We start from the raw sequence: 57,671 nt of genomic DNA, 5'->3' as shown, positions 1-57,671 counted from the left end.
GCGGGCACCGGCCGGGGCGGCCACGGTGGCGCGGGCATGACCGGGCTGACGTCGCCGACCACCGGCCACCCGTCGACCCAGGTGACCGGCGCGAGGTACGTCTCCCGGCCCAGGACGTGCCAGCCCGGGGTGCCACCGCCCGGCCGTACGCCCAGCAGCACCATCCACCAGGAGCCGTCGGGCGCCTGGACGAGGTCGGCGTGGCCGGTGTTCTGGATCGGCCGGTGCGTGCCGCGGTGGGTGAGGATCGGGTTGGCCGGGCAGGGCTCGAACGGCCCGTCGGGCGCGGGACCACGGGCGATGGACACGGCGTGCCCCCGCTCGGTGCCGCCCTCGGCGATCAGCAGGTACCAGAGGTCGCCGATCCGGTACAGGTGCGGGGCCTCCGGGGCCTGCGCGCCGGGTGCGCCGGACCACGTCCGGCGCGGCGGGCCGAGCGTCCTGCCGGTGTGCGGGTCGACGCGCACCTGGTGGATGCCGGCCGTCGTGCACCAGCAGTCGCCGTTCTCGTCCCAGGCCAGGTCCGGGTCGATGCCGGCGACGTCGGGCAGCCGCAGCGGCTCCGACCACGGCCCGGCGGCGTCCGTGGCGGTGAAGACCATGGTGCCGGCCTCGGGCGCGACGTTGGTGACGATGAGCCAGAACCGGCCGTCGTGGTGGCGCAGCGTGGGCGCGTAGACGCCGCCGGACGAGGGCATCTGCGGTGGCAGGGAGAGCTGGCTCGGCCGGTCCAGCGCGTTGCCGATCTGCTCCCAGTGCACGAGGTCGCGGCTGCGGAAGATCGGCACGCCCGGGAAGTACTCGAAGCTGGAGCAGGCGAGGAAGTACTCCTCGCCGACGCGGCAGATGCTCGGGTCCGGGTGCATGCCGGGGATCACCGGGTTGCGGAACGTACCGTCGGCCCAGCGCGGCGGACCGGCCGCACGCTCGCGGGTGGCCGTCTCCTGCTGCCCGATGCTCATGCGGCTCCCCACGGGTGAGAGAAATTTTCTCTATCGACAGCGATAGTTGTCCGAAAAGGCTAGGAAAGCGGGCCGGTGAAGTCAACGTCGCGGGCGACCGCGTGGATGGCATTGACGTGCGTCAAGGAAAAAGCGTACCGTCCAGCACGAAACTTTCGCTGCCTCGGGCGGCGGAAGGCGGGAGCAGCGCAGCGCGCGGAGGAAGGGCACCTCCGCGCCAGATCCGTCCTGTGTGCGACCGGTGCGGCCGGCCGGCGCGCAGACCATTCCTCCTTCCAGCGCTGGAGAACCCATGCCCTCAACCGCGTGCTGGTCGCCACGGCGACCGGCGGCCGTCCCCACCACCACGACCTCACCGACCGGCTCATGAGACTGCGAAGAACACGCCTGCGCGCCGGGGTCGTCGCCCTGGGCGTCGCCGCGCTGCTGACCACCGGCATGGTCGTGGCCGCCACCGCCCAGGCCGCGGCCGGCTGCACGGTCGCCTACGCGACCACGGCGCAGTGGCCCGGCGGCTTCACCGCCGACGCCCGGGTGACCAACCTCGGTGACCCGGTCAACGGTTGGCGCCTGGCCTGGGCGTTCCCGTCCGGGCAGCGGGTGACCCAGGCCTGGAACGCGACCGTGACCGCCTCCGGCAGCCAGGTCACCGCGACCAACGCGAGCCACAATGCGGCGATCGGCACGAACGCCACGGTGTCCTTCGGCTTCAACGGCTCCTGGTCCGGCAGCAACACGGCGCCGTCCGCGTTCACGCTCAACGGGGTCGCCTGCACCGGCACGACGGGCCCGTCGACGAGCCCGACCGTCTCACCGTCCACCTCGCCCCGGCCGGCCGACCCGATGGCCACGGTGGCCGCGATGGAGCCCGGCTGGAACCTGGGCAACACCCTCGACGCCATCCCCGACGAGACGTCCTGGGGAAACCCGCTCACCACCCAGGCGCTGCTGCGCCACGTACGCTCCCAGGGCTACAGGAGCATCCGGCTGCCGATCACGTGGAGCAACCACCACGGCCCGGCCCCGGACTACACCATCGACGCGGCCTGGCTGGCCCGGGTGCGGCAGATCGTCGACTGGTCGCTCGCCGAGGACCTCTACGTGATGGTCAACCTGCACCACGACTCGTGGCAGTGGATCAACACGTACCCGTCCGACCGCACGACCGTCATGGCCCGGTACACCGCGCTGTGGAGCCAGCTCGCCGACGAGTTCCGCGACGACTCCCAGAAGCTCGTCTTCGAGAGCATCAACGAGCCGCAGTTCGCCGGCACCACCGGCGACGATCAGAACTACCAGGTGCTCGCCGAGCTCAACGCCGCCTTCGTCGACCTGGTCCGCGACAGCGGCGGCGGCAACGCGACCCGGCTGCTGGTGCTGCCGACCCTGCACACCAACGCCGACCAGGGGCGGCTCGACGCGCTGACCGCCGAGTTCGACGCGCTCGACGACCCCAACCTGGCCGCCACCGTGCACTTCTACGGCTACTGGCCGTTCAGCGTCAACATCGCCGGCGGCACCCGCTACGACGCCACGGTGGAGCAGGACCTGATCGGCACCTTCGACCGCATCCACGACACCTTCGTCGCCCGCGGCATCCCCGCCATCATCGGCGAGTGGGCCCTGCTGAACTGGGACCACAACCGGCCGGGCGTCATCGAGCGTGGCGAGTTCCTCAAGTTCCTGGAGGCCGTCGGCTACCACGCCCGCGTCCGGAAGCTGACCACGATGCTGTGGGACGCGGGACAGTTCCTGGACCGCACCACGCTGCAATGGCGTGACCAGGGTGTCTACGAGATGTTCAAGGCAAGCTGGACGACCCGCTCCGGCACCGCCTCCTCTGATCAGGTGTACGTGCCGCGCAGCGGCGCGATCCCGGCGAGGTCGCTGACGCTGAACCTCAACGGCCTGACCTTCCGGGGGCTGTGGCAGGGGAGCACCGCGCTGGCGAACGGTGCCGACTACACCGTATCCGGCAACACGCTCACGCTCACCCCGGCCACGCTCACCCGGCTGGCCGGCAACCGGGCGTACGGCGTCAACGCCAGCATCGAGGCACGCTTCTCGGCGGGCGCGCCATGGCGGATCGACGTCGTCACCTCCGACCCGCCGACCCAGGCCGCCGCGACGGGGACGACGCAGTCGTTCGCCGTCCCGACCCAGTTCCGCGGTGACCAGCTGGCCACCATGGAGGCGAAGTACGCCGACGGCAGCCCCGCGGGGCCGGCCAACTGGACCCCGTACAAGGAGTTCTGGCAGCACTTCCAGCCCGACTACACCGCGTCGGCGATCCTGCTCAAGCCCGAGTTCTTCGCCGAGGTCGAGGACGGCGCCGTCACCCTCACGTTCCACTTCTGGAGCGGCGCGCGGACCACGTACCGCATCACCAGGACCGGCACCACGGTGACCGGCAGCACCCTCTGAAGACCGGCGGCGCCGCGGCCGGGCCCGCCGTGGCGCCGCCGCCATCCTCATGACGCTCGTCGTGGCGATCGTCATCGGTGGCCTCATCCCACTCTCATCGTCGCCTCCGCCCTCGGTGACCACGCTCGCGGGCCGGCTCCAGCACCGTGCCGCTGGCGCGACGGAGTGCCCAGCCGACCGCCGTCGTGCCCGCGCAGATTGACGGTGGCGGCGTCCGACGTCGGGTAACGGTAGCTCTCGAAGCCGGTGCCACCGCGTCGGCGAGGCTTTCGCCGGCGTGCGACAACAGGCGGCGGGGTTGCCCGGACCGGGCCGGACTCGGTCGTGCTCATGTCGGCAGCGAGCTGACGGGCGGCAACCCCGGTGCGGGAATCCCGGGACCGACAACTCTCTCGTTGCCAAACAGGCAATCATGGCTGATCATGGCCTTGATCACTCGTCGAACGCTGGCAGCGGCTCCTTCCAGCCCTCGGGTTGAGCGCATCACGATGTCGGAGCCAAGGAGGAACCGGGTCCCTTCCACTCCGTCGACAGCCACCTTCGACCAGGCGACCCGTTCCCGGTCGCTGTCAACTCCTGCACGCCGATCACCGCTTGCTGCGCCAGTTGGAGGCAGACCATGCCCTGCTCCTGTCAGCCTCAACGGCCGACGCCGACCCGCTCCTGCCACGGCGCGCCGGACCACCTGCGCGTCGCGACCAGGGCAGGGGGCGCCTGATGGGCTCCAACGGCCCGGTGTTCCTTCCCGACCCCGCCGCGGACTATCTGAGGGCGGTCGGAGCCGGCAAGCTGCCGGCCGACCTGCCAGCCGATCACGCGGTCGCGGTGCTGGGGCCGGAACTCGCGGCGCGGACCTTCGCGCGCCCGATGTTCGTCGCGGAGCGTGAGATCGCTTCGTTCTACGCCGACTTCGAGGTGTTGCTCGACGTCGTCGGCAGACTGCCCGATCTTCTTGCGGGCGGCAGCCTGGCCGCGTTCGGCGCGCTGACCGACGCGCCGCCGGCGATCCGCCCGATGCTTGTCGACACCGACCTGCCACGCCTCGTCCGGTACGGCCGCGCCGACCTGATCCACGACGGCACCGGCTTCAAGGTGATCGAGCTGGGCCTGAGCACCGCAGTCGGCGGGGTGGCGCGGGCCCCTCTGGGCGCCGCGATCCTGGCCGACCCGCGATTCAGCGCCTTCGCCGAGCGGCACGGACTACGTCACCTCGATTCCGTCAACGGCGTGGTCGACGTGTTGGACGCGGCGGCACCGGAGCGTGCCGGCGGAACGCCCGGCGAGCTCAGGGAGGTGCTGATGGTCGAGGCGACCGGGGCGCTCGCGGAGTGGGCCGCCGCGTGGCAGCCGATGGCGGAGCGGATCGAGACGCGACCCTTCCGGACCCGGCTGGCAGAAATCGCCGACCTGTCGAAACCCGATGGGAGCATCGCCGACGGTGTCGCCGGGGTCAGCGTGATCCTGCGGCTGTTCAACCTGGAGGAACTCGCCGCCGAGCCGGAACCGGCGATCGCCTGGCGGCGGCTGCACCCCGCAGCGGACGGCATCACGCCGCCGGTGGTCACCGTACCGGCGCATGACGTGTTCAACAGCAAGTCCTGCCTCGCCCTGGTGCAGCTGCCCGCGGTGCAGGGCGCGCTGACCGAGGCCGAACGCGCTTCGTTGCACCGGATCCTGCCCCAGGCGACCCGCATCGACGCGTCGTACGACCTGACCGGTCTGATCCGCGACCGGTCCGACAACATCCTCAAACCGACCACGCTGGCCCGGGGGGAGGGCACGGTGGCCGGCTGGACGGTCGACGACACGACCTGGCGCGCCGCGCTCACCACGGCGGCCAGGGACGGCCGGTACATCGTGCAGCGGCGGGTGGTGCCCCGGACCGAGCCGGGCTACGACGAGCAGGGCGGCACGGTGCGGGACTGGCACGCGGTGTGGGGGCTGCACTACGGGCCGGCCGGGCTCAGCGGTCTCACCTCCCGACTGGTCAGGGAATCGAGCACCGTCATCCGCGGCACCACCGAACGAGGCACCCTGCTCGCGCCGGTGCTCCTCAACTCCGGCTCTCAATCGCCGAGCGGTGACCGCCGTGGGACAGCCACCGCTGGAAGCTGACTCCGGCCAGTTGTCGGGCCGCCGGCCGAGGCGCTGTCCGACGAGGACAGGGCCGGATCGGCTACGACGTCGCACCTGGCGGTTGCGGCGGGCACCCTTCGGCGAGGTGCCAGGCGAGGGCAGCCGTGACGTCCGCCTGCGCAGCCACCGGTGGACTCAGCCGGAAGTTTGCGCAGGTGGTCAGCGAGTGTCGGCGTAGGACGTGTAGCCGGCCGGGTCCAATGAAGTGATGGGTGTCCTCACGAGCGCTCGCCCCGGACGACGACCTCCTGTTCGGCGATCAGCTCACAGACCTCCGCGACAGTCGGATTGCGGAAGAAGTCACGGAGCCTCAGGTCGACCTCCAGTTCGTCGTTGATCCTCGTCACGACCTCAGCCGCGAGCAACGAGTGGCCACCGACGTCGAAGAAGTCGTCCGTCACCGAAACGGTCTCGATGTCGAGACACTCGGCGAACAGGGCGCACATCGACTCCTCCAGCGACTTTCGCGCAAGCTGATCCATGGGCATCAGATTCTCCAAGAGAATGTAGAAGGGACACACTCGGACTCTGCCCGGCTGTTCGCCGCTGAGGCCACCACTCGGACGGCCGGACTCAGCGCGCGAACCTCTTCTGCAGCAGTCCCGCGCAGGCCGTTCGGTCGGTCTTGCCGCGATCGTTCACCGGAAGGCCGTCCAAGGACGCGATGCGCGTAGGGATCATGTAGTCGGGCAGGTGGGAGCGAAGTCGTCTGCGTAGCTCAGGCACTGACGGAACGTCACCGGTGCAGACGGCGGCGAGCTCAAGTTGCCCGTCGCGATGCGCGACCGCGTGGACGATCGCGTCATCGACCCCTGCCCACATCCGCATGGCGCTTTCTATCTCGTGTATCTCGATCCGGTATCCGCGGATCTTGACCTGGTGGTCCAGGCGACCCAGGTGAACGAGGATTCCATTTTCCAGAGCGATTCGGTCGCCGGTGCGGTACCACGCCTCAGGCCCTGGTTCGGGGCGGTCGGACCCCGGTTGAGCAAGGGCGGGTTCGATGAACCGCCCCTCGTTGTCCTTGGCGTCGTGATAGCCGTGGAACCGCTGGGAGCCCCGCACCTGCAGCTCGCCGGATTCTGGATCGATCTGAGAGTCCAGATGCGGGTACACCGCGCCGATCGGCACTGTTCCGTTGGATGTCGCCGGCCAGGCGCCGCGTTCCTTCGGTAGGCGGTATGACGTCATCGCCACCGTGAGCTCGGTCGGCCCGTAGAGGTTCTCCAACGTGCTGTTCGGCGCCGCCTCGGCCCACGCCTGCGCCTGGTTGAGCGTGAGCTGCTCCCCGCAGAACAGGCTCCAGCGCAGCGACGGCATGCATCCCGGAGACAGCAGCCGCGCTCGGGTGGCCATGGAGACCAGAGAGGGTACGCAGAACCAGTGCGTCAACCGGTGCTTGTTCACGAACTCGACCGGATCGTAGAGGTCGTCGGCTGACGGCACCACGAGAGCGGCACCGGATCCCCAGGTGACGAACATGTCGAAGATCGACAGGTCGAACGTCAGGCTGAACATCTGCGAGTGTCGGCAGCCTGGTTCCATCCCGTAGCGGGTGACGTTGAGATCGAGGAACGGGTCCACGTTGCCGTGCCTGATCGGCACGCCCTTGGGCTGGCCCGTCGAGCCTGAGGTGAACAGCAGATAGGCGAGGTCGTCAGGACCGCCCGTCCAGTCGGGAAGGCTGTCCCGCGACGCCGATCCGGCAGCGGTGTCCGATGCCGACGGCGACCCGATGCGTACGACACGGGCCGGGAGCGCGTCCAGAAGTGCGGCGTCCGCCGTGTCGTCGGCGACGATGAGGTCCAGGCCGGCCGAGCGGGCGACCACGGCCAGGCGATCGGCAGGATGGGCAGGGTCGAGCGGTACGACGACACCGCCGATCCGCAGCCCCGCGAGGTAGGCCGCGTAGGTCTCGACGGTACGCGTGGACAGCAGGCCGACTCGTGGCCGGTCGACGCCCTCGGCGAGCAGGCGGTGGCCGATGGTGCGGGAGATTCCGTCGAGCTCGGCGTAGCTGAACTGCCGTCCGTCGGCGATCAGCGCGGGCTCGTCTGGATACTTCTCGACGCTCCGGATGAACCAGTCATGCAGCATACGTTTCCTCCGGATCAGCTCCCTGGGTTGCCGAATCAACCACAGTCGGCGCAAAGTCGAAATCCTGCTCCCCGGGCGGCTCAAGGAAGTAGTTGATGTCCGCCATCAGTAGTCGCATCCGGTCGTGATCGGTGGCCGTGAGCCACCGGTCATCGAGCAGGCTGCGGTTTCGGCGCATGACGTCCTCGGAGAAGGGAAGCCCGCCCGCGTCCAGATAGCGGACCGCGCCGGCACGATCCCGACACGGCATGACGTTCGATTTCGCGTGCCTGCTCGCGCTGAAGGGAACGTCCAGGGAGCCACGTTCGAATGCCGAGGAGATTGCTGGTGGAAGACTGGCGGCGCCGAGCAGTGGACCCACGATCTCATCCACCTCGCGCTCGATCCAGTGCTGCTCCTCCTCCAGGGCGTCCTCGTCGAGCCCGATGGCCTGGACGAATGGGGCGTTCGCGATCCGTGCGAGGCGCATCCCGTGAACGTTTGCCGAGGCGTCCGGGATGCCGTAGCCCTCCTGGATCGTCTTCGTGACCACCTTCGCCGCGCCGCCGAGCCTCGCGGTCAGGGCTCCCGCGAATATGAGTTGCTCGGCGCGGGCGCGGCTCTTCGGAAAGACACCCATGAACTCGTGGAGCACCGGATGCACGTCGACTGACGAGGGTAGGTAGCGGCTCGCGAGGGACCGGACCGCGCGCAGCGCGGCGACATCCTGCACCAGGTTGCCGGCCTGCGGATACGCGATCGACACGCAGGTCACTCCGGCACGGGTGGCCATGACCGCTTCCAACACGCTGATCGCGAGACTGACCGACGGCGGCACGAGCACGCCGGTGAGGCTGCCGAACAGTTCACGGTCGACGACCACGCCCGCCTGAGCCATCTCGCCGCACCTCGCGTCGATCTCCGCGTACGCGTCCAACGAGGCCGCGAGCGGCACGTCCTTGCAGTACGGCAGGTTGTACGAAATCCCGCCGCCCTCGAAGGACGTTATTCCTGACGCGATCGTGGTTTCGAACAGTCGGTGCGGCAACGGAGAGCCATGGCGTACCTCCAGCGGGGCCGAGACCGCCTGGTTGAGGTCGCGTCCGCGCCGCCAACCGTGCGTCACCAACGGGTAGCCGTTCATTTCTTCAGGGGCGTTGGACAACGACGACAGCGCCCTGTCGAACTGGTTGAGCCGCGTGTAGGAGTCGATCGTCAGACTCAGGATGTCGGGGCGGGCGCCTTCTTCGAGGGCGAGCAGCAGGGCACGCATCTGCTCATGACCGCCGACCCCGCAGCGCGGCTGAACCGCCACCAGGCCCTGGGCCTGCGCCGCCCTCAGGACATCGGAGACAGTGGGCTTGTTCAGCCCTTTGATGAAACCGATCGAATCGGCAGCCGATGGAAGCTCATCGGTGTCCATCGACTGTCTCCTCGATGCGTGGCGCACCCGAGAATGCGGTCACCTCGCCGTCGGGTCGCCCCCGGAGTCGATCGAGCACCGTGGGGATCGTGGACGGGTCGCGGAGGATGTGATCCACCCCCAGGGCGTAGAGGGCCGCCTCCTGGCTGATGTCGTCGGCCACGGCCACCGACAGGTTTCCCCCGACGATCACCGGGCAGGTGATCGCGCCGCGTTCCTTCGCCGCCGGCAGGTCGGCGAGATCCTGTCGTGCGTGTCCGTTGAGGCTGCCGACGAGCACCGCCTCCGCCTCCGGCCACCGGAGAAGCGCATCGCACATGTCGGACACCGTCGTGCAGGCGCCAAGGTTCACCACATTGAAGCCGCGCGATCTGAGCAAATAGGCTATGAGGTGGTTCGCGACGACGTGGGAATCGCTGGCCGCGACGCACAGGATGACGGTTCGTCTGCCGGGGCGGTAATCGCTTCTCATTCCTGACCGATTTCTATGTATCGAGGGGTCGACCGGTGCATCCGGCTCGCCGTGCAAATTCCCGCTGTCGAACATCGGCGCTGGACGGCAACACCAAGCTCGATGGCCGTCTACGAGGGGTGGCGCTCCTCAACCAGCTGCACCTCCGAGAGCTGTGCCTTCGGGTCCCGCGCTCCGGCGGTGAGTAGCTGACGGAAGTGCAGAACCAATTCCTGTATCGCATCGCGGTCGAATACCTCGGTAGCGTATTCGGCGCGCAACGACCATCGTGTCGGCGAAACGGGGATCACCTCGACCATCAGGTCGAGCTTGGCGGTTCCGTTGTGAATGGACAGTTGTCGGACCTCCGTGCCGGCGAAGGTCACGGGGGCAGGCGTGACCGATTGAAGTGCGAAGGCGACCTGCGTGAAGGGCTGGCGGCTCCGGTCGCGGGGAGGGCTGAGCTCCTGCACGAGCTGAACGAAGGGCACATCCGAGTTGCTGAATGCGCCGAGCGCCGATTGCCTCACCCGCTCCATCATCTCCACGAACGTCGGCGCGCCGCCGGTATGGGCGCGCAGGACGACCGTGTTCATCAGGAGCCCCACGAGAGACTCCGTACCGGGATGATGGCGGCCCGCGACCGGCACGATCATCGCCACGTCGTCCTGGTCGGCGTATCGTGCCAGCAGTTCCTGGAACGCCGCGGCGACCGCCATGAAGAGCGTGCAGCCGTGATCCTCAGCCGTCGCACGGAGTTGGACCATGAGGGGACCGGGCAGGTCGACCTCGACCCGATCGCCGCTCACCGGTCGCTGTTTCGGGCGCGGCCTGTCGGTGGGCAGGTCGAAGGGGACGTAGCCGGCGAGGGCTGAACGCCAGTGGTCCAGCTGGCGCGCCAGCCGTTCGCCGCTGAGCCATCGCTGGTACCACGCCGCGAACTCGGAGTACGTGACGTCGAGCGTCGGCAGTCGTGCCGGCCGCGATTCCACGATGCTGTCGTAGAGTTCGCTCAGCTCCCTGGTGAGGACACCGATCGACCAGTCGTCGCAGATGATGTGGTGCAGACAGAGAAGCAGAACGTGCCTGTCAGGGCGAAGCCGCACCAGGCTGCCGCGCAGCAGGGGTGCGCGTTCGAGGTCGAAGGGTGTCCGAGCCACGAGGCGCATCTGCGCCTCCAGCACCGCTGGGTCGTTGCCCGTCGCATCGACCTCGTCAAGACTGACGCTCGCGTGGGGATGCACCCGAAGGGTGGAGACGCCACGGCTCTCCGGGAAGGACGTGCGCAACACCTCGTGCCGGCTCACCAGGAGGTGCAACGCCTGGTTCAGCGCGGCCACGTCGATCTGCCCCGTGAGTTCGTAGGCCAGGGGGACGTTGTATATCGGTAGCTCGGGATACACCTGGTGCAGGAGCCACTGACCGCGTTGGGTCGGGGACAGGGCGCCGGCCGGCTGGCCTGCCACCTCTCCGGCGGCGACGGCCGGCTGGGCGGGACTTGCCACCCTCTCCGCCCTCGCCGCCAGTGCTGACAGGACCGGGTGGGCAAAGATGTCATCCAAGCCGATCCGGACATGCTCCGCCGATTCCAGAAGGTGCACCACACGCATCGCCGCGAGGGAATCGCCACCAAGCGCGAAGAAGTCGTCTGCGGACTCCACCACGTCCACCCCGAGCACCGTCTGCCACGCCCGCGCAATCGGCTGCTCGTCAGGACTGAGGGGAGAGGGCTCGTCGCCGACGCGGCCGGCGTGATCGGAGATAGCCCGTACGTCGATCTTGCCGTTCGGTGTGAGCCGCAGCGTCTCCACGATGACGATGTCGGTCGGCACCATGTACGACGGCAGCGCGGCGGCGCACATCTCCCGGAGGTGTCGGGCGGTGACCGGTTCCACCAGTGGGCGAGGCTGCACGTGGGCCACCAGGCGACGCCGTCCGTCCGGACGACCGACCACGCCTACGACGGCCCGCTCCACTCCCGGGTGGGTGTGCAGTACGTTCTCGACGTCACCGAGTTCGATCCGATGCCCGTTCACCTTCACCTGACGGTCCCGGCGCCCGACGATCTCCAGCGTCCCGTCCGCGCGGTACCGTCCGAGGTCCCCCGTCCGGTACAGGCGGGCACCAGGGCGGCCGCCGAGGTGGTCGGGCACGAAACGCTCAGCGGTGAGACCCGGTGATCTCACGTAGCCGCGGCCGACCCCGGAACCACCGAACACCACTTCGCCGACGACCCCGTACGGGACCGGTTGGAGATTCTCGTCGAGCACGTAGACCTCGATGTTGGGGTTGGGGCGCCCCAGAGGCGTGGTGCCTCGACCGCCTGCGGCGGCAACGGCGGTCGCATCCACGCAGCAACCGCCGACGGTGACCTCCGTGGCGCCGTACTGGCTCAGCACCCTCAGCCCCGCCGCCCGGGCCGCGAGGGACCTGACGACCTCCAGCCGCAGCGGTTCACCGCCGACGAACAGCGTCCTGGTGGCCAGTTCTCCGCCCCGTAGTCGAAGCTGCCCTTCGAGGACTTCGAGGTGCGACGGGGTGAGCCGGACGAAGTCGAAGTCGGCGTCGCCGGTGAGCGCGTCGACCACCTTGTCGATCCTCGCGCCGTCGGGCAGCAACACCACCTCCGCGCCCCTCATGAGGGGTACGAAGATGCACGGCACGGTGAAGTCGAAGCTCAGCCGGGTGTGCACCAGGGTGCCCTGCCGATGGCCCGTGGGCAGCACGGAATCAGCCCACAGCAGGTAGTTCACGGCGCTTCGGTGCTCGATCATCGAGCCCTTCGGCGTGCCGGTGGAGCCGGAGGTGAAGATGACGTACGCCAGATTGCGTGGGGCGGCGAGGGACTCCGGGCGGTCGCCCGGTTGTGCCCACAGCTCGGTGGCATGCCGATCGACGTCCAGAACGGCAAGACCAGTCGGCACCAGGAGGTCAGCGGTGTCGGCATCCGTGATGGTCAGGCTGACCCCGGCGGCCGCGAGAGTGGTCGCCGTGCGCTCCAGAGGCTGATCGCGGTCCTGCGGTACGTATGCTGCGCCAGCCTTGAGGATCGCCAGGATCGCGACGATCACCCTCGGCTCCCGCCTGAGGAGGACGCCTACCCGGCATTCCGGCCCGATCCCGCGCTGACGGAGCAGCCGAGCGAGTCTGTTGGCCTGACGCTCCAGCTCCCCATAGGTGAGCGTGGATTCACCACACGAGACCGCGACGGCGTCCGGCACCCGATCCGCCTGCCTCTCGAACAGCTCGTGCAGGCACAGGTCGGGCGTGCTGGCTGCCCTGCCCCGGCCCCACTGCCGGGTGATCGTGGCGGTCTCGTCGGACGTCAGCACGGTGAGAAGACGAGCAGGGGTGTGCGGATCAGCGTATGCGCTGCCCAGCAGAGTCATCAGGTGAGTGACCATGCGGCGGGCGGTGTCGCGGTCGAACAGTTCGGGGTCGTAGCTGAGCCGACCGTCGAGACCGGCGGAGGTCGCGGTCATCGTCAGCCTGATCTCCGCCCGGAAGGTGCTCCCATCGGCCACGGGAGACTCCAACGGCTCGCCGTGGACCGTCGTCCCCTCGCCGTACCAGGCAAAAACCGCGCGTGCCGTCCGGGTCCGAGACCCGGCTCGGTGTCCGCCGTCGCCCGGTTGTTCTGCCGGGTCGCCAAGGAGGCGCCTGAGTTCGGAGGCGTTCGCTCTGGCCAACGCGTCGAACCCCAGTGGCCCGGGATCGCCACACTCGACGACGGTGCCTGGCTCCGTGGTGTGCTCGTGCGCCCTGGCTGACCCGACGGGCGCACCCATGACACCCATGACGAATCGTCTCTGCCCGCTGTACCGGTGCAGCAGCAGGCGCCACGCGGTCTGGAGAACCACCCACCTGTCGGTCCCGACCCGACCAGCCAGTGCGTCGACCTGTTCGGCCACGACTCCGGTGATGGCGAATGGCTCGTCCGCCCTACGGCTACCGGCAGCACGAGTACGCGGCCGGTCGGTTGGCAGTTCGAGGAGTGATTCGTCTCCCGGAACCCCGTCGGCTAACTCGGGCGATTGCTCAGTCACGGCCGCTCCTGTGGCAGAGATGGGTTGCGTTCTCTCCTCTGGCGTGGAGGGAGAGGGATTGACCAGCAGGAGGAGGGATAACGGAGAGTAGGCAAGGGCAGGAAGGTGAGCCGCGCGGGGAGTGAGTGCCGGGCCGGCAGCCCGCTCCAGACGCCAACCAGGTCTGTAGGCGTCAGCCGCTGAGACCACCCATGCTGACCGTCCGGTCGAGGCCGCCGTCAGGATGGTCTAGAGGGTCACACCCACCCCGGACTCCCACGGAAGGCCGAAGGTAAGACGTCGTGCATGCTTCGGCTCCTTGGTGGCAGCGCATAGACAGAGATTTAGTGATACTGTTGCGGAGCGGAATCGAGCGGCCACACGTCTGGCGGTGTGCCTTTCGGCCCCTTCCGCCTGAAGACGGACAGATGCATGAATGGCTCCAGCCCTCGTGTGGAAAGATGCGCGGGTAAAGGTAGGCTGACCCAACGGCTTTTCACCGCGGGCAGGCGAGCGTTCATGTGATCGCAGCAAACAACCTCAAAAAATCAATTCACCATGAGGTGAGCGCCGCATCCGATTGCGTATCCCCGCGGTCGGATGCCGCTTTATTACGTATCGCCCTCCTGGTGGGGGATCCTACGCACAGCCAGTGGATCAAAGCAACATCTTCGATCGTCACTTAGGGGTCGCTTTGCGGGGGGCGCGCCGCAGGTTGACGGCGGCCTCACCGGCGCCGGGCCGGACGCGTTCGTCGCCGGCGGCAGCATCCTGACGCGCGCGTAGGCGGCCACGTCCACGCCGGCGTGGACGACCCATGCTGAGGTACGCCGGCGCGCATCCTCGCCACGTTGGCCGGCGGGTGGAACTCGTCGGCCTCAGCGAAGGTCAGTCCAGTCACCTCGCTGATGCGTCTGGCCAGTGTCGTCTCGCCCGCGCCGGAGACGCCCATCACGACCACGTGCCGCGTCGGGGGCGCGCCTTCACCAGTCATGGACGGTGCCGTCCTGGAGGCGGTTGAACGGCAGGTACGCCGGTTCTCTCCGCAGCCGGGGTCACGCTGCCCGAGTCGCCGACCTGGGACCGGGCGCTCACCGCCGCCAAGGCGCCGAACACCTACGGCTGGATGCTCAAGCTGGCCACCTCGGACACGGGCGGGGCGTACCTGCTCTCCATGCTCACCCGCTCCACCGGCGGGCTGCTCTCCGACGGGAACGGCAAGGCCATGCTGGACACCGCCGACGGCCCGGATGGACGGCGCGACCTACTGGCAGGAACTCCGGTACATCACCGTGCCGGCGCTCAGCAAGCTGATCGGTGCTCTCGTCGTGCTGCGGACCACCTGGGTGTTCAACAACTTCGACTTCGTCTACCTGACCACCGCGGGCGGACCGGACGCGTCCACCCTGACCCTGCCCGTGTACGCGTTCCAGGTCGGCTGGACCAACTACGAAGCCCGTGGGGCTCGCCGCCGGAGTGGTCGACTGGGCGACCACCGTCTGTGCCCTGACCAGCGCCGGCTACCTCGGCGCCGTCACCTTCGAGTACGAGCGCCGCTGGTGCCCCGAAGCGCTGCCGCCCCCGCAGGACGGCCTGCCCGCCGATCGTGACCTGCTCCGCCGCCTGATGGACGAGGAAACCTCCCGATGCGCCTGACCACCTTCGCCGTCCCGGACGATCCCGCACCACACTGGGGGTTCCTCGTCGGCACCCCCGACGCTGGTGAGATCGTTGACGTCGCGCTTCTCGACGGGCCGTACCCGTCGAGCGTCGCCTACCTCGTCGGCCTCGATCCGCCCGCCCGCGACGCCGTGAGTGAGCCGCCTCCGCGGCCGTGGACATCCGGCCGCCGGAGCGGAGCGGACGACTGGCGGGGGAGGCGGGGCGGCGACGTCGCGGGGACACCCGACAGCTCGCTCCACCGCCCGTTCCCACGCGTCAACCGTCCAGGGTTCACGGGATCGTTGCGTCGATGGGATGGTGGGATCAGTGCTCAGTCGGCTCGGCCTCTGTGCTACCGGTCGTGACGGCGTCGGCGGCCATGCGGAGGGTGTCGGTCTCGGACTCGAGTCGCAGGGCGTCAGCGGGTAGCGCGCGCTCGGCGGAGAGGCCGTTCATGAGGGTCGCCAGGAACCGGGCTCGTCGCTCGACGTCGTTCGCCGGGATCGCGCCCTCGTCGGCGAGGACGGTCAGCCATCGCTCGATGCGGTGCAGCCCCAGCCGCTCGAGCGAGCGGTACGCGGCGACCTCGTCGTCCGTCGGGTCGGACGCGATGTACGTCTCGTGGATCGCGCGCCAGTGCTCGCGCGCCCGATTCCCGGTACCGACCTGCGAGAGCAGCTGTCGCAGGCACTCGACGAGACGCTCTGCCGGTGCTCGTGCGGTGTCGAGGATGGGATCGCCGGGGATGTCGATGTCGTAGATGCCGGCGACGACGGCGTCGACGAGCGCTCGTTGCGTCGGGAAGAAGTGACGGAGCGAACCCGTGCTGACGCCTGCCCGCGCGGCAACTGCTCGCACGCTCAGCCGAGCGGTCGGGTTCTCCCCGAGCATGGTCGCCGCGGCGATCAGGATCCTGTCTCGGGTGTCTCGTCTCGCTGGTCGGTCCGGCATCTCAGAACCTCCTCACATCTTATTTCTAGCACAGTGTGCTAGCTTCGAAGTGAGTAGCACAGCGTACTAGTGGCGCGGTGATCGACGACAGGAGGTTCTCGGATGGCGTTCAGAGGATTGCGCGACCGCCGTGCGGCATGGCGCGTACGCCCTGGCAACGGTGAGCCGCTGCCGCGCTTCCGCTGGTGGCAGCTGCTGAGCCGGTCCGTGCGAACGCTGACGCTTCGCGCACCGGGCGGCTCCTCCTCCACCTACGCGGTCGACGTCCGTCAGTTGGGCGATCACGACGACGGCGCGGTACGCGCGCGGCTCTACCGCGACGGTGCACTCCTTTCGGTGTCGACGATGCCGGCTCGTTTCCCCGTGCCGGGTGGTCACATCGAGGTCGCCGTCGGTGGCTACGGCCTACGACGCTGCCACTACGTGCAGGCCGACGGTGCTGCGACGCAGCTGACGCCCCATCCCGCTTCCGCTGAGGGCCGGCGCGCCCACCTGCACCGCACACGCCCAGGGCTGAGCCGCCTCGTCGGCGTCGTCTCGACCCTGCTCGTGCTGGTCGGGATCTGCGTCGCCGTGCCACAACTCGTCGAGACGATCTCGCACGCTCCACCCGTGGCGGATTCCCTCGGGACGTTCGATCTCCCCGTGCACATCCCGCTCGCGGCGAACCTCGTCGCCGGCATCGCGGCGGTCGCGGGCAGCACCGAGCGCGCGCTGCGCCTGCGGTCGAACTGGCTCGACACTCTCGCGAGCTGACCACGCGCCCCTGTGTTCCGCCGGGCAGGGGTCGACCGTCCTGGCCCGTGCCGGGCCAGGACGGTGTCCCTGGCGGCGTCTTTCTGTGGCAGCGTCCCGGTTTATCCCCTGGCTGGGTGACCGGTGCCGTGCGTCGGGTGTGGAGGTGCTCACTGCGAGACCGCGGTCGCCTCCAGGCCGCACCCCCGCGGGATGTCAGCAGTACAGGTTGGCGCCCGGATCCACGCCCAGGATCTGCGCGAACCGCTGATACGTGGTCACCCGGTTCTGCACCGTGGCCGGGTTGCGGCCGTCGCACTCCAGAGCGCCGTTGATGCTGCGGATGGTACCGCCGAAGCCCTGTGAGCCGAGGATCGCCGAGTGCGCGGGCTGGCTGTTCGGGCCGTTCTGGGTCATCCAGTACCAGACGCCGGTCTGCCACGCCACCGACGCCTCGTTCTTGACCCGGTCCGGGTTGTTCAGCAGGTCGATCCCCAGCGCGTCACCGGCGGCCTTGTAGTTGAAGTTCCAGCTGAGCTGGATCGGGCCCCGACCGTGGTAGGCCGACTGGCCCGCCGGGCAGCCGTAGGGCCGGGAGCGGTCGCAGTACAGCGGCCAGTTGTTCTGGTTCTGCTCCTCGACGTAGCGCAGTTGGCCCGACTCGTGGTCGATGTTGGCCAGGAACGCCGCCGCCTCACGCTTGCGCGCGGTGGTGTCGCCGGTGCCGGTGAAAGCGGGATACTTGCGGGCCGCGTCGATCAGGCCGGCGTACGAGTAGAACGGGATTCGTAGCGGGAACATCTGGTTGTACTGTGCCTCGCTGACCGGGAACCCGTCGGTGCCACCGGGGGGCGGAGTGGTGCCGCCCCCGCCGGAGCAGGTGTGCGGCTCCCAGTACCAGGTGCTGACGACCGGGTCGTACCCGGGATTCTCGTGCTTCGCCCGGTAGAGGTTGCCGTTGGTGTAGCGCACGATCGAGCCGGCCGGGTAGAAGGTGCCCGCAGCCCAGCTCGGGTAGTTGCAGGTGTCGCCGCCTCCGCCCCCACCGCAGGGGCCGTTGTCCTGCCACACCCCGGAGCCACCGGTGCTGGGCGTCTCGTACTGCGTCCACCACTTCGCGGTCCAGTTCCGGCCCTGGTACGAGGCGCGCATGGAAGCGGTGTAGACCGCACTGTTGTTGTACGGCGCCGCGCAGGCTTCGGCCGCGGCCGACGGTGTCGTTGGCAGCAGTGCTGCGGCAGCACCCGCGACAGCCATGCTGACCGTCGCGATGATTGCCATCAGGCGTCTTCTGGAGCATTGGTCTCCTTGGATATACCGCAGCCGCGGCCCTACTGTAAACAAGGTTTCGTAATCACTTCCGCGTTGCCTGGTGGACCGCGGAACGGGCCGGCCGGGACGTCGTCCTCCACGCGGTGGCTCCCGGCGCGACGTGCCCGGCCTGCTGGTGCCGATCGACAACCCTGACTGCCTCGTTGACCTGCCCTACGGCCTGCCGTAGCGTTGCCGATCAATGCCGGCCATGGGGGCCACCGGCATCATCCCTAGGAGCAACGTTGGCGATCCCTGGATTCTCCATGCCCAGACGCAGGCTGGCGGCCACTGTCGCCGCCCTGGTGGCGGCAACGGTCAGCGTGGTGGCGGTAGCTGACCCTACCAGCGCCGCCCCACCGTCCACTTCGAAGACAGGCTCGTGGATCGTGCGGCTCGACGAACCGTCGCTGGCCGCGCACCAGGCGAAGTCAGGCAAGGCGAACGCCAGGTCGGCTGAGGCCCGCACCTACACCGACCGGCTCGCCGCCCGGCAGTCGGAGGTCGCCAAGCTCATCGGCAAGCGGCTGGGCCGCGAGGTGAAGGTGAGCAGCTCCTTCCGCAACGTACTCAACGCCATCGTCATCAAGGCGGACGCGGGGGAAGCCGCGAAACTGGCGAAGGTGGCGGGCGTGGCCGCGGTCGAGCCCGAGGAGGTGTACGAGCTCACCAGCGACGCCAGTCACGAGATCATCGGCTCGCCCGCGGTCTGGGCGGGCGAGACCGGCCCGAAGCTGGCCACCAGGGGTGAGGGTACGGTCGTCGGCATCCTCGACAGTGGCATCAACGCGGGCCACCCGGCCTTCGCCGCCACCGACGGGGAGGGCTACACGCACACCAACCCGTACGGCCGGTACCTGGGTGTCTGCGACCCGGCACACCCGAACCACGACCCGATCTGCAACGACAAGCTCGTCGGCGCGTACAGCTTCGTGTCGGGCAACTCGGCCCGGGACACCAACGGCCACGGCAGCCACACCGCCTCCACCGCCGCCGGCAACCGGCACCAGGTGACCCTGAAGTACGGCCCGGACCAGCCGGTGCGGACCGTTCAGGGTGTCGCGCCGCGCGCCAACGTGGTGGCGTACCGGGTGTGCATCGAGAGCTGCCCGGTCTCGTCCATCCTGGCCGGCATCAACCAGGCCGTGGCCGACGGTGTCGACGTGCTCAACTACTCGATCTCCGGGGCGGACCGGCCGTGGACCGACTCGGTGAGCCGGGCGTTCCTGGAGGCGTTCGGGGCCGGCATCTTCGTGTCGGCGTCGGCCGGCAACAGCGGGCCCGGTGGCGGTACGGTGGCGCACACCTCGCCTTGGAACGCCTCGGTCGCGGCGACCACCACCGACCGTACCTGGGCCAAGTCCCTGTCGGTGGTCGGCCCGACGCCGGTCCCGCCGGCGTTGGCGAAGCTGACCGGCTGGCCCGGCTTCGGTCCGGGCAACTCCAGCCCGATCGACGCCGAGCTGCGCTACTCCGGCGAGGTGGGTACGGCCACGGGCTGCTCCGCGTTCCCGGCGGGCTCGCTCGCCGGGGCGATCGCGCTGATCCCGCTGGGCACGTGCACGTCGGTCGTCAAGATCACCAATGCGGCCAACGCCGGTGCCGTCGCGGCCGTCCTGTTCGAGCGGCAGCCCGGTCCGCCGCTGTTCCTCTCCGGCGTGGAGAAGACGACGATCCCCGCGATCAGCGTCACCCAGGCCGACGGTGAGGCGCTGCAGAGCTTCGTCACCACCACCGCCGAGCCGGTGACCGCCCGCCTGGGCGCTGCCACGGAACTGGCCCGCGACGCCGGCAGTGCCGACCTGGTGGCGTGGTTCAGCTCCCGGGGCCCGAGCGACTACGACCTGCTGGCCCCGACCCTCGCCGCCCCCGGGGTGAACATCCTCGCGGCCTACCGTGAGGTCGACGGGGACCCGGACCAGTACAACATCATCCGCGGTACGTCGATGGCCTCGCCGCACGTGGCGGGCGCCGGAGCGCTGCTGGCCGCGCTGCACCCGGACTGGTCCCCGGCGCAGATCCGCGCCGCGCTGGCCGGCACCGCCGACCCCGAGGGCGTACGCGAGGGATCCGGCGCCCCCGCGGACCCGCTGGACGCCGGGGCGGGTCGCCTCGACCTCGCCGCCGCCGGCCGGGTCGGCCTGGTGATGGACGAGTCGTACGCCGACATGCTGGCGGCCAACCCGGCCACCGGCGGCGTGCCGCGCGAGCTGAACGTGCCGTACCTGGTGAACCGGCAGTGCAACATGTCCTGCTCGTGGATCCGTACGGTGACCAACGTCGCCGACACCACCGCCACCTACTCCGCGTCGGTGACGGCACCGGCGGGGCTGACGGCGACGGTGACCCCGGCGACGTTCACCCTCGCTCCCGGTGCGAGCCAGCAGCTGACCGTCGACCTGAACGTCTCGGGCAGCTCCGGTGGCAGCTGGACCTTCGCCGACCTGCGGGTGACCACCGACGGCCACCACGCCAACGGCGCGGCCATCGCCGGGGTGCACTACCCGGTGGCGGTGATCCCGGTGGCTCCGGGAATCACCGTCGACCCGACGACGATCGAGGTGACGCAGAAGCCGGGCCTGTCCACGACCCGCGGCGTCACGATCCGGAGCACCGGCAACGGCCCGCTGACGTGGCAGCTGGCCGGCGGCGACGGATGCGTCCTCCCAGACCAGGTGGACTGGCTGTCGACGGACGCCACGTCCGGCACGCTCAACCCCAACAGCTCGACCCAGCTCCGGTTCACCGTGGACTCGACCGGCAAGGCACCGGGCACGCTGCGAGCCACGCTCTGTGTGGCGAGCAACGACCCGGCCAAGCCGAGCATCCCGGTCACGGTGACCCTCGTCGTCTCCGACCTGCCGACCATGGAGGTCACGCCGGAGCTGGCCGTGACCCAGCCGGCGGGAACGGTCACCGGCACGAAGCTGACCATCGGGAACACCGGCACCGCGCCGCTGGAGTGGACCATCGGCGAGGCCCCGGTCGTCGCGAACCGGACCGCGCTGGCGACCACCGACCCGAAGCGACGCGAGCTGCTGCGCAACGGCGTCCTGCTGGTACCCAACACCGCGCTGCCCGGTGTGGCGGCCTTCGACCCGCAGGACGGTGACCTCCTCGAACCGGCGTTCATCACCTACCCGCCGGAGACCGAGGTGGACCTGGGGACCACCACGCACATCATCCTCAACCAGGCGCAGGATGGTTTCCTGGTCTCGTCCCAGAGCACCGGTGCCGTCTACTCGTTCGACCTCGACGGGCAGTACCAGGGGGTGCACGCGCCGGTCGGTGGACCGAATCCGGGCATCATGGGCAACGTCCGGGGCATGACGCTCTCGCCCCGGGGCACCCTGCTGGTGGCCTCCGGCAACGGCAACAAGGTGGTGGAGTTCGACGCCAAGGGCAACTACCTGCGTGACTTCATCGCGTCCGGGGCCGGTGGGATCTCCGGCCCGTGGTACCTCACCTTCCGGGAGAACGACCTGCTGGTCTCCGCCAGCGGCGGCAACATCCACCGGTACGACCATTCCGGTCAGCCGCTGTCGGTCTGGGAAGACACGATCAACTTCCCGCAGCAGATGCACCGGCAGGAGAACGGCAACCTCCTCGTGGCGGCCTTCTCCAGCCCGCAGGGCGTCTGGGAGATCGACCCGAACGGCGCACAGGTCAACCGGTACACCGGGGCGCTCAGCAACCGTGGGGTGCACCCGCTGGGTAACGGGAACATCCTGACCACCAACGGTGGCGGGGTGCACGAGATCGATCGCGGGTCGGCGCTCGTCGAGACCCCGCTCGCCACCAACGGCGCCCGGATGATCAGCGAGGTCGCGCGGTCCCAACCGTGTGACGAGGCGGCCGACGTACCGTGGTTGCGGGTGGCCACGTCGAAGGGCAGGACCCCGGCGGGTGGCAGTAGCAAGGTCACCGTCCTGGTCGACTCCACCGGGCTGACGTCCGGGACGCACGAGGCGCATCTCTGCGTCGCGGGCAACGACCCGGACAGCCCGCTGCTGGGCGTACCGGTCAAGGTCACGGTCACCGACCAGACGTGTGCCCGTACCGTCACCGGAGTGCACCCGGGCCCGCTGACCGCGTCGGCCGGGCTGACCTGTCTCGCCCACGGGTCGTCCGTCGCCGGCAGGGTGACCGTGGCGCCGGGGGCCAGCCTGCACACCGACGGTGCGAACATCGTCGGGGCGATCTTCGCCGGACGCGCGGCCGGCGTGCAGCTGTCCGACACGACCGTCGTCGGCGCGGTCACCCTCAACGGCGGGACCGGCCCGCTGTCGCTGACCGGTAACCACGTGACCGGCCTGGTGTCGCTGACCGGTAACAAGACCTCGGCAGCACCGCTGGTCTCCGGCAACACCGTCGTCGGGCCGCTGAAGTGCAGCGGTAACGAGCCGCCACCGGCCAACGGCGGCGTGCCCAACACGGTGTCCGGAGTCGTCACCGGGCAGTGCCGTGGCCTCTGACCGATAGCGCGAAGTAGGCACCAACCGCCGGATGGCCGGGCATCCCGCCCGCCATCCGGCGGCTTTCTGGCCGCGTACCGGCGTCGGGGCACCGATCCCGCCGGTTGGCTATCCTCGCGAATCGTGGCTACCACCCCGACCTGGCCTGACGGGCGGCCGGCCGGCTCGAAGCTGGAGCGGCGGGTCGTCGCCGCCGCACAGGACGCTCTGGCCCGCCATCGGCATGTCTCGCCGCTGGCCCTGCTCGGCGCGCTCGGTTGGCTGCCAGGCGATGTGGTCGACCGGTGGCGTCAGGGCCGCCTCCCGGAGTTGGAGCGGGGTGCGGCGGTGCCGCCGTCGCGGCTGCTGGAGGCGCTGGAGATCCTCTGCCGTTGGGCCAGGGGAGAGGGGCTGGACCCGGGCGAGATCGACTATGTCGGCGCGACCCGCGATCGGCGCCCGCTCCGCTTCACCGCCAGCGGTGATCCGGAGGTCGAGCGGGTCTACCGGACGCACTGGACATCGGCCGCGCTCTCCGAGTCCGCCCGGGAGCGGCTGGTGCAGCGGCAGAGCGCCCCGCCGGATCTGGTGGTGCACTCGGCGCTCACCGACTGGACGTGTGCCGACTGCGGCGACACCGGCGACCTGCTCGTCCCCGAGGACGGGCGGACCCTCTGCCTGACCTGCGCCGACCTGGACCATCTGGTCTTCCTGCCGGCCGGGGACGCGGCGCTGACCCGACGGGCCAAGAAGTCCAGCACGCTGTCCGCCGTGGTGTTGCGGTTCAACCGGCCGCGCAGGCGGTACGACCGGTTGGGGCTGTTGGTGGAACCGGCAGGGCTGGACAGCGCCGAGCAGCAGTGCCTGGGCGACGAGGCCGCGCGGTCGCGTCGCCGTGAGCGGGACCGGCAGCGGCGGGCTGACCAGGACGTGGCGTTGATGGCGCGGATGGCCGAGGAGATCCGCCGGCTCTTCCCGCGTTGTCCGGCGTCCCGGGCCGAGACCATCGCCGGGCACACCGGCCTGCGGGGCAGCGGGCGGGTCGGGCGTTCCGCCGCGGGCCGCGCGGTGGACGAGGACGCGATGACCCGCGCGGTGATCGCCTCGATCCGGCACGAGGACACCGAGTACGACCGGCTGCTGATGGCCGGCGTGCCGCGCAGCGAGGCGCGGGAGCGTATCCGGACCGACATCGACCGTGTCCTCGCCGCCTGGCGCTGACCCGGGATCCTCGTCACCGTCAACAGCATGACCCGCCCCGGCAGGTGACACCGCTCGCCTCTGCCGCGTCCGCCTGATCCGTCTCTGGTGACGGAGTGTAATCGATCTTGTGGGCGCTGGAGTGGCCCGCAGCGCGCGGGCGCCTGGTGATCTCGCTCGGCGACCGGGGCTGAGCTGCGAAGCCGGCGACGCGTCCCAGCAGTCGGACGACTTCGAAGATGAAGGTCCTTCTTGATTCATTCGTAACATGCAGCTCACATTGTGGTGCTTGACACAGCTCCCGGCTCACACCATCATGGGAAACAACCAAGCGCTTGCTAGGTATCGGGAGGGGCTGCTTCCTCATTCCGGCCGGAACCCGTGAGCGCGAGGAGCCACCGGTCGGCCGTCCGGGCCGGCCGACCGACTTCGCACGCGAGACGCACAACTACCTATCACTGACGACCGGCAAGGCAGGGATAGAAGTGGCCGTATCAAGAAGTGGCACCACCGGTCTGGCGACGGGCCTGGTTGCCCTGTTGCTGGCCGTCACCGGCTGTGGTGGAGGCGGCGGCAACGACAAGCCCACCGACGGGACCGCCTCCGGGGCCCCCATCATCATCGGGATGGACGAGGACAGCACCGGTCCGGGCGCGTCCTACAGCACGATCGCCGGCGAGACGATCCGGCTGGCCGTGCAGGACGTCAACGACAAGGGCGGGGTCCTCGGCCGTCCGCTACGTCTGGTCGTCGAGAACGACGAGAGCGATCCGACCAAGGTTCCCGCGGTGCTGCAGAAGCTCGCCGGACAGGGTGCCAAGGCACTGCTGCTGCAAAGCGGCAGCGCGGCGATCATGCAGGCCAAGTCGACGCTGACCCAGCTCGGGCTGCCGGCGATCGCACCGACCGGCGTCACCGCCACGCTGGTCGAGCCGCCCAACAACGAGCTGATCTACATGCTCGCCAACACCACCGCCGACTGGGCCGACGTCTACTGCGGCGCGTTCAAGGCGGCGAACATCAGCAAGCTGGGCGTGTTGACCGACGACACCACCACCATCGCCGCGCTCAACAAGTCACTGCTGGGCGGGCTCGGCTGCGTCACGGTGGTGGCCACCGAGAAGGGCGCCGCCAACGCCTCCGACCTCTCCGCCCAGGTGGCCCGGCTGAAGAACGCCAACCCGGACGCCGTCCTGGTGACGAGCGTCGGCGGCGCCTTCGAGGTGCTCGCCCAGAACACCCTGGCCCGGCAGTTCACCGGCAAGCCGCGGTTCTCGCTGGCGTCGATCGGCAACCAGCCCTCCTCCTGGAAACTGGCCAACGCCGGTGCGCTGGAGGGACTGATCTTCATGGGCTCGATCAACCAGGAGAACCCCCGCACCAAGGCGCTCACCGAGCTGCTCAAGAAGAAGCACGGCAAGGACTACGAGGTCACCGCGTACGACGCGCAGGCCTGGGACTCGGTGCAGTTGCTGAAGCTGGCCATCGAGAAGGCCGGCAGCCCGGACGACCCGGCGAAGCTGAACACCGCGATCCAGAGCCTCACCGGCTACTCGGCCAGCTTCGGACAGCCGAACTTCACCCTGTCGTTCTCGGCGACGAAGCATCTCGGCGCGGACGGCCTGTGCGGGCTCTCGCTGATCGAGTTCGGTGCCGACAACAAGCCGAAGGGCCCCTGGTCCACCTTCCAGCCGCCCTGTTCCGGTTGATCCGGTGGAGGGGGCCGGCCGTCGAGGCCGGTCTCCTCCCGCCGTTCCGAGGGAGTGACGATGACAGACCCCCAGCTCTGGCTCTCCGCGGTGGAGATGGGCTGTTTCTTCGGCATGCTGGCCCTGGCCTACTACCTTGTCCAGGTCGGTGCCGGTTTCTTCAACTTCGCCATCGGCCCGTACGCGATGATGGGCGGCCTCTGCACGAGTTGGCTGGTCATCGAGTACGACCTCGGTGTCTGGTCGGCCGCCGGCATAGCGGTGGCGGTCACCCTGCTGCTCGCGGCCGTCACCGAGCTGGGCGTCGTCCGGCCGGTGCAGCGGCGCAGCGGCGGCGGTGAGCTTCCCGCCCTGGTCGCCGTGGCCGCCGTGCTCTTCGCCATCCAGCAGTTCGCCGGCTACCTCTTCGGCCATCCGACGTTGCCGGGGCAGAACCTGGCCACCTTCGAACCGGTCACGGTCGGCGAGATCGTGGTCCAGCCCAGCTCGTTCCTGCTGATCGGCGTGACGCTGTTCGCCTTCGGCCTGGTCGCGGTCTGGATCAGATCGACCCGGACCGGCCGGCTGTTGCGGGCGGTCGGGGACAGCAAACAGGCGGCGTCCCTGCTCGGCCTGCCGGTCAACCGGATCCGGCTGATCGCCTTCCTGCTGGCCGGCTTCCTCGCCGCGCTGGCCGGGCTGCTCTTCGCCCCCAAGGCCGGCGTGCACTCGCTCTCGGGACTGCACTGGTCGCTGTCCGGCTTCCTCGCCGTCGTGATCGGCGGCACGGGTTCGGTCTGGGCGCCGCTCTTCGGCGGGATGCTGCTCGGCCTGGCCGAGGTCTTCCTGCCCTACTACTTCGGGGGCCAGTCCCACGTGTACGGAATGCTCCTGATCGCCCTGCTCTTCTTCGCCTTCCGTCCCCAGGGACTCTTCGTCCGGACGGTGCGCGCATGACCGCCACGGCGACACCTCGCATCGAGGGCCCGCCGAGGCGCCGGGACATCCGTCAGGTGCCCGGCATCGGCGGGCTCGCCCTCGGCGTCGCCGCGGCCGTGCTGATCCTGGCCTGGGTGGGTTCCGACGGCTACCGGCAGACGCTCGTCACCGCCAGCGTCACGTACGCGCTGATCGCCCTCGGCATGTACGTGCCGTACCTGATGGCGGGCTCGCTGTCGATGGCCTACAGCGCGTACGCCGGCATCGGCGGTTACGCCGTCGGCCTGATCTCGACCCGCACCGACCTGCCACTCCTGCTGGCCTGGATCGCGGGCCCGATCGTGGCGGCGCTCATCGCGGTCCTGCTGGGTCTCGCCACCCGGCGGCTGTCCGGGTTCTTCCTCGCGGCGGTGACCCTGCTCTTCGGGATGGCGTTCACCGCGTTCCTCATCGACGGCGAGGGGATCACCGGCGGCTCCGCCGGCCTGGGCAACCTGCGTCCGCTGCACCTCTTCGGCTGGACGCCGAGCCACTACCAGGTGGTGGTCGGCTCGGTGGTGGTGGTCTGCGTCGTCGCCTTCCTGCTGGACCGGCTGCGCCTGTCGCCGTGGGGCGTGATCGTGCGGACGATGCGGGACGCTCCCCGGGCGGTGGAAGCTGCCGGTGTCCGCGTACCGATGATGAACCTGGTCGCGCTGGCGCTCGGCGCGGCGATCGCCGCGGTCGGCGGCGGCCTGTTCACCTACTCGGCCGGCAGCGTCACGCCCGACACCTTCACGCTGAACATCGTCTTCCTGGCGATCTTCATGCCGCTGATCGGCGGCTCCGGCACCCCCTGGGGCGCCGTCGCGGGCGCCGTGCTCGCCGTCCAGTTGACGCTGAACTTCCCGGCCGTCCAGGCCAGCGGTACGTTGCTGCTCGCGCTGGGCGTGCTGGTCATCATGCTGGTCGCGCCGAAGGGCGTGATCGGCTACGCCGACGAGCTGAGACGGCGCGCGATCGCGTTGCCACGGAAGGGGCGTACCGGTGGATGAGACGGAGCTGCTGGTCGGCCGCGGCCTGACCAAGCGGTACGGCGGGGTGACCGCGTTGGCGGAGGTGTCCTTCGAGCTGCGGCCGGGCGAGATTCTCGGCCTGGTCGGGCCGAACGGAGCCGGCAAGACGACCCTGGTGGACCTGATCTCGGGCGCGCAGGCGGCCACCGCCGGCGAGCTGCTGCTGCGCGGTCGCAAGCTCACCGGTCCGGCGTCCCGGCGGGCCCGGGTCGGCCTCGGGCGGACCTTCCAGTACCCGCAGCTGGCGCTGCACCTGAGCGTGCGGGACAACCTGCTGCTCGGCCGGCACGCGCGACGGCACGGCACGCCCTGGCAGATGCTGGTCGGCGCGTTCGCCGGCGCAATGCGCCCGGAGCGCCCCGCCGACCGGGAGGCCGTCAGGCAACTGGCGGGAGAACTGGGCATCGAGGGGCTCGACCGGATGGCGGGCGACCTCACGTTGGGCGAGCAACGGCTCGTCGAGGTCGGCCGGGCCCTGGGCCAGGATCCGGTGGTCCTGCTGCTCGACGAGCCCTTCGCCGGGTCGGACGCACAGGGTGTCGCCGGCATCGCCGAGGTCATCCGGACCGTCCAGCGGCGGGGGCACGCGGTGATCCTGGTCGACCACAACGTGGACCTGGTCGCCCGGCTGGTCGACCGGGTGCTGCTGCTGGACCGTGGCCGGGTCGCCTTCGACGGTGCTCCGGGGGAGTGCCTGGCCAGCCCGGAGATGCAGCGGGTCTACTTCGGCGCGCACGACGCCGACGACGACGGTGCGGAGGACGGGGATGGCACCGGCGCGGACGGCGACGCGGCCGTCGCCGGCAACCAGGTGCGACGACAGGGGAGGGTGGAGGATGTCCGCTCATGAGTTGCGGGTGGAGGGGCTGAGCGTCCGGTACGGGCACGCCAGCGCCCTCTCCGCCGCGACGGTGACGGTGCCGGGCGGCGCCATCACCGCGCTGGTCGGGCCGAACGGCGCGGGCAAGAGCAGCCTGCTGCTCGCCGCCTACGGCTCGGTGCCCGCCACCGGTCAGGTCCTGCTGGACGGCACCGACGTCAGCCGGCTGCGGCCGGCGGCCCGGGCCCGGGCGGGGATCGCGATCGTCCCACAGGGGCGGCAGCTCTTTCCGCACCTCGACGTCGTCGACAACCTCCAGGTGATGGCGGAACTGCTGCACCTGCCGCGCAGCGTCGTGCAGGGCGCGCTGGACCGCTTCCCGATCCTGCAGACCCGCCGCCGCAGCCTGGTCGGGGTGCTCTCCGGCGGCGAGCAGCAGATGTTGGTGGTGGCGCGGGCGCTGATGGGCTCGCCCCGGGTGCTGCTGCTGGACGAGATGACGACCGGGCTGGCTCCGCTGATCGTGCAGGAGCTCGGCCGGACGGTGACCGCGCTGGCCGCCGAGGGCGTGGCGGTGTTGCTCGCCGAGCCGGCCCTGGGGGTGCTGCGCCGGATCGTCGACCGTGGCTACGTACTCGTCCGGGGCGAGGTGGTGGCCTGTGAGGAGGGCGGTGGTCGCGCGTTGGACGACGCGTACCGCGCCGCGATGGGTGTGCAGCGCCCGCGCGAGCTGCGCCCGGCGAGCTGACTCTCGCCGGGCGGGGCGCCGCCCACGGGCGGCCAGCCGGGTGGCCGCCCGTGGGCGGCGAGCAGTTGGCCGGTGACGAACCGGGCCCGGTCGCTGGCCGGGGCCCGGTCACTGCCGAGCAAGGGATTGGTGGGCTGTCGGCATGGGGTTCAAGCTCGGCGTGCTGCCGGTGCTGGGTGGGCGCGGCGCAGCCGATCCCGGCGTCACCGCGGCCTTCGTGCGGCAACTGGAGCAGCTGGGCTGCGAGTCGGTCTGGGCGGTGGAGCACCTGGTGGTGCCGGAGGCCTACCGGTCCGACTATCCCTACGACCCGAGCGGCCGGATGAGCCTGGGTCCCGGCGACGACATCCCCGACCCGCTGGAGTGGTTGACCTTCGCGGCGGCGCACAGCAGCCGGCTGGTGCTCGGCACGGCCATGCTGATCCTTCCGCTGCACCACCCCGTCGGCCTGGCGAAACGGCTGGCCACGCTGGATGTGCTCAGCGGCGGCCGGTTGATAGCCGGGGTCGGCGTGGGCTGGCTCCGCGAGGAGTACGACGCGGTCGGGGTGCCGTTCGCCGGGCGGGGCCGGCTCGCCGACGAGTACCTCGACGTGCTGCGCGCCCTCTGGACCGGCGCGCCGGCCAGCCACCACGGCTCTGCCGTGCGCTTCGACGCGGTGCACAGCGCGCCACGGCCCACCCGGCCGGGCGGGGTCCCCGTCATGGTCGGCGGGCACAGCGCCGCGGCGGTGCGCCGCGCCGCCCGCTTCGCCACCGACTTCTATCCCCTCGGCGTGGACGTGCCGGCCCTGGCCCGGCTGCTGGACCGGCTCCGCGCCGAGTGCGCGGCGCTCGGCCGGGATCCGGCCGAGGTCGCGGTGACCGTACGGGGTCCGGAGACCCGGGCGGAGGCGGACGCCCTGCGTGAGCTGGGCGTGGCGCGGGTGGTCATCCGGGCCGACCCACGGGACCCGGAACTGCTCGCCACGACGATCGACAGGTATCGCCGCGAGATCCTGGGAGAGTGACGGCCGTACGGAACGCCGGGACGGAGGCGGCGGCAGGGGCGGATGGACCGTTGCCATTCAACCAAGCGCTTGCTAGGTTCGCTTCATGGATTTCGCGTTTCCGGCCGGCGAGACGGTCGTCGTCACCGGCGCCGGTAGCGGGATCGGCCGGGCGACCGCGTTGCTGGCCGCCGCCGCCGGTCTGCGGGTGGCCGCGTGGGACGTCCAGGACCGGGCGGTCGCCGCAACGGTGGACGAGATCGTCGCCGCTGGTGGCGACGCCCTCGCGCTGACCGTCGACGTGGCCGATCCCTCAGCGGTGCGGGCGGCGATCGCCGCCAGCGGCCCCGCCCGTTACCTGGTCAACAACGCCGGCCCGGCGAGCAGCGTCGACCTCGACTTCGACCGGGCGCTCGCGCTCACCGTGGGCAGCGTGCGGACGGTCACCGACGCGTGGCTCGCCGGCCGCCCCGGCGCCGGAGCGGCGGTCGTCAACGTCGCCTCGGTCGCCGGGAACCTGGTCGGCACCGATTCCGCCTGGTACTGCGCCGGAAAGGCCGGCATCGCCGGCTACACCCGGCACCTGGCCACCCGGCTCGCCCCGGCGGTACGGGCCAACGCGGTCGCGCCGGGACTGATCGACACCCCCCGTACCGCCGGCTTCGCCGCCACCGACCTCGGCCGTGACCTCGTCGCCCGTAACCCGATGGGGCGCCCGGGCCGGCCGGAGGAGGTCGCCCACGCGGTGCTCTTCCTGCTCGCGCCGCTCGCCGGCTATCTCAACGGCGTCCTGCTGCCGGTCGACGGCGGCTGGACGGTCACTCAGTAAGGGAGAACCGATGCCGGAAGCTGTCATCGTCGCCGCGGCCCGTTCACCGATCGGTCGCGCCGGCAAGGGCTCACTGGTCGGGATGCGCGCCGACGATCTCGTCACCGAGATCACCAGGGCGGCCCTGGCGCAGGTCCCCGCGCTGGATCCGCGGACCCTGGACGACGTCCTGCTGGGCTGCGCCCAGCCGGCCGGCGAGCAGGGCTACAACCTGGCCCGGATACTCGCCCTGCGGCTGGGGCTGGACGAGGTGCCCGGCACCGTCGTGCAGCGCTACTGCGCGTCGTCGGTGCAGACCACCAGGATGGCCCTGCACGCGATCAGGGCGGGGGAGGGGCACGCCTTCGTCTCCGCCGGCGTGGAGATGGTCTCCCGCTACGACCGGGGGAAGGCCGACGGCATGCCCGGCACCCACCACCCCCGCTACGCCGCCGCCGAGCAGCGGACCGCCGCCCTGGCCGAGGACGGCGGGCAGTGGTCCGACCCGCGCTCCGCCGGGCTGGAGCCCGACGTCTACATCGCCATGGGGCACACCGCCGAGAACGTGGCCCAGCACTACGGGGTCAGCCGCCAGGAGCAGGACGAGTTCGCCGTACGCAGCCAGAACCTGGCCGAGCGGGCGATCGCCGACGGTTTCTTCGCCGCCGACATCACGCCGGTCACCCTGCCCGACGGCACCGTGGTCGACCGCGACGACGGCCCGCGCGCCGGGGTCACCCTGGAGAAGGTCGCCGCCCTGAAGCCGGTCTTCCGTTCCGACGGCACCGTCACCGCCGCCAACTGCTGCCCGCTGAACGACGGCGCCGCCGCCCTGGTGGTGCTCAGCGACGTACGCGCCCGCGAGCTCGGCCTGACCCCGTTGGCGCGGGTGGTCTCCAGCGGGGTCTCCGCGCTCAGCCCGGAGATCATGGGCCTCGGTCCCGTGCAGGCCAGCCGACGCGCGCTGGCCCACGCCGGGCTCGCCATCGGCGACATCGACCTGGTGGAGATGAACGAGGCGTTCGCGGCCCAGGTGATCCCGAGCTACCGGATGCTCGGGATCGACCCCGACCGGCTCAACGTCCACGGTGGAGCGATCGCGCTCGGCCACCCGTTCGGCATGACCGGGGCCCGGATGACCACCACCCTGGTCAACGCGCTGCGGTTCCGGGACCGGCAGTTCGGCCTGGTGACCATGTGCACCGCGGGCGGTCAGGGCATGGCGCTGATCATCGAGCGGCTCTCCTGATGCCCGGCGTGCTGGCCGGCAAGGCGGTCGTCGTGACCGGCGCCGGTCGGGGGCTGGGCGAGGCGTACGCCAGGCTGGCCGCCGCCGAGGGCGCCTCGGTCGTGGTCAACGACGTCGACGCGGCGGCCGCCTCGGCGGTCGCCGGCTCGATCGGGGCGCTGGCCGACGACTCGGACATCGCCACCTGGGCCGGGGCCGGCCACCTGATCGACGTGTGCCGCCGGGCGTACGGGCGGGTGGACGGGCTGGTCAACAACGCCGGGCTGTTCCGGCTCGCGGACCCGCGCGAGCAGGACCCCGACGAGTTCCGCCGGGTGGTGGAGGTGAACCTGCTCGGCACCGCCTACTGCGGACTGCACGCGATCCGGGCGATGCTGGCGCAGGGTTCCGGTTCGGTGGTGAACGTGACCTCCGGCGCGCAGGCCGGTACGGCCGCGCTCGCCGCGTACGGTGCGAGCAAGGGCGGAGTCGCCTCGCTGACCTGGTGCTGGGCGGCGGACCTGGCCGGCACCGGGGTGCGCGTCAACGCGGTCTCGCCCAACGCGCACACCCGGATGGCGGACGCCTTCGAGCGCCACCTGGGCGCCCGGGCCCGGGGGCAGAACGTCGGCAAGTCTCCGGCCAGCAACGCGCCGGCCGTCATCCACCTGCTCTCGGACGCGGCGGCCGGCGTCTCCGGTCAGGTCGTCCGGATCGACGGCGACGAATTGTCGCTGGTGGCGCCACCCCGGCAGGCCGCCAGCGTGCGGATGTCGCGGTGGACGGTCGCCGCGGTGGCCGACGCGTTCGCCGGCGACCTCGGCCTGCACCGTTAGGCGCCGTGCCCGGTCGGTCAGTTCCTGGCGCGGTTGGTCAGGCCGTCCAGGAAGAGCGAGGTGCATTCCTCGGCGAGGCGGGAGGTGGGGTGGTCGGCGCTGGGCTTGAACCAGCGTGCGGACAACCACACGGCGTCCCGCATCAGTCGATAGAGGATCTTCGGGTCGACGTCGGCGCGGAAGGTGCCCTCGGCGAGGCCGGCCTCGATGACGGTCAGCCAGGCGTTCTGCACCTCCCGGCCGGCGTTGCGGAGATAGTCGAACCGGTCGAACTGCAACAGGTAGTTGACGTCGTTCTGGTAGATCTCCGTCGCGTGCGGGTGTGCCTCGACGACCTCCAGCGAGGCCACGATCAGGTCGTGCAGGCGCTGGCGGGCGTCTGTCTCCTGTGCCAGGACCTGCGCGTAGCGGTGCTGGAGGTCCCGGAGGAAGGACGAGACGATCTCGTCGACCATCGACTCCTTGGAGTCGAAGTGGTGGTAGAGGCTGCCGGAGAGGATGCCGACGTCGTCGGCGATCTGCCGGACCGTGGTCGCCGCCACCCCCTTGCTCGCGAACAGGGCGGCGGCGCTGCCGAGGATCGCCTCGCGCCGGACTCCAGGCTCTCGCGCCATGTTTTCTCGCAGACAGACTCGACGGAACAGGGTCTTGGTCGTTGGACGTCGGAAGGGCTTCCCGCCGGACGGCCCCCGAGAGTGTACCGGCGGCATCGGCGGGTCGGGTCGCTCCGGATCGAGGGTAGCGCAACCAACCAAGCGCTTGGTAAATTTTGCGCATGCGGCCCTGAACATCGAGTCGTGCTGATCCAGCCGACGCGGGTGGGCCGACCGCGGATGGCCGGGCGACCGGCGGCGAGAAGGCGGCAATGGCTGACGAGCGGATGACATGACCGTGGACGCGACCCCACCGGCCCCGGCCGACGAGGAGGCGGTCCCCGGCGCCGGCCGACGGTGGTGCGGCGGACCGATGAGGGGCCGGTACGAGGACAGGGTCGCGCTGGTCACGGGCGCCGCCGCCGGGCTGGGCCGGGCGACCGCGCGCCGGCTGGCGGCCGAGGGCGCCCGGGTGGCCTGCCTGGACCTGCGCGCCGACGACGCGGGTCTCGGCCCGGCCGGCCTGGCGCTCGCCGGGGACGTCCGCGACGAGGCGGCGGTGGGCGAGGCGGTGGACCGGACGGTCGCGTGGGGCGGCGGCCTGGACCTGGTGGTGACCGCCGCGGGAGTGGCCTCCTTCGGCCACACCACCGACGTTCCGCTCGCCGAGTGGGAGCGGATGCTGGCGGTCAACCTGACCGGCACCTTCCTCACCGCTCGGGCGGCGCTGCCGCACCTGGGCGCGGCCCGTGGCGCGCTGGTCACGGTCTCGTCGCTGGCGGGGGTGCGGGGATACCGCTACAGCGCCGCGTACTCGGCGGCCAAGGGCGGGGTGGTCGCGTTGACCCGGGCGCTCGCCGTCGAGTACGCCCCGGCGGGGATCAGGGTCACCTGCGTCTGCCCCGGCTCGATCGACACCGGGCTGACCCGGAACCTGACGCCGGTGCCGGCGGCCGACCCGAGGCTGCTGGCACACGGCCGGGCACTGGTCGACCCGCCGGTGTCCCAACCCGAGGAGATCGCGGGCGCGATCGCCTATCTCGGTTCGCCGGAGGCGCGCTTCGCCACCGGCGCGGTGCTACGAATGGACGGTGGGGCGGGTGTCTGAGTTCTCCGCGGCGACGATCGAGCGGTACCACGGTGACGGTTCCTGGGACGCCGACACGATCGCCGACCTGGTGGCCCGCAACGCCGCCGCCGCACCGGACGCCGTGGCCTTCCACGCTCCCGAGGGGACGCTGACCTGGCGGGAGTACGACGCGGCGGCGACCCGGCTGGCCGGCGCGTACGTGCTCGCCGGCCTGCCGCCGGAGCGACCGCTGGCCGTCCTGCTCACCGGGGGCGCGCTCACGCACGTCGCGTACCTGGCCGCGCAGCGGGCGGGTCTGGTCACGCTGGGGCTCGGGCCCCGGGCCGGCGACGCCGAGATCAGCCACCTGCTGCGGCACACCGAGGCCGCCGCGCTGGTCAGCCGGGCCGCGCACCGGGGCCGGCCCGGTCCGGAGATCGCCCGCGCCACCGGCGCGCCCGCACACCTGGAACTGGACCTGGTCGGCGGGCAGCCGGTGCTGCGCCGCGACGGCGCCGACCTGCCGATGCCGTCGGTGCCCGCCGCCGTCGACCTGCTGGACGGTCGTGGCCTCGGCCCGGACGACCTGTTCTTCCTCAACTCCACCTCGGGCACCACCGGGCGACCCAAGTGCGTGCGGGCGACCATGAACGTGCGCAAGTACTTCGCAGCGCTGGCCGCCGACGCCGGTGCCTTCGGCCCGGACGAGGTGGTGCTCAGCGCGCTGCCCGCCCCGTACGGCTTCGGTCTCTGGAGCGCGCACGTCGTGCCGGCGCGGTACCGGTTCCCCACCGTCCTGGCCGCCGAGTTCGACCCGGCCGGGACGCTGGACCTGATCGAGCGCCACCGGGTGACCGTTCTGGCGGCGGTGACCAGCCAGTTCATCATGTTGCTGAACCACGAGTCGTTCGCCCGGCGGGACCTCTCCTCGCTGCGGGTCCTCTTCACCGGTGGCGAGCGGGTGCCGCCGCACCGGGCGATGGAGTTCGAGGAGCGCACGGGCTGCGCCGTGCTCCAGTTCTACGGGTCCAACGAGGCCGGGCCGATCTCGGTGACCCGGGTGGCCGACCCCCGCCCGGCGCGGTTGGGCACGGCGGGGCGGCCGGTGCCGGCCATGCGGCTACGCCTGCTCGGCCCGGACGGGGAGGACATGCCGGAGGGCCCGGGGCAGGTGGCGGTGAACGGTCCCGGCTGCGCCCCCGGGTACTTCCGTGACGAGCAGGCCAACCGGCTGCTGTTCCGCCCCGACGGCTGGTTGCGCACCGGTGACCTGGGACGGCTGGACGAGGACGGGTACCTGACGATCACCGGGCGCACGGCGGACTTCATCATCCGTGGCGGGCACAACGTCAGCGCCCCGGTGGTGGAGGAGGCCGTCGGCGGGCATCCCCGCGTGGCCCAGGTCGCGGCGCTCGGCATGCCGGACGAGGTGCTGGGGGAGCGGGTCTGCGCCTTCGTGGTGACCCGCGACGGCGGCGAGTTGACCCTCGACGAGCTGCGGGTCCACCTCGACGCGACGGGCGTGTCCAAGGTCAACTGGCCGGAGCGGCTGGTCGACCTGCCCGCTCTTCCGTTGGGCGTCGGTGGCAAGGTCGACAAGGCGGCCCTGCGGGCCCTGCTCTGACCGTCCCCGCCAGCCGAGGGGAGGGCCCCGGCCCCCGGCCGGCGGGGGCCGGATGGCTCCTCAGGCCGCCGTGGCCCGGATCAGGGTCTGGGTGACCTGGCCGTCCCCGATGACGCGGCCGGCGACGGAGGCGGTCACGTCGAAGGTGATCCACCGGCCGGCCACGGTGGCGACGGTCGCCACCACGTCGACCCGGGCGCCGCCCAGCGCCGGGGCACGGTGGTGCACCCCGATCCAGGTGCCCACGGAGGAGGCGCCGGGAACGAGGCGGGGGCGCAGGATGTCGGCGGCGGTGTTCTCCAGGAGCCCGATCAGGGCGGGGGTGGACAGCACCGGTGGCGAACCGGGCACGTGGTCGGTGAGCATGCCGGCGCCGACCTCGAACGACCGGTGGATCCGGTCGCCGGGCCCGACGGCGGCGGTCAGTAGATCGACCGTCTCCGGGGTTCGCCAGATCTGCATCCCGCCTCCTTGACACGTCTTGTCGTACGGCCACAGAATGCCATAAACAAGCGCTTGTTTGGTAGGGGTGATGATGCAGGTGAACGAGGTCGCGGCTCTCTTCCCACCCGGAACGGCCCCGGCCGCCGGCAGCGCGCACGAGCGCTACGTCGCGCAGCGGCTGGCCGAGGTGGGTCGGTGGGGCGACGACACCCTGGTCGACCGGGTACGCCGGCACGCCGGCCTGATCGGCGGGCGGGCGGCCTTCGCCGCGGGGGCCGACCGGGTCACCTGGCAGGGCCTCGACGACCTTTCCGACCGGCTCGCCGCGGTGCTGCTGCGGCACGGTCTCGCCCGAGGTGAGCGGGTCGGCGTGCTGCTCCCGGACGGCGTCGCGGTGCACGTGGCCTACCTGGCCGCGCTGAAGGCGGGAGTGGTGGTGGTCGCCGTCGGGCCGCGCGCCGGCCGGCTGGAGGTCCGGCACCTGCTCACCACCAGCGGCGCCACCGCGCTGATCAGCCATGCCGAGCACCGGGGCACGCCGGTCGCCGGGCTGGTCGAGGGCCTGCCGCTGCGGGTCCGGCTGGAGCTGCCGGCGACGGTGACGGAGGCGGGCTGGCCCGGCCCGACCGACGCCGAGCGGGCGCTGATCGCCGAGCGGACCCTGGGCCTCGGCGACATCCACCTGCTCAACGGCACGTCCGGCACCACGGGCATGCCCAAGTGCGTGGTGCACAACCAGAACCGGTGGATGTACTACCACCAGCTCGCCGTCGAGGCCGGCGCGCTCACCGGTGACGACGTCTTCCTCACCCTGATCCCCGCCCCGTACGGCTTCGCCCAGTGGACGGCCAACTTCACGCCCACCCTGCTCGGCGCGCCGACGGTGGTGATGCCCCGGTTCGACGCGACCGGGGCGCTGGAGCTCATCGAGCGGGAACGGGTGACCGTGCTCTGCTGCGTGAGCACGCAGTTCATCATGATGCTGAACGCCGTCCCGGGCCGCTACGACCTCAGCTCGTTGCGGTGCATGTTCACCGGCGGCGAGGCGGTGCCCTTCGAGCGGGCCGCCGAGTTCGAGCGCCGTACCGGTGCCCGCGTGCTCCAGTTCTTCGGTTCGAACGAGACCGGGGCGCTGTCGCGTACCACGATGGACGACGACATCGACGCGCGGCTGCGGACGGCGGGCCGGGTGATCGACGAGATGAACGTCCGGCTCTTCGCCGAGGACGGCACCGACGTCACCGCCGCCGGCGGCCCCGGCCAGGCGGCCTGCGCCGGGCCGGCGACCTGCCTCGGCTACTTCGCCGACCCGGCGGCCAACGAACGCCTCTTCACCCCCGACGGGTGGATGCTGACCGGGGACATCTGCACCAGCGACGCGGACGGCTACCTGCGGGTGGTCGACCGGAAGCAGGACTTCATCATCCGGGGCGGCAAGAACGTCAGCGCGGCGGCGGTGGAGGACCAGGTCGGCTCGCACCCGGCGGTCGCCATGGTGGCGGCGGTGGCGGTGCCCGACCCGACGTACGGCGAGCGGGTGTGCGCGGTCGTGGTCCCGCGTCCCGGTGCCACGCTCGACCTGGACGGGCTGCGCGCGCACCTCGCCGACCGGGGTGTCAGCAAGGAGAACTGGCCGGAGCGGCTGGAGATCGTCGACGACCTTCCGCGCGGCTCCGGCGGCAAGATCGCCAAGGCGGAGCTCCGCGCCCGGCTCCGCGCCGGTTGACCTCGCCCGCCGTCACGAGGTGCCCCGCAGCGACTCCCGGATGCGCGACCGCTGCACCTGACCGGTGGCGGGGGTGCGCGGGATGGCGGGCAGGAGGACCACCCGGCGCGGCTGCTTGAAGCCGGCCAGCCGACCGGACACGTGTCCGCGTACCGCGCTGACGTCCGGCGGGGCCGCGCCGGGCGCCAGCACCAGGACCGCGCAGACGACCTCGCCCCAGCGGTCGTCGGGCAGGCCGACCACGGCCACGTCGACGACGCCGGCCAGACCCCGCAGCGCGGCCTCCACCTCGACCGGCGAGACCGACTCGCCCCCGGTCCGGATCACCTCCCGGACCCGGCCGGTGAGGTGCAGGTAGCCCTCCTCGTCCAGGCGGCCCAGGTCGCCCGAGCGGTAGGCGCCGTCCGGCAGGGCGGCCGCCGTCTCGGCGGGCAGCCGGTGGTAGCCCGACATCAGCGCCGGGCCCGTGACCAGCACCTCGCCGACCTGTCCGACGCCCTCGGCGGCGACCCAGAGGGCGCCCGGGAAGGCCGGCCGGCCGACGCTGCCCGGCTTGCGGGCCAGGTCCGCGTCGGGCAGGGCGCTCATCCGACCGGCCTCGGTGGAGCCGTACAGGATGGTCGTGGTGGTGCCGGGCAGCCGCTCCTTGATCCGCGCGACCAGATCGGCCGGCAGGGCCGAGGTGCCGGTGTCGGCGTGCCGCAGCGAGGTGAGGTCGGCCCGCCGGTGCTCGCCGTCGAGCAGCCGTTCCCACACCGCCGGAATGCAGTAGAGCGCGGCCGGCCGTTCGGTGCGGACCACGTCGATCAGCCGGGCCGCGTCGGCCCGGGGCACCAGGTGCACGGCCGTCCGGTTCTGCCACGCCTCCAGCACGTAGTGCCAGCCGCCGTAGTGGTAGAGCGGGAAGCTGCACAACACGCCGCCCGGGCCGCGGATCGTGGCGGTGAAGGTGCCACCGCCCGGCGCGGCGCGCAGCCAGCTGGCCCGGTGGCTGACCAGCGCGCCCTTCGGCTGGCCGGTGCTGCCGCTGGTGAGGTAGATGATGTGCGGGTCGGTGTCGGCCAGCCGCTCGGCGCCCGCCGGCGCGGTGGCCGCCGCCCGGGCGGTGAGCGCGTCGAGGTCGGCACCGGCGCCCGGCGCCCCGCCGAGGCCGGCCAGCGGTGGACCCGCCGGCGCGTCCGGCCGGTCGCTGACCAGGAGGCGGGGCTCCAGGTAGTCGAGCACGGTCGCGGTCTCGACGGGGGAGAGGCCCGGATTGAGCGGTACGAAGACCGCCCCGAGGCGGGCGCAGGCGACGAAGCCGTCGAGGGTACGCAGGGTCGGCGCCGCCGACCAGGCCACCCGGTCGCCGGGCCGTACCCCCAGCCCGGCGAGGGCGTTCGCCGTGCGGTTCGCCTGCCGGTCCAGCTCGCCGAAGGTGATCCGTCGGCCGCACAGGGTCGCCGCCAGGGCGGTCGGTGTCATCCGGGCGGTCAGCCGGACGATCTCGCCGATCAGCAGGCTCACGGCTGCCCCCAGTCGATGCCGAGCCGGACCTGGGCGGGGTTGATCGCGCCGTACGTCGTCTTGTCCCGGGTCATCCGCACCGCCTCTGGGATCGACTCGATGCCGGTCAGTTGATGCGTCACCAGGGACTCCACGTCGACGTCGGAGCGGGCGACCAGGCGCAGGGCCTGGGTGAAGACGCTGCCGGAGGGGGAGTATCCGCCGGCGCCGGAACGGGGATGCAGCAGGGAGACCGCCCGCTCACGGAGCAGGCCGAGGGGCGCCGGCACGCCGTCGGGCAGCACCGAGACGCCGACCACCCGGCCACCCCGGCGGGCGCAGCGGGCGGCCAGTTCCATGGTGTCCACGCCGGCCAGGCCGTGCCCCGGTGACCCGCCGGCGGTCTCGACGACCACGTCCGCGCCGACGCCCCCGGTCGCCGCCAGGATCGCCGTCAGCACCGGATGGTCCCCCTCGGTGCCGTCCGGGGTCGCGTCGATGACGAGGTCGGCGCCGAACCGCCGTGCGAGGGCGAGCTTGGCCGGGCTGCGCCCGCTGACCGCGACGAGGCCGGCGTTGCCCCGGCGGGCGACCTGGACGGCGAGCAGGCCCATCACGCCGGCGCCGAGGACCAGGACGCTCTCGCCCGGCGCGACGGCGGCCAGGGCGTGGGCGTGCAGCGCCCCGGCGAGCGGCTGGATCGCCGCGCCCGCGGTGGCGCTCACCCCGGCGGGGACGGGCACCACGGCGCTCTCGGGCACGACCACCCGCTCGGCCAGCGCCCCCGGGCGGGTGAAGCCCAGGAACTCGGGCCGGACGCAGGCGTCGGCGCGGTCGTGCCGGCAGGCGGCGCAGCGCCCGCAGGTAAGCGTCTCGACGGCGGTGACCCGGTCACCCGGCCGGTAGCGCCGCACCCCGGCGCCGACCGCGCCGACCACGCCGCAGAACTCGTGCCCACCGAAGCGGACCGGGCCGCCCGCCAGCGCCCCGGCCAGCCGCCGGTGCAGGGCGATCGGCTCACCGGCGATCAGCATGCACTCGGTGACGCTCGGCTGCACGCACGCGACATCGATCAGCACCTCACCGGGGCCGACCTCCGGATCGGGCACCTCGTCGACCCGGAGGTCGCCGAAGCCGTGCAGGACGGCGGCGCGCATCGTGCTCCTTCCGACGGGCGGGGTCGGGACGGCCCTTGCCTAGCCGATTGAATTTTGTATCTAATATCCAAACAAGGTCAAGGACTCAGCTGGGGAGGACCGCATGGAGCGTGAACTCGTGGTCACCGGCGTCGGCGGCCAGGGCATCCAGCTACTCGCCAAGACCCTCGCCCTCGCCGCCACCCGCGAAGGGCGGTACGCCATGCTGACCGCCGACTACGGCGGCGAGATGCGCGGCGGCCCCTCCCGGGCCGGCGTGGTGATCGGCGACGCGCCGCTGCGGAGCCTGCCGGTGCTCGCCGCCGCCTGGTCGGCCATCGTCGTCCACCACCGGTTCAGCGAGCCGGCACTGGCGCGGCTGCGCCCCGGCGGGCCGGCGGTGGTGAACGTGCCACTCGTCGACCCGGCGAGCCTGCCCGACATGACTGTGTACGCGGTGGACGCCAGCGCCGTGGCGAAGTCCGTCGACGCGCCGCAGGCGATCGGGTTCGTGCTGCTCGGGGCGTACAACGCGGTCGCCGGGGCGGTCGACCCCGAGGCGCTGGTCGAGGCGATGACCGAGCTGCTGCCGCCGTACCGCCGGCAGCACGCCCCGGCCAACGCCCGGGCGCTCGCCGCCGGCGCCGCAGCGCTGGCCGGCACCCCGGTGGGGGTGACGTCGTGACCCGGCAGTTGCTGGAGGGCAGCGCGGCCATCGCGGCGGCGGCGATCACCGCCGGCTGCCGCTTCTTCGCCGGCTACCCGATGTCGCCGTTCACCGGCCTGCTCGAGAGCATGTCGCGCGAGCTGCCGGCGGCCGGTGGGGTGTGCGTCAACGCCGAGAGCGAGATCGAAGGGGTCAACATGGTCCTCGGCGCGGCGGCGGCCGGCGCCCGGGCCGCCACGGGCTCCTGCGGCCAGGGGATCGCCCTGATGCAGGAGACGGTCGCCGAGGCGGCGCTCAACCAGACCCCGTTCGTCGTCTTCAACATGGCCCGCAACCAGCAGGACTACTTCCAGTGCACCCGCGGCGGCGGCTGGGGCGACTACCGCACGATCACCCTCGCGCCGAAGGACGTCACCGAGGCGGTCGCGCACACCCAACTGAGCTTCCACCTCGCCGAGCTGTACCGCGCCCCGGTGATCCTGTACGGCGACCCCCTGATCGCCCAGACCCGGGTCTCGGTCACCGTCGCCCCCCAGGACCACGGGCCGCTGCCGGAGCGGGACTGGGTGCTCGACGGCACGGGCGGCGGCACCGGCAAGTCCCGCCAGGTCTGGACCTGGGCGATGGGCAAGGCGACCGACCCGGGCCCCGGCCCGGACCGGCACTGGCGGGCGGTGGCCGACAAGTTCGACGCCATCGCCGCCACCGAGGCCCGGTACGAGCAGGCACACGTCGAGGACGCCGAGACGGTGGTGGTGGCCTTCGGCACCGCGGCGCTCTTCGTCGAGTACGTGGTCGAGCAGCTGCGCGCCGAGGGCCACCGGATCGGCTGGTTCCGGCCGGTGACCCTGTGGCCGTTCCCCGGGGACGCGCTGGCCGCCGCCACCACCGGGACACGCCGGGTGCTCGTGTTCGAACTCAACGCCGGGCAGATGCTAGACGACGTCCGCATCCACGCCGCCGACCGCTCGGCCGTCCGGTTCATCGGCGGGGTCAGCATCGCCGAATCCGGCCTCGCCTACGGCGACCTGATGGACGCGCCGGCCATCCGGGACCGGATCCTCGCCGCACTCACCGGAGGTGCCCCCGCATGACCCGGGAACAGATCGTCATCGACACGTCGGGCCCGCCCTCGGTGCCCGCCCGCAAGGTGGCCGACCCACGGCCGTCCCTGCTCCTCGGCGAGCACTCGCTCTGCCCGGGCTGCGGCGAGCCGGTCGCGCTGCGGCTGCTGCTGGAGGTCCTCCAGGAACTGGACATCGTGCAGCGGACCATCGGGGTGGTGGGGCACGGCTGCTACGGCAGCTTCGTACGGATCATGGACGTCGACGTGCTCCAGTGCCTGCACGGCCGGGCGCCCTCCTGCGCCACCGGGATCAAGCGCGTCCGGCCGGAGTGCGCCGTGTTCACCATGCAGGGCGACGGCGACATGGCCAACGAGGGGCTCCAGGAGGTCCTGCACGCCGCCGCCCGGGGCGAGAAGATCACCTGCGTCATGCTCAACAACGGCGTCTTCGGCGACACCGGCGGCCAGCTCACCGCGACCACCGTGCTCGGCCAGCGGACCAAGACCAGCCTGGCCGGTCGGGACGCGGCGGCGCACGGCTACCCCATCCCGGTGGCCGACCTGGTCGCGGGGCTGCAGGGCAGCGCCTACGTCGCCCGGGGCGCGGTATCCACCGCCGGCGGGGTGGCCCAGACGAAACGGATGCTGCGCCGCGCCTTCGAGACGCAGCTCTCCGGCGCCGGGTTCAGCCTCGTGGAGATCCTCACCATGTGCCCCACGGGATGGTTCGTGCCGGCCGGCGAGGGTCCCGGATATCTTGGCGGCTCGCTGGAGCAGAGCTATCCACTCGGGGAGTTGGTCACGTGACACCACTGGTGCGGGCGAAGGCGGGCGAGGCCGTCGCCGGACACATTCTCGGGCTGCTCTTCGACGGCACGCTGCGCAGCGGTGACCGGATCGACCTCGACAGCATCGCCACCACCCTCGACGTCAGCCGGGTCCCGGTCCGGGAGGGGCTGATGCAGTTGGAGCGCGACGGCCTGGTCAGCATGCCGCACTACCGGGGCGCGTTCGTCTCCGCCTTCGACGCGGGCACGGTCCGCGAGGCGTTCGAGCTGTACGGCATGCTGAGCGCGCTGACCAGCAGCCGGGCCGCCACGTCCGGCGACGCCGGGCTGCGCGAGACGCTCGACAAGCTCATCGAGGCGCTGGGCGGCTGCGACCAGGTGGACGAGTTCGAGCGGCTGGCCCGGGAGTTCCGCAAGGTGGTCAACCTCGCCGCCGCCGGGCCGCACCTGAGGGCACTGCTGCGTACCTTCAGCGGCCTGGTGCCGGTCGCGGCCAGGTTCTCGATCGAGGACGCGATGGACGAGGAACGGGCCGCGTTGCGCCGCGAACACGCGGCGCTGACGGCCGGCGATCCCGAGGCCGCCGCCGAGGCGAGCCTCGACCACGTGTTGATGACGGCCGAGAACGCGGTGCGGGCGCTGCAACGACGCGGCGTCTTCGCGGCGGAGGCCGCGCCGCCCGCCACCGGGGACCGGGACCGACTGCTCGGCATCGTGCGGGCCACGACCGGAGGAGTACGCCAGTGACGGCACCGGAGAACGCGACGAGGAGCAGCCGGGGCACCCTGGTCATCGACGTCGAGAGCTGCAAGGGCTGCGAGCTGTGCGTCATCGCCTGCCCGCCCGAGGTGCTGGTGATGTCCGACGAGGTCAACGAGATGGGCTACCGGTTTCCGGAGCTGACGCCGGGCTGCACCGGCTGCACCGCGTGCCAGATGGTCTGCCCCGACTTCGTCTTCTCGGTCTACCGGCTCACGCCGGCCAGGACGGACGGGGGGCCGGAGCGCGTCGCCCGATGACGCTGCCGTCTCCGCCGCCGGGCAGGACCCGTGACGCCCCACACCTGTCACTTCGCGCCCGATCGCCAGCCGATCACCGCGAACCGGGCCCCTCCACGCCTGCGCGTCCCGGTCCAGTTGTAGGAAGCCGTACGCCGGTCTGCCAGAAGCCGCCGACGGCCGTCCGCGATGTCAGCGCCACGCACCCGGCCCGTGGGGTTCCCGCCGCGGCACCGTCTCGTCTGGTGTCCGTTCTCAGTGCACCTGACCCGGTCGGACTGCGCTTCCCTGGGCGGATCACTTTCGAGTGAGCTTGCCGGTGATGTGCTCGCGGGGGAGGCCGTGGGGCGGCTCGGCGGTCTGTCGCTGGGTGTCGAGGCAAGTACGATCCGTGCCGTCGTCGAGATGAGCCCTGCAGGAGTAGCTGATGATCACCGATGAAACCCTCGCTCGCATCAATGAAGGGGTGCAGTTGCATCATCAGCAGGGCCAGCGTGAGGCTGCTCGCGACTTGTTCGCGCAGATCTGGGACGAGATCGGCGGTGAGCGAGGCGATCCATTGCATGTTTGCGTTCTGGCGCATTCGATGGCCGATGTGCAGGACGACGTGCACCAGGAGTTGGTCTGGGACGAGCGGGCGCTGGCAGCGGCCGGCTTGCTCACGGATGACCGGCTTGCGCGGGCTGGAGTGCCGATGTCGGTGGCCGCTCTGTATCCGTCGTTGCATCTCAACCTGGGTGAGTGTTACCGGAAGCTTGGCGATCCCGGCCGTGCCCGCGAGTGCCTCCAGCGTGCGCAGGCGGGGATCGGCGCGCTTGGCGATGACGCGTACGCGCAACTGATCAAGGGCGGTCTGGATCGGCTGGCGCAGGAACTGACCTCCAAGTAGGCGCGCGCTGCCGAGGAGCGCTTCTGGCAGCCGGTCGCTGGGCGGCGAGGTGGCCCTGAGCGGCCAAGGAGCCCGAACATCTCAGCCGAAGTCGGCACTTGAGATCAACTGGCGATGAACGAATGAAGTTGGCGGTATCGGGCGAGTACGCCCGCTGGATCGCAGCCCTGGCCCGCTCCGCCGGACCGGTCGGCGGCAGTGGGTTGGGCCGGCCGACGTACGGCCCATGCGACAGGAACCAGGTTGCCTGGTCCCCACACCTGCGGCAGCCTTCGCGACGTGATCGAGACGCGTGTGCTCACCGAGGGCGATTGGCAGACCTGGCGGGATCTGCGGCTCGCCGCGCTGGCGGAGGCGCCGTACGCCTTCGGCTCCCAGTTGGCCGACTGGCAGGGGGAAGGCGACCGGGAGGAACGCTGGCGCGGTCGGCTGGCCATTCCCGGCTCATACAACGTCGTGGCGACGCTCGACGGGCATCCCGTCGGCATGGCCAGCGGCGTGCCGACCGATCAGGATCGCGTGGTCGAGCTGATCTCGATGTACGTGGCGCCGGTGGGACGGGGCCGGAGTGTGGGCGACCACCTCGTGCGGGCGGTCGAGCAGTGGGCCCGACGGGTTGGCGCGAGGACTCTGCGCCTGGCCGTGGCGGAGGACAACAGCAACGCCTGGGCGCTCTACCGGCGCAACGGCTTCCGTGACACGGGTGAGCTCGGCGACCTCATGCCCGACGGTCTGCGTAGGGAGCACGTCATGGCCAAGGAACTCACCGCCTAGCGGACCGGTCCGACGGGTCGGTGCCGTCGCGCCGGCGGCGTCAGGGGACGAGCCGGTCGAGCAGCTCGAACCGCTCGTACGGCTGGTCGTAGTCGCCGAAGTGCCCGTCGTCGCGCACGATCTGGGTGCCGCCGAGCCGCTCGAACATGGCGCGTCCCTGCCGGTCGTCGCAGCCGTACGGATCCTCGCGGGAGTTTATGAAGTAGATGTCCCGTACGTGCGACCGGATCGCGGCCCAGTCGTAGTCCTGCTGGAGGACCGGTTCCTCCTCCGTGTTGGGCCGCGTGCAGTACCCGGCGACCAGGATCGCCTGGGCGACGGTCACGTCCACGTGTTCCAGGAGCGCGAGCAGGAGGGCCGCGCCGCCGGAGTGGCCCACGAGGACCGTGTCCTCGTCGAAGCTGTGCCCGTTCAGCACCTTCGGCAGGAACGTGGCGATCGGCTCGACGTTGATGCCCGGGTGGTGCGGCACCTCGACGGCGTATCCCCGGGCCGCGAGCCGCCCTGCCAGCCAGGGATACCAGCACGCGTCCGGGTTGCCGCCGGTCCCGTGGAAGATGATCGCGCTGCGCCCCACCGTGCCCCCTTCGGATCGACGTCCCGATCACACCACCTCTATCGCTGTGCTTCGAAGTGCTCCTTCATCGCGGGGTAGTAGTCGTCGAAGTCCGGCGCCGGCCGGCCGTCGCGCGAGGCGGCCAACGCGTCCAGGTAGTACTCCCAGCCCGGTCCGACCTCGCCGACGCCCTCCGTGCCGGTCAGGTGCTGCGTGAACCGGAGCTCGGTCACGCCCGCACGTTCGACCAGCACCAGGTCCAGATGCCAGCCGCCGTGCTCGTCCACCGCGGAAACCGCCAGCCGGCGCGGCGGCTCGCACGCGTCGATGGTCATGTCCATCCAGGGCTCGCCCTCCTCGTACGCCATCTGGACCTTGATCGTGCGTCCCGGCGCGGCGTCGCCCTGCCACGGGCCGAACCAGCGTGCCGTGCGAGCCGGGTCGGTGAGGCTGGCCCAGACGTCCGCCACGGGAGCGCGGAACGTGCGGGTCAGCACGAGGTCGTCGCCGATCAGTCGGCCGGTGGGTGTGGGGCTCATGCGGTCTCCTTCTCCGATGGGTGCCGCCCGGCGGCCGTCTGCCGCTCGCGGCGGGTGCGGTGGACCTCGGTCTCCAGCGCGTCGAGGCGGTGCTGCCAGCCGGCCGGGCGCGTCAGCCGTCCCAGCCACCCGGTCAGCTCGTCGAGCGGCGCGGTGACCAGCGTGTAGACACGCCTGCGTCCGTCGGCCGTGTCGCGCACCAGGCCGGCCTCGCGCAACACGCGCAGGTGACGGCTGACGGCCGGCCGGCTGATCACGAACCGGTCGGCGATCTGGCCGGCCGAGAGCGGTGCGTCGCGCAGCATCAGCAGGATCTCCCGCCGAACCGGATCGGCGATCGCGGCAGCCACCTCGTCCACGCCGAAAGGGTAACCACACTGTTACGCTTTCGGCAACGTCGCGTCCGCGGGTGGACCGGCTCACGCGTTGTCGCGCACGAACGCCCGCATGAGCTCGGCGCACTCCGCCGCGTGCGTCTCCAACAGGAGGTGGCCACCGTCGTAGATGTGCGCGTCCAGGCGCTCGAGAACGCGGTGGTAGGCGAGGACCTCGTCGACGTCGAAGTACGCGTCGTGCCGTCCCCACAGCACGAGCGCCGGCGGCTGGTGAGCGCGGTGGTATTCCGCGAGTTCATCGAAGCGGGCGACGTGGTTGGCGTAGTCGGTGAACAGCGCGAACTGCGCGTCGACGTTGCCGGGCCGGCTCATGCGCTCCCAGTCGAGGTGCCACGACTCGGGAGCGTGCAGGGCGCGCAGCCGTTCGGGCAGCCCGGCCAGGTACTGGTCGCGGGTGCCGGCGAAGTTCAACCAGTCCGGCAGATCGGCGCGCGTGGCGTCGGTCGGGTCGGCCCAGTAGGCCCGGGCGCTGTCCCACTGCTCGCCGAGGCCGTCCTGGTGCGCGTTGCCGCTCTGGACGATCAGGCCGCGGATGCGGGCCGGGGCGCGGGTGGCCAGGTGGTATCCCACCGGCGCGCCGAAGTCGTGCAGGTAGACGAAGAGGCGCTCGATCCCGAGCTGGTCGAGAAGTCGCTCGATCGTCCAGGAGAGGTTCTCGAACGTGTAGTCGTACTCGTCGACGGTGGGTGACGCGGACATCCCGAAGCCGGGCAGATCCGGCGCGATCACGTGCGCGACGTCGGCGAGGGTGGGCATGACCTCGCGGAACGTGTGCGACGAGGAGGGGAATCCGTGCAGCAGCAGTACCGCCGGCTGGCCGGGACGCCCGGCCTCGCGGAAGAACACCTCCAGTCCGTCGACGTCGGCCCGTCGATGGCGGACCTTCTGGACGGCCCGCATGGCGTCCTCCTCCCGGCTGCATCGGCTCCGAGTCTGATGAACGTGGTGCCGGTGGTCACCGTCGCGTCCGGCTACGGCCGCGAGGATCAGATGTACGCCGAACAGCAGCGGGACGCCGACACCGCCCAGCCCATCGTGCCGGACCCGAACCGACGTTGCCCGGTCATCTCGACATCCGTATCCGGATCTGCCGCGATCCGCGCGGCCCGCGATCTCCAGCCGGGAGGTTCCCCGATGCCGAGGGCCTCGGTGAGTTCGACGATCCCGTCCCCGAACGGACCCGGGCGCTCCTCAAGTGCGCTCGCGAGTCGATCGGGGCTGGCGACGAGGCCCGCCTTCCCGGCCCAGCGCAGCAGGGGACGAAGATCGACCTCGGCGCGACGCCCCCGGCGAGCGTTGCTCGATGCCGAGCAGCGTGGGCGCGGCTCACCGGACGTCGGACATGCGTCGTCCACGGCAACCCCAACGACGACGAGTGCGCGGTCAGGCGGCTCGCCGACGTCCGAGCGGCCTGAGCAGCCGGGTTGAAGACAAGGAGCAGGAACGAGCACCACGATCTTCCGACCGTGGGCCGGCCCCTCACGACTGCTGCGTTCCCGCTGCGCGCCGTACGATGTCGCCGAGCTGCTCCCACGCCTGCTCCGTCGGTTCGGTGAGCGCGTACGAGGTCGGCCAGAACCCGCCCTCCTCGTCGAGGGCCGCCTGCGTGCTCACGCCGAACGTCGAGTAGCGCTCCTTGTCCATCTGCCCGCTGCGGAAGAAGACCACGACCTTCCCGTCCCTGGCATACCCGGGCTGGCCGTAGTAGAGCTTGGGGGCGAGATCCGGCGCGACGGTCGTGACGATCGCGTGCACACGCTCCGCCATTTCCCGGTCTCCGTCGGGCATCCGCGCGATCTTCGCGAGCAACTCCGCTTCTTCGGCGGCGGCCTTCTCCGCGCCCTTCGTGCGTCTGGCCCCAGCTCTCAACTCCGCCGCACGCTCCTTCATCGCGGCCCGCTCCTGCGTGGAAAACCCTCCTGCGGCAACGTCCTTCTTCGTCATCGTCGTTTCTCCTCGACGTCGTACGGCTCGTGTTCCGTCCACGCTAACGGCGGTGCGTTCGACATCACTTCTCGATTCCTGATCACTCACACCAGCTCTTCTTCCGCAGGCTCTCCGGCAGCAAGAGGACAGGTTGAGGTGCGTGGATCCGCCGGAGAGATGGCGTCGTGATGCGAGTGCCCGGCGACGGGTACTGCCCTCGTCCTGCGTCGTGGTACGTCCGCCGAAACGTGCTCGTGCGGCCTGCCGGGCAGGGCCACCATTGGCTCCGTGACCAGCTTCCCTGCGCAGGCGCGCCGCGTTCACGACAGCACCATCCCGCCACAACGTCGGCTCTAGGCGTTGCGCGAGTGCACGCTGCACTGTGCTCCGTACGGATTCCGCGCCACCTGGCACCACCTGGTCGTCGCCGCACGTATCCCACGCAGGCTCACCGATGACCTCGGCGCACTCGTGCGCGCCGCCGAAGAACTGCAGCGGGCTCGCGACGTGGTCCTGCCACGTGCGCAGGAGTACGCCGTCCAGCGGCGTCGAGAGAAAGTGGCTGGCAGGCGAGCACCACGGACGCCGCCGCCCTGGAACTCGTGGGGCTGGCATCGAATCGCCTACTGTCCTGACCCTGAGCACCACCCCACGGCACCTCTCGCCACGGTCGTCCAGGCGGTCCTCGATCGCTACGCTGCCGGAGTCAGCTCCGACACACACTGCCTCGCATGCGGCAACGAGCGGCGCCGCCCGGGCCGCGCATGCCCGACCTGTGGCGTCCGGCCCCGCCGCGCGCTGGCATGGCTCCCCGGCGGAGGACCACTGGCAACGGATCTGGCACCGCGACCTCGACGACCGACCAGGATCCCTCGCCGATGACTCTGGCGGGCACTGATCTGCCGCCGAGCGGATCCACGACGTGTCCTCGTACGCGGCTGCCGCCGGCGGCATGCGCGCCGGCAGCCCGACGAGCCGGGCCGTCCCACACGCTGAGAGCGCGGTCACAGTGCAGCGATAGCCTGCCGTCATGGTGAGCGCCGAACTGGATGAGTTGATCGTCGTGGACGCCGAGGCGCTGCGCGCGTGGTTGTCGGCCAACCACGCCACGTCGCCCGGTGTCTGGCTCGCCCTGACCAGGAAGGGCGGCACGGTCACGACGCTGACCTGGCAGCAGGCGGTCGACGAGGCCCTGTGTTTCGGCTGGATCGACGGGCAGGCCCGTAAGCGGGATCAGGAAACCTCCTGGATCCGGTTCACCCCGCGTAGGCCCCGCAGTTCCTGGTCGCAACGCAACGTCGCCCACGTGGCCCGGCTGGAGGCGCAGGGGCGGATGCTGCCCTCCGGCTGGGCTGCGGTGGAAGCCGCGAAGGCGGACGGGCGGTGGGCGGCCGCCTACGCCCCGCCGTCGGAAGCCGAGGTGCCGGAGGACCTCCTCGCCGCCATCGCTGCCAACCCCGCCGCCCAGGCCATGTTCGACGTGCTCACCAAGACCAACCGGTTCGCTCTCATCCACCGCGTCAACGGGGTCAAACGGGCGCAGACCCGCGAGCGGAAGATCAGCGAGTTCGTTGCCATGCTGGCCCGCCACGAGACGATCTACCCGCAGAAGGCCAAGCCGCCGCCCTCGCCGTGATCGGCATTGTCATGATCATGGACCCTGATCTGGCCGCGAACGGTGCCGGGATGGGCTGGCTCCACGTTGCGGTCAGCCGCGGAGTTCTCGCGGTCGATCAGCCCTCGCTGGCACGGATACGAAGGTGGGACTCCGGGCAGGCCATGGGGTCACAGGCGCGACGCTGACGAACCGCACAGGGCTTTGGGGCCATGAGGCGTACGACCAGGCGGGGTGGCTGGCCATGCTCGCCCGCACGGTCGGTAGTCGCGTGGACGACTTTCAGTCAGCGTCATCGACGGAGTCTGGAGTTCTGCTTGAAGGTGCCACGTGGAGGCAGGCGCTGTCTCCGTGTCGGCTGGCGAGGGGGCGGGGTCGACCAGATCCCCTGACACGCTACGAGTTTGCACGTGCCAATGGCACTCGTTGGTCCTGGCCGTGAGCCTGCCAGCAGTATCAATGGCCGTGGGCGGCCCCGGCCGGGGGAGGATCTCCCACCATCGTCAGGGTGCCCAGACGGGTGGCCTCGGAGCCGGGTGCTGTGAAGAGCAAATACGACCTGGACCAGACATAGCGCGCGAAATGCAGTCCCTTGCGGGGCATGAGGCGCGCGGCTAATCTCGCCCCATCGAAGACCGCGTATTGGCGCGAACTGCCGTTTCACGCTCCATTGCCTGCACGATTTCGTAGTCGCTCCACGGGGGAGTTGGTTCCATGTCTGCTGACGGCAAGCGTCGAATTCGTCCAGCGCCGCCGATAGCGCCTTCCTTGTGAATCGTCGCACCCACCTCAGGTGACTGTCCTTCATTCGAGGCGGTCCGATCCGCAGGCGATGTCACGCGCCCCAGGGTGCGGATTCGGGTTGCAGTCCGGCCGTGCAACTCCGTAACGGGGGTCTTCAGTTGCAACTCGTTCCCGAGGGCTCCGCCCTGATGTCAGGACGGTTGTCCAGTGGCCCGTCCCGTCAGGTGCATGACGAAATCCTCCGACCCCAGTTCGACTTCGACATGACTCACCTGCTTCCCCACTATCTCGCTGTGGAAGTGGTTCTCCTGCTCGAGTACGAGCGGATGGGGGTCATCACCGGCGATCAACGGCGCGACATCGCGGACAGACTTGGCAGGATCGACGAATCCACGCTCAGCGCCGACCCCGCCACCAACATGTCCGACACGTCGATGGCCATCGAGCAGTGGGTGCATGGTCAGTTGACCGAGCCGGTCCCGGCCTGGCACGTCGACCGCAGTCGTAACGACTCTCAGGCGACCGCACACGCTCTCGCGGCACGCGAGTGGTTCGGTGGGGCGGCGGAGGACCTGCTGGGCCTCGGTGCGGCCGTCCACCGACTCGCCAACGGTACGACCGATCTGCTGATGCCGGGATACACCCACCTCCAGGCGGCTCAGGTGATCACTCCCGGCTTCTACCTGGCCGCCCTATCCCAGCAGATTCTGCACAACCTGCGCCGCTGGCTCGCCACCTATGACGGCAACGACCTCTCGCCGCTCGGCGCGGGCTCGATGGCCGGCCAGCAGTTGCCCTGGGACCGGGACCGCATGGCGCACCTGCTCGGCTTCGCGGGACCGGTTCCGCACGCCCTGACCGCCGTGGCGTCCCGGTCGCTGGCCTTGGAGATGATGGCGGAATTCTCCATTCTGGGCGCCGAACTGAGCCGCTTCGTCACCGATCTCATGACGTGGGGCAGCAACGAGTACGCCTTCATCGACCTGCCTGACGAGCTTTCCGGCATCTCGGCGGCGATGCCGCAGAAGAAGAACTTCCCGATCCTGGAGCGGATCCGCGGGAAGCTGGCGCATCTCGGCGCCTTCGGTGTGGACATCGTCCTCGCCCAACGCTCGACGCCCTATTCCAACATGGTGGAGGTGTCCAAGGAGGCGACCGCGAACCTCCATGTCTCCGTCTCCACCACGCGGACGGCCCTGCGGCTCTTCTCGACCGTCGTCGACAACCTGCGTTTCCGGTCCGACCGGATGCGGGAAGCCTGCCGGCGGGAGTATCTGGGCGCGTTCGCACTGGCGAACGACCTGACCCTCAACGACGGGATTCCCTGGCGCGACGCCCAGATCGTCGTCGGGCAGTACATCGCCGCCGCCATCTCCTCCGACATCCCGCCCCATCCCGGAGACCCCGGGCTGTTGGTCGAGGTCGCCGGCCGGCACGGATACCAGGTTTCCGATGCCGCACGCGTGCTCGCCGGCGCCTTCGACATCGAGAACGCAATTCGTGGAAAGCGGTCGACGGGCTCGGTCAATCCGCAGGAGTTGGCCGACCTGCTCGCCAACCAGGCGGACGAGTTCCGGCTCCTCCGGCAGCAGTGGGACGACCGTCGTGAACGGCGAGGTTCCGCTCGGGCACCGCTCGGGCGTCGATGAGCGTCGAATCGGGGGAACAGTGACGATCTTGAGTGGAGCAGCCCGGGTGGGCGCGAGCGACGTCGGCACCCACGGACGATCGGGGGCCAGCGCGTGATCTTCCAGAACGTCGTCGACGCCATCGGGCACACGCCGTTGATCAGGCTGACGATGGATGCCGACCCGCGGGTCGAGGTGTACGCCAAACTCGAACTTCAGAACCTCTTCGCGATGAAGGACCGGGTCGCCCGCTACGTGATCCTCGAGGCCAGACGGCTGGGCGTACTCCGACCGGGCGCGCCGATCGTCGAGAGTTCCTCCGGCACGATGGCGCTGGGAGTCGCCCTCGTCGGCACCGCCCTGGGTCATCCGGTGCACGTCGTCACCGACCCCCGGATCGATGCCGTGACCCTCGCCAAGCTGCGCGCCCTGGGCTGCCAGGTGCACGTCGTCGACCAGATGTCCAGCCGGGGCTGGCAGGGCGCCCGCCTCGAACGGCTGCACGAGCTCCTCGAAGCCCTACCGGGCGCGTTCTTTCCCGAGCAGTACCGGAATCCGGACAACCCGGGTGCGTACCGGTCCCTGGCCGGGGAGCTGCTGGGGGACCTCACCTCCTTCGACGTCCTGGTCGGGGCGGTCGGCACCGGTGGATCGCTGTGCGGCTCGGCCCGGGCGCTGCGACGCGCGCTGCCGGAGCTGCGAGTGGTGGGGGTGGACTGCGTGGGCAGCGTGCTGTTCGGTCAGCCGGACGTGCCCACCAGGTTGCAGGGCGGCCTCGGCAACAGCCTCGAGCCCGCCAACCTGGACCGTCGCCAGATCGACGAGGTGCACTGGCTCAACGACCGGGAGGCGTTCGGCGCCACCCGCGACCTGGCCCGCGAGCAGCAGATCTTCGGCGGCAACACGTCGGGCTCGGTCTACCAGGTGTTGAAGGACGTGGCTCGCCGGGCGGAGCCCGGGACCCGGATCGTCGGCATCTTCCCCGATCGCGGCGACCGGTACGCGCAGACCGTCTACGACGACGGATGGGCCGCCGACCGCCTGCACGAGATGGACGCGGCGGACCGGCCGCGCCCGATCAGCCCCGCCGAGGTCGCCGTGAGCTGGTCGCGGACGGACGACGTCCCACGCACGGACGGCGAGCGCTACCTGTTGTTCCTGGAGGCGAACACGAGCGGGACCGGCGTGCTCGCCCTGAGCGTCGCACGACGGATGGGGCTGCGCCCGGTGCTGCTCACCGACCGTCCCGACCGCTACCCGGGCCTCGCCGACACCGACTGCGAGGTCCTCGTCTGCGAGACGCACGACCTGCCGGCCCTGCGCTCGCTCATCCAGGGCAGGTTCCGTCGTGAACAGCTCGCCGGGGTGACGACGACGAGCGACTTCTACACCGTACTCGCCGCCGAGCTGGCCGACTGGCTGGGACTGCCGGGCAACCCGCCAGCAGCCGTGGCCGCCTGTCGGAACAAGGCCCTGCTGCGGGAGGCGCTGCGGGACAGCGGGATCCGGCAACCCCGCTTCGTCGCGGTGACGGACCCGGCACGGGCCGCTGCCGCGGTGCGCGAGGTCGGACTGCCGTGCGTGGTGAAGCCCGCGGACGACTCCGGATCGAACGCCGTGCTGCTCTGCGCCACCGTCGAGGAGGCGACCGCGCACGTGGCGGCGGTCCTCGGGATGCGCGTCAACGTCCGGGGCATGCCGACCGCCCGCTGCGCACTGGTCGAGGAGTACGTGCGGGGTGCCGAGTTCAGCGTCGAGGTGTTCGGCGAGAGCACCGGGAACCGCTGTCTCGGGATCACCGAGAAGCGGGTGACCGGTGGGCCGTACTTCGCGGAGCTCGGGCACGTCTTTCCCGCGGACCTGCCGGCGGACCAGGCGACCGAGATGGTGGATGCCGTCCTGCGGGCGCTCGCCACGGTCGGGATGTCGCACGGGGCGACCCACACCGAGGTACGCCTCACGCCGTCCGGCCCGGCCATCATCGAGATCAATCCCCGCCCGGCCGGCGGGATGATCCCCGAGCTGTACCGCCTCGCCACCGGCTCCGACCTGCTCGCCGCGCAGCTGGCCGCCGCCGTCGGGGGACCGACCCGGCTCTCCTCGACCACCCACGGGTACGCCGCGATCGAGTTCCTGGTGGCTCCCCGGCCCGGGACGCTCCGGGCTGTTGCGGCCGGGGCGGAGATCGAGTGCCTCGACGGCGTCGAACAGGTGACCGTGACGGCGTCCCCCGGCACGTCCGTGCGGCCACCGCAAAACGGCTACGACCGCCTGGGGCACGTCATCGCCACGGGCTCCAGCAGAGCGGAGGTCGTCCGCCGGATCCGTGCCGCCGTGGACCAGGTCCAGCTGCTGGTCGACGAGGACAGCCCGGACGCCGTCAGCGACGAAGCGTCCCTGGCCCCGGCCCACTGAGGGACGACCATGACGCACACCTCGCTCATCGCGGCCCTGTCGGCCTGGGCGGACACCCGGGCGGACGACCCCGCGCTGACCTTCGTCGACAGCGCCGGGGCGACGACCACCACCACGTACGGGCAGCTCGACGAGGGCGCTCGTACCGTGGCCGGCCACCTGCGGTCGGTCGCCGAACCGGGCGACCGGGCGCTGCTGCTCTTCCCACCCGGCCTCGACTACGTCACGGCCTTCCTCGGCTGCCTCTACGCCAACGTGGTCGCGGTGCCGCTCTACCCGCCGGGCCCCCACGCGCGCCTCGACCGCGTCACCACCGTCGTACGCGACTGCGGAGCCACCCACGCGCTGACCACCGCCAAGCTGGTCGAAGCGCTGTCGGGGCTGGCGGCCGAGCCGGGCGGACCGGCGGTGCACCCGATCGAGGCGGTGCGGGCGCAGGCCGCTCCGGTGGGCCCCCACCGGCCGGCGCCGGACGACCTCGCCTTCCTCCAGTACACCTCCGGATCGACGGGCGATCCCAAGGGGGTCATGGTCGGGCACGGCAACCTCACCGACAACCACCGGGCCATCGCGGCCGGCTTCGGGATCGGCACCGACGACGTGGTGCTCAGCTGGCTGCCGATGTACCACGACATGGGGCTCATCGGCACCACGTTGCTGCCGCTGTTCGTGGGCGTGCCGGCGGTCCTGCTCGACACGTTCGCGTTCGTCCGGAATCCGCTGCGGTGGCCGGCGGAGGTGTCCCGGTTCAGGGCGACCCTCTCCGGTGGACCCAACTTCGCCTATCAGCTCCTGGCGGACCGCTTCGACGCCGGGCTGCTCGACGGGATCGACCTCAGCTCGTGGCGGGTCGCCTTCAACGGCGCGGAGCCGGTGGACAGGCGGACGATGGACGCGTTCTCCGCCGCGTACGCGCCGCTCGGGTTCGACCGCCGCGCGTTCTATCCGTGCTACGGACTGGCGGAGGCGACGCTCTTCGTCAGCGGCCCCGAGGCGTCGACCGGCTACCGCGCCGGCACCTTCGACCGGCACGCCCTCGAGACGGGCCGGCTGACCGGGGCGACCGGGGCAGCGGGGACGGACCCGGTCACGCTGGTCTCCTGCGGCACCCCGCCACCGGGTACGACGGTCGCCGTGCGCCGCGCGGACGGCGCACCCTGCGCGGCGGGCGAGGTCGGCGAGATCTGCGTGAGCTCCGGCGGGGTGGCCGCCGGGTACTGGGGCAGGTCCGACTCCGCCGCGACGTTCGCCGCCACCGTCGGCGGCCAGCAGGGGACGTTCCTGCGTACCGGGGACCTCGGCGCGATGTACGACGGCGAACTCTACGTCGCGGGGCGCCAGAAGGATCTGATCATCCGCGCGGGCCGCAACTACCACCCGCACGACATCGAGGCCGTCGCCACCGCGGGCGACGCGCACCTGCGCCAGGGCGGCGCCGCGGCGTTCCAGTCGGAGACCGGTGACCAACGGGTGGCGCTGGTGGTCGAGGCCTCCCGCAGCGGGCTGGCGCGGCTGCTCGCGGACCCCGCGCTGCTCACGTCGCTGACCGGCGGGCTGCGGCGTCGGGTGGCCACCGAGTGCGGGTTGGACCTCGACGACGTGGTCGTCGTCATGCCCGGCGCGATACCGAAGACCTCCAGCGGGAAGGTCCGCCGGCGGGCCACCAGGGAGCAG

Annotated in this window: 46 protein-coding genes and 1 pseudogene (2 of these 47 cut by a window edge); 30 read left to right on the top strand and 17 right to left on the bottom strand. The window is 71.1% G+C overall.

The window, feature by feature from the left end; all coding sequences use genetic code 11:
- Positions 1–962, bottom strand: partial view of a glycoside hydrolase family 43 protein gene (locus AC0OO9_RS03930; RefSeq protein WP_484515655.1) — the 5' portion only. It extends 619 nt beyond the left edge of the window; the window shows 962 of its 1,581 coding nt (coding positions 1–962); its start codon is at positions 960–962; the stop codon falls past the left edge of the window.
- A gap of 306 nt (positions 963–1,268) precedes the next feature.
- On the opposite strand from AC0OO9_RS03930, the gene AC0OO9_RS03925 reads away from it, so the two are divergent.
- Positions 1,269–3,386 (top strand): cellulase family glycosylhydrolase, encoded by a 2,118-nt coding sequence (locus AC0OO9_RS03925; RefSeq protein WP_484515653.1) that lies wholly within the window; start codon positions 1,269–1,271, stop codon positions 3,384–3,386.
- A 717-nt stretch (positions 3,387–4,103) separates the two neighbouring features.
- On the top strand, positions 4,104–5,501 hold the full coding sequence (locus AC0OO9_RS03920) for a hypothetical protein (RefSeq protein WP_484515651.1): 1,398 nt from the start codon (positions 4,104–4,106) through the stop codon (positions 5,499–5,501).
- Positions 5,502–5,740: 239 nt separating this feature from the next.
- Here the strand turns inward: AC0OO9_RS03920 and AC0OO9_RS03915 are convergent, their stop codons facing one another.
- The 5 genes from AC0OO9_RS03915 to AC0OO9_RS03895 form a co-directional block, all read right to left on the bottom strand.
- Positions 5,741–6,010 carry a phosphopantetheine-binding protein gene (locus AC0OO9_RS03915; RefSeq protein WP_484515649.1) on the bottom strand — a complete coding sequence of 90 codons (270 nt, stop codon included), beginning with the start codon at positions 6,008–6,010 and terminating at the stop codon, positions 5,741–5,743.
- An 85-nt stretch (positions 6,011–6,095) separates the two neighbouring features.
- On the bottom strand, positions 6,096–7,619 hold the full coding sequence (locus AC0OO9_RS03910) for an AMP-binding protein (protein ID WP_484515647.1): 1,524 nt from the start codon (positions 7,617–7,619) through the stop codon (positions 6,096–6,098).
- On the bottom strand, positions 7,609–9,021 hold the full coding sequence (locus tag AC0OO9_RS03905; RefSeq protein WP_484515645.1) for a methylaspartate mutase: 1,413 nt from the start codon (positions 9,019–9,021) through the stop codon (positions 7,609–7,611). Before AC0OO9_RS03905 ends, AC0OO9_RS03910 begins: the two co-directional genes overlap by 11 nt.
- Positions 9,008–9,493: a cobalamin-dependent protein gene (locus AC0OO9_RS03900; protein ID WP_484515643.1), complete on the bottom strand. Its 486-nt coding sequence runs from the start codon at positions 9,491–9,493 to the stop codon at positions 9,008–9,010. The genes AC0OO9_RS03905 and AC0OO9_RS03900 overlap by 14 nt, the downstream gene beginning before the upstream one ends.
- 110 nt (positions 9,494–9,603) lie before the next feature.
- Positions 9,604–13,383, bottom strand: a complete 3,780-nt coding sequence (locus tag AC0OO9_RS03895; protein WP_484515641.1) for an amino acid adenylation domain-containing protein — start codon at positions 13,381–13,383, stop codon at positions 9,604–9,606.
- Between the two features lie 1,364 nt (positions 13,384–14,747).
- Between AC0OO9_RS03895 and AC0OO9_RS03890 the strand changes: the two are divergent.
- Together AC0OO9_RS03890 and AC0OO9_RS03885 are read left to right on the top strand one after the other, a co-directional pair.
- Positions 14,748–14,930: pseudogene (locus AC0OO9_RS03890) on the top strand (ABC transporter permease subunit); the annotation flags it as partial.
- A gap of 25 nt (positions 14,931–14,955) precedes the next feature.
- Positions 14,956–15,153, top strand: a complete 198-nt coding sequence (locus AC0OO9_RS03885; RefSeq protein ID WP_484518127.1) for a hypothetical protein — start codon at positions 14,956–14,958, stop codon at positions 15,151–15,153.
- A gap of 330 nt (positions 15,154–15,483) precedes the next feature.
- Here the strand turns inward: AC0OO9_RS03885 and AC0OO9_RS03880 are convergent, their stop codons facing one another.
- The gene (locus AC0OO9_RS03880) at positions 15,484–16,110 is read right to left on the bottom strand and encodes a TetR/AcrR family transcriptional regulator (RefSeq protein WP_484515640.1); all 627 of its coding nucleotides are present in this window, start codon (positions 16,108–16,110) and stop codon (positions 15,484–15,486) included.
- Positions 16,111–16,212: 102 nt separating this feature from the next.
- Between AC0OO9_RS03880 and AC0OO9_RS03875 the strand changes: the two genes are divergently transcribed.
- The gene (locus AC0OO9_RS03875; protein ID WP_484515638.1) at positions 16,213–16,866 is read left to right on the top strand and encodes a hypothetical protein; all 654 of its coding nucleotides are present in this window, start codon (positions 16,213–16,215) and stop codon (positions 16,864–16,866) included.
- A 195-nt stretch (positions 16,867–17,061) separates the two neighbouring features.
- Here the strand turns inward: AC0OO9_RS03875 and AC0OO9_RS03870 are convergent, their stop codons facing one another.
- Complete coding sequence (locus AC0OO9_RS03870; protein WP_484515636.1) at positions 17,062–18,126, bottom strand: glycoside hydrolase family 19 protein; 1,065 nt, start codon at positions 18,124–18,126, stop codon at positions 17,062–17,064.
- A gap of 419 nt (positions 18,127–18,545) precedes the next feature.
- Here AC0OO9_RS03870 and AC0OO9_RS03865 point away from each other — a divergent pair, with 419 nt between their 5' ends.
- The 11 genes from AC0OO9_RS03865 to AC0OO9_RS03815 all read left to right on the top strand — a co-directional run bounded on the left by AC0OO9_RS03865 (position 18,546) and on the right by AC0OO9_RS03815 (position 32,920).
- The gene (locus AC0OO9_RS03865) at positions 18,546–22,631 is read left to right on the top strand and encodes a S8 family serine peptidase (RefSeq protein ID WP_484515635.1); all 4,086 of its coding nucleotides are present in this window, start codon (positions 18,546–18,548) and stop codon (positions 22,629–22,631) included.
- A 123-nt stretch (positions 22,632–22,754) separates the two neighbouring features.
- A complete protein-coding gene (locus tag AC0OO9_RS03860) occupies positions 22,755–23,831 on the top strand; it encodes a DUF2293 domain-containing protein (protein WP_484515633.1) in 1,077 nt (358 codons plus the stop codon).
- A gap of 464 nt (positions 23,832–24,295) precedes the next feature.
- Positions 24,296–25,519, top strand: a complete 1,224-nt coding sequence (locus tag AC0OO9_RS03855; RefSeq protein WP_484515631.1) for an ABC transporter substrate-binding protein — start codon at positions 24,296–24,298, stop codon at positions 25,517–25,519.
- A gap of 60 nt (positions 25,520–25,579) precedes the next feature.
- Entirely contained in the window at positions 25,580–26,455 is an 876-nt protein-coding gene (locus tag AC0OO9_RS03850; protein ID WP_421451089.1) for a branched-chain amino acid ABC transporter permease, read from the top strand.
- Entirely contained in the window at positions 26,452–27,471 is a 1,020-nt protein-coding gene (locus AC0OO9_RS03845; protein WP_484515630.1) for a branched-chain amino acid ABC transporter permease, read from the top strand. Before AC0OO9_RS03850 ends, AC0OO9_RS03845 begins: the two co-directional genes overlap by 4 nt.
- On the top strand, positions 27,464–28,342 hold the full coding sequence (locus tag AC0OO9_RS03840) for an ABC transporter ATP-binding protein (protein WP_484515628.1): 879 nt from the start codon (positions 27,464–27,466) through the stop codon (positions 28,340–28,342). The genes AC0OO9_RS03845 and AC0OO9_RS03840 overlap by 8 nt, the downstream gene beginning before the upstream one ends.
- Positions 28,329–29,060 (top strand): ABC transporter ATP-binding protein, encoded by a 732-nt coding sequence (locus tag AC0OO9_RS03835; RefSeq protein WP_421451084.1) that lies wholly within the window; start codon positions 28,329–28,331, stop codon positions 29,058–29,060. The genes AC0OO9_RS03840 and AC0OO9_RS03835 overlap by 14 nt, the downstream gene beginning before the upstream one ends.
- A 142-nt stretch (positions 29,061–29,202) precedes the next feature.
- Positions 29,203–30,069 carry a TIGR03619 family F420-dependent LLM class oxidoreductase gene (locus AC0OO9_RS03830; RefSeq protein ID WP_484515626.1) on the top strand — a complete coding sequence of 289 codons (867 nt, stop codon included), beginning with the start codon at positions 29,203–29,205 and terminating at the stop codon, positions 30,067–30,069.
- An 85-nt stretch (positions 30,070–30,154) separates the two neighbouring features.
- On the top strand, positions 30,155–30,877 hold the full coding sequence (locus tag AC0OO9_RS03825) for an SDR family NAD(P)-dependent oxidoreductase (RefSeq protein ID WP_484515625.1): 723 nt from the start codon (positions 30,155–30,157) through the stop codon (positions 30,875–30,877).
- A gap of 10 nt (positions 30,878–30,887) precedes the next feature.
- A complete protein-coding gene (locus AC0OO9_RS03820) occupies positions 30,888–32,105 on the top strand; it encodes an acetyl-CoA C-acetyltransferase (RefSeq protein WP_484515623.1) in 1,218 nt (405 codons plus the stop codon).
- Positions 32,105–32,920 (top strand): SDR family NAD(P)-dependent oxidoreductase, encoded by an 816-nt coding sequence (locus AC0OO9_RS03815; RefSeq protein ID WP_484515621.1) that lies wholly within the window; start codon positions 32,105–32,107, stop codon positions 32,918–32,920. Before AC0OO9_RS03820 ends, AC0OO9_RS03815 begins: the two co-directional genes overlap by 1 nt.
- Before the next feature lie 17 nt (positions 32,921–32,937).
- Here the strand turns inward: AC0OO9_RS03815 and AC0OO9_RS03810 are convergent, their stop codons facing one another.
- Positions 32,938–33,534 (bottom strand): TetR/AcrR family transcriptional regulator, encoded by a 597-nt coding sequence (locus AC0OO9_RS03810; protein WP_421451070.1) that lies wholly within the window; start codon positions 33,532–33,534, stop codon positions 32,938–32,940.
- Between the two features lie 271 nt (positions 33,535–33,805).
- Here AC0OO9_RS03810 and AC0OO9_RS03805 point away from each other — a divergent pair, with 271 nt between their 5' ends.
- Positions 33,806–34,621 (top strand): SDR family NAD(P)-dependent oxidoreductase, encoded by an 816-nt coding sequence (locus AC0OO9_RS03805; protein WP_484515619.1) that lies wholly within the window; start codon positions 33,806–33,808, stop codon positions 34,619–34,621.
- Positions 34,614–36,206 (top strand): class I adenylate-forming enzyme family protein, encoded by a 1,593-nt coding sequence (locus AC0OO9_RS03800; protein WP_484515617.1) that lies wholly within the window; start codon positions 34,614–34,616, stop codon positions 36,204–36,206. The genes AC0OO9_RS03805 and AC0OO9_RS03800 overlap by 8 nt, the downstream gene beginning before the upstream one ends.
- A 60-nt stretch (positions 36,207–36,266) precedes the next feature.
- On the opposite strand, the gene AC0OO9_RS03795 is transcribed toward AC0OO9_RS03800, so the two are convergent.
- On the bottom strand, positions 36,267–36,668 hold the full coding sequence (locus tag AC0OO9_RS03795) for a thioesterase family protein (RefSeq protein ID WP_484515615.1): 402 nt from the start codon (positions 36,666–36,668) through the stop codon (positions 36,267–36,269).
- Positions 36,669–36,741: 73 nt separating this feature from the next.
- Between AC0OO9_RS03795 and AC0OO9_RS03790 the strand changes: the two genes are divergently transcribed.
- Positions 36,742–38,376 carry a class I adenylate-forming enzyme family protein gene (locus AC0OO9_RS03790; protein WP_484515613.1) on the top strand — a complete coding sequence of 545 codons (1,635 nt, stop codon included), beginning with the start codon at positions 36,742–36,744 and terminating at the stop codon, positions 38,374–38,376.
- Between the two features lie 12 nt (positions 38,377–38,388).
- On the opposite strand, the gene AC0OO9_RS03785 is transcribed toward AC0OO9_RS03790, so the two are convergent.
- Entirely contained in the window at positions 38,389–39,882 is a 1,494-nt protein-coding gene (locus AC0OO9_RS03785) for a class I adenylate-forming enzyme family protein (RefSeq protein ID WP_484515612.1), read from the bottom strand.
- Positions 39,879–41,018, bottom strand: a complete 1,140-nt coding sequence (locus tag AC0OO9_RS03780) for a zinc-dependent alcohol dehydrogenase (RefSeq protein ID WP_484515611.1) — start codon at positions 41,016–41,018, stop codon at positions 39,879–39,881. The genes AC0OO9_RS03785 and AC0OO9_RS03780 overlap by 4 nt, the downstream gene beginning before the upstream one ends.
- Before the next feature lie 103 nt (positions 41,019–41,121).
- Here AC0OO9_RS03780 and AC0OO9_RS03775 point away from each other — a divergent pair, with 103 nt between their 5' ends.
- The 7 genes from AC0OO9_RS03775 (at position 41,122) to AC0OO9_RS03745 (ending at position 46,179) form a co-directional block, all read left to right on the top strand.
- Complete coding sequence (locus AC0OO9_RS03775; protein WP_484515609.1) at positions 41,122–41,682, top strand: 2-oxoacid:acceptor oxidoreductase family protein; 561 nt, start codon at positions 41,122–41,124, stop codon at positions 41,680–41,682.
- Complete coding sequence (locus tag AC0OO9_RS03770; RefSeq protein ID WP_484515607.1) at positions 41,679–42,758, top strand: hypothetical protein; 1,080 nt, start codon at positions 41,679–41,681, stop codon at positions 42,756–42,758. Before AC0OO9_RS03775 ends, AC0OO9_RS03770 begins: the two co-directional genes overlap by 4 nt.
- Positions 42,755–43,537 (top strand): thiamine pyrophosphate-dependent enzyme, encoded by a 783-nt coding sequence (locus AC0OO9_RS03765; protein WP_484515605.1) that lies wholly within the window; start codon positions 42,755–42,757, stop codon positions 43,535–43,537. The genes AC0OO9_RS03770 and AC0OO9_RS03765 overlap by 4 nt, the downstream gene beginning before the upstream one ends.
- Complete coding sequence (locus AC0OO9_RS03760; RefSeq protein WP_484515603.1) at positions 43,534–44,265, top strand: GntR family transcriptional regulator; 732 nt, start codon at positions 43,534–43,536, stop codon at positions 44,263–44,265. Before AC0OO9_RS03765 ends, AC0OO9_RS03760 begins: the two co-directional genes overlap by 4 nt.
- Entirely contained in the window at positions 44,262–44,537 is a 276-nt protein-coding gene (locus AC0OO9_RS03755) for a 4Fe-4S dicluster domain-containing protein (protein WP_484515601.1), read from the top strand. Before AC0OO9_RS03760 ends, AC0OO9_RS03755 begins: the two co-directional genes overlap by 4 nt.
- A gap of 406 nt (positions 44,538–44,943) precedes the next feature.
- Complete coding sequence (locus AC0OO9_RS03750; protein WP_484515599.1) at positions 44,944–45,405, top strand: tetratricopeptide repeat protein; 462 nt, start codon at positions 44,944–44,946, stop codon at positions 45,403–45,405.
- A gap of 279 nt (positions 45,406–45,684) precedes the next feature.
- A complete protein-coding gene (locus AC0OO9_RS03745) occupies positions 45,685–46,179 on the top strand; it encodes a GNAT family N-acetyltransferase (RefSeq protein ID WP_484515597.1) in 495 nt (164 codons plus the stop codon).
- 40 nt (positions 46,180–46,219) lie between these two features.
- Here AC0OO9_RS03745 and AC0OO9_RS03740 read toward each other — a convergent pair whose 3' ends face one another.
- The 5 genes from AC0OO9_RS03740 to AC0OO9_RS03720 form a co-directional block, all read right to left on the bottom strand.
- Positions 46,220–46,756 (bottom strand): RBBP9/YdeN family alpha/beta hydrolase, encoded by a 537-nt coding sequence (locus AC0OO9_RS03740; protein WP_484515595.1) that lies wholly within the window; start codon positions 46,754–46,756, stop codon positions 46,220–46,222.
- A gap of 38 nt (positions 46,757–46,794) precedes the next feature.
- The gene (locus AC0OO9_RS03735; RefSeq protein ID WP_484515593.1) at positions 46,795–47,274 is read right to left on the bottom strand and encodes an SRPBCC family protein; all 480 of its coding nucleotides are present in this window, start codon (positions 47,272–47,274) and stop codon (positions 46,795–46,797) included.
- A complete protein-coding gene (locus tag AC0OO9_RS03730) occupies positions 47,271–47,633 on the bottom strand; it encodes a metalloregulator ArsR/SmtB family transcription factor (protein WP_484515591.1) in 363 nt (120 codons plus the stop codon). Before AC0OO9_RS03730 ends, AC0OO9_RS03735 begins: the two co-directional genes overlap by 4 nt.
- 60 nt (positions 47,634–47,693) lie before the next feature.
- On the bottom strand, positions 47,694–48,569 hold the full coding sequence (locus tag AC0OO9_RS03725; RefSeq protein ID WP_484515589.1) for an alpha/beta fold hydrolase: 876 nt from the start codon (positions 48,567–48,569) through the stop codon (positions 47,694–47,696).
- A 579-nt stretch (positions 48,570–49,148) separates the two neighbouring features.
- The gene (locus tag AC0OO9_RS03720; RefSeq protein ID WP_484515587.1) at positions 49,149–49,613 is read right to left on the bottom strand and encodes a DUF1801 domain-containing protein; all 465 of its coding nucleotides are present in this window, start codon (positions 49,611–49,613) and stop codon (positions 49,149–49,151) included.
- A gap of 1,012 nt (positions 49,614–50,625) precedes the next feature.
- Here AC0OO9_RS03720 and AC0OO9_RS03715 point away from each other — a divergent pair.
- From AC0OO9_RS03715 to AC0OO9_RS03700, 4 genes are all read left to right on the top strand, one after another.
- Positions 50,626–51,231, top strand: coding sequence for a YdeI/OmpD-associated family protein (locus AC0OO9_RS03715; RefSeq protein WP_484515586.1), 606 nt, complete (start codon positions 50,626–50,628; stop codon positions 51,229–51,231).
- A gap of 947 nt (positions 51,232–52,178) precedes the next feature.
- Positions 52,179–53,603: a lyase family protein gene (locus AC0OO9_RS03710; RefSeq protein WP_484515584.1), complete on the top strand. Its 1,425-nt coding sequence runs from the start codon at positions 52,179–52,181 to the stop codon at positions 53,601–53,603.
- Positions 53,604–53,696: 93 nt separating this feature from the next.
- Entirely contained in the window at positions 53,697–55,997 is a 2,301-nt protein-coding gene (locus AC0OO9_RS03705) for a pyridoxal-phosphate dependent enzyme (RefSeq protein WP_484515582.1), read from the top strand.
- Positions 55,998–56,006: 9 nt separating this feature from the next.
- Positions 56,007–57,671: the 5' portion of a fatty acyl-AMP ligase gene (locus AC0OO9_RS03700; RefSeq protein ID WP_484515580.1), read on the top strand. 1,695 nt of this gene lie beyond the right edge of the window; 1,665 of the gene's 3,360 nt are visible here — the first part of the coding sequence; its start codon is at positions 56,007–56,009; its stop codon lies beyond the right edge, outside the window.

The organism is Micromonospora sp. USAFONa4 (genome assembly GCF_057197825.1).
Note: the sequence above shows the minus strand (reverse complement) of the source record. Positions and strands in the feature narration are given on the sequence as shown.

Coding starts and splice junctions, on each gene's coding strand:
- AC0OO9_RS03920 (WP_484515651.1), top strand. CDS start 4,104: ATGGGCTCCAACGGCCCGGTGTTCCTTCCCGACCCCGCCGCGGACTAT.
- AC0OO9_RS03915 (WP_484515649.1), bottom strand. CDS start 6,010: ATGCCCATGGATCAGCTTGCGCGAAAGTCGCTGGAGGAGTCGATGTGC.
- AC0OO9_RS03910 (WP_484515647.1), bottom strand. CDS start 7,619: ATGCTGCATGACTGGTTCATCCGGAGCGTCGAGAAGTATCCAGACGAG.
- AC0OO9_RS03905 (WP_484515645.1), bottom strand. CDS start 9,021: ATGGACACCGATGAGCTTCCATCGGCTGCCGATTCGATCGGTTTCATC.
- AC0OO9_RS03900 (WP_484515643.1), bottom strand. CDS start 9,493: ATGAGAAGCGATTACCGCCCCGGCAGACGAACCGTCATCCTGTGCGTC.
- AC0OO9_RS03880 (WP_484515640.1), bottom strand. CDS start 16,110: ATGCCGGACCGACCAGCGAGACGAGACACCCGAGACAGGATCCTGATC.
- AC0OO9_RS03875 (WP_484515638.1), top strand. CDS start 16,213: ATGGCGTTCAGAGGATTGCGCGACCGCCGTGCGGCATGGCGCGTACGC.
- AC0OO9_RS03870 (WP_484515636.1), bottom strand. CDS start 18,126: ATGGCAATCATCGCGACGGTCAGCATGGCTGTCGCGGGTGCTGCCGCA.
- AC0OO9_RS03850 (WP_421451089.1), top strand. CDS start 25,580: ATGACAGACCCCCAGCTCTGGCTCTCCGCGGTGGAGATGGGCTGTTTC.
- AC0OO9_RS03845 (WP_484515630.1), top strand. CDS start 26,452: ATGACCGCCACGGCGACACCTCGCATCGAGGGCCCGCCGAGGCGCCGG.
- AC0OO9_RS03835 (WP_421451084.1), top strand. CDS start 28,329: ATGTCCGCTCATGAGTTGCGGGTGGAGGGGCTGAGCGTCCGGTACGGG.
- AC0OO9_RS03830 (WP_484515626.1), top strand. CDS start 29,203: ATGGGGTTCAAGCTCGGCGTGCTGCCGGTGCTGGGTGGGCGCGGCGCA.
- AC0OO9_RS03825 (WP_484515625.1), top strand. CDS start 30,155: ATGGATTTCGCGTTTCCGGCCGGCGAGACGGTCGTCGTCACCGGCGCC.
- AC0OO9_RS03820 (WP_484515623.1), top strand. CDS start 30,888: ATGCCGGAAGCTGTCATCGTCGCCGCGGCCCGTTCACCGATCGGTCGC.
- AC0OO9_RS03815 (WP_484515621.1), top strand. CDS start 32,105: ATGCCCGGCGTGCTGGCCGGCAAGGCGGTCGTCGTGACCGGCGCCGGT.
- AC0OO9_RS03810 (WP_421451070.1), bottom strand. CDS start 33,534: ATGGCGCGAGAGCCTGGAGTCCGGCGCGAGGCGATCCTCGGCAGCGCC.
- AC0OO9_RS03805 (WP_484515619.1), top strand. CDS start 33,806: ATGACCGTGGACGCGACCCCACCGGCCCCGGCCGACGAGGAGGCGGTC.
- AC0OO9_RS03795 (WP_484515615.1), bottom strand. CDS start 36,668: ATGCAGATCTGGCGAACCCCGGAGACGGTCGATCTACTGACCGCCGCC.
- AC0OO9_RS03790 (WP_484515613.1), top strand. CDS start 36,742: ATGCAGGTGAACGAGGTCGCGGCTCTCTTCCCACCCGGAACGGCCCCG.
- AC0OO9_RS03780 (WP_484515611.1), bottom strand. CDS start 41,018: ATGCGCGCCGCCGTCCTGCACGGCTTCGGCGACCTCCGGGTCGACGAG.
- AC0OO9_RS03775 (WP_484515609.1), top strand. CDS start 41,122: ATGGAGCGTGAACTCGTGGTCACCGGCGTCGGCGGCCAGGGCATCCAG.
- AC0OO9_RS03765 (WP_484515605.1), top strand. CDS start 42,755: ATGACCCGGGAACAGATCGTCATCGACACGTCGGGCCCGCCCTCGGTG.
- AC0OO9_RS03750 (WP_484515599.1), top strand. CDS start 44,944: ATGATCACCGATGAAACCCTCGCTCGCATCAATGAAGGGGTGCAGTTG.
- AC0OO9_RS03735 (WP_484515593.1), bottom strand. CDS start 47,274: ATGAGCCCCACACCCACCGGCCGACTGATCGGCGACGACCTCGTGCTG.
- AC0OO9_RS03725 (WP_484515589.1), bottom strand. CDS start 48,569: ATGCGGGCCGTCCAGAAGGTCCGCCATCGACGGGCCGACGTCGACGGA.
- AC0OO9_RS03720 (WP_484515587.1), bottom strand. CDS start 49,613: ATGACGAAGAAGGACGTTGCCGCAGGAGGGTTTTCCACGCAGGAGCGG.
- AC0OO9_RS03715 (WP_484515586.1), top strand. CDS start 50,626: ATGGTGAGCGCCGAACTGGATGAGTTGATCGTCGTGGACGCCGAGGCG.